We start from the raw sequence: 57,671 nt of genomic DNA, 5'->3' as shown, positions 1-57,671 counted from the left end.
GTTTATCAAGCCGCTAAAAACCACGCTGACCAACCTTACCGGTCGTTTCCGTTACAACAACGGTAATCTGGAGAGTGAAGAGATGCAGGCGCGGTGGTTCGGTCAGCCGCTGGGCGTCAGTTTCAGCACCAAAGAGAACCCGGATGATTTTGGCGTTAAGGTGAAACTGCTGGGGGACTGGCAACCGGCTAAAATCAGCCAGATTCCTGCCACCGTAAGCCGCCAGCTCGCTGGACATCTGCCGTGGCAGGGCGACGTGGATATCACGCTGCCGCATCGCGGCGGCGCGCGGTACGAAGTAGAGCTGAACGGCGATGGCAAAGAAGTGAGCAGTCGCTTACCTTCACCGCTGGATAAAAAGGCCGGTGAGGCGATGCCGATTGCTATCAAAGCCAGCGGCGACCTGCAGCATTTCGATCTCAGTGGCAGCGTGGCTGCACGCCATCGGTTTAACAGCCGCTGGCTGCTGGAGCCGACCTTACGCGTTGATCGCGGCATCTGGCTGAATGACGCAGCGAAAACGCCGGCGCTTCCCGATCATGCCGGTATGGTGCTTAATCTGCCACCGCTGGATGGCGAAGCCTGGGTAGCGATGATGGCTGGCGGAAGTGGTAGCGCTGGCGGCAGCGGCGGAGAACGTCAGCTAGGCGGCGTGACGCTGCCGGGCAACCTCACACTGCGCAGCCCGGCGGTAACGCTGGCGGGGCAGCAGTGGCATGCGGTAGACGCGACGCTGGCAGAAACGGCCGGTGGCAATGCGCAGGTCAGCATTAACGCCGAGGAAATACGCGGTAAGCTGGAAATAGCCGCGAAGGCACCGTGGCAGATCGGGCTGGATTACCTCTATTACAATCCGCAATGGGACCATGAGGCACAGCAGGGCGGCAACGCCAGCTCTCAGCAAGCCAGCCAGATTAATTTCAGCGGCTGGCCAGCCTTGCAGTTGCGCTGCGCGGAGTGCTGGGTGCTGGGACAGAAATATGGACGGATCGCGGCGACGCTGCAACCGAAAGGCGATACGTTAGCACTGACTAACGGCACGGTAGATACCGGCAGCTCGCAGCTGAAAATTAAGGGTGAATGGGTTAACCGTCACGATGACCCGCGCACCTCACTGAAAGGCACGCTGAAAGGGCCTAATATCAATAACGCCACCAACTGGTTTGGCGTGAATACCCCGCTGCGCGATGCGCCGTTCAATATCGATTACGATTTGCACTGGCGTGCGGCACCGTGGCAGCCGTCAGCCGAAACCCTGAGCGGCACCCTGAAAACCCACTTTGGCAAAGGCCAGATTGCGGATGTGAACACCGGTACCGCCGGACAAATCCTGCGTCTGTTCAGCTTCGACGCGCTGCTGCGCAAACTGCGCTTCGATTTCAGTGACACCTTTAACGATGGCTTCTATTTTGATTCGATTAACGGTACCGCCTGGATCGAAAATGGCGTGATGCGCACCGATAACCTGCAGGTTGATGGACTGGAAGCGGACATCGCCATGCAGGGCAATATGGACCTGGTTAAGCGTCGGATCGATATAGAAGCCGTCATCACCCCGGAAATTTCTGCCTCGGTCGGTGTCGCGGCGGCGTTCGTGGTTAATCCGGTGATTGGCGCGGCGGTGTTCGCCGCCAGTAAAGTTCTGGGACCGGTATGGAACCGGATATCGCTGCTGCGTTATCACATCAGTGGCCCGCTGGATAAACCGGAAATCAATGAAGTACTGCGTAAACCGCGTGAAACTGACAACAAGTGAATTTGACGCGGTACCGGAATTACCGCAGGCTATGATTATCCGAGCACATAATGAGTGAGAAACGATGACTCTGAACCTGGTAAGTGAGCAGTTACTAACTGCTAACGGCATTAATCAGCAGGACCTTTTTTCCCTGTTAGGGCAGCTTTCAGAACGTCGTCTGGATTATGCCGATCTCTATTTTCAGTCCAGTTTCCACGAATCCTGGGTGCTGGAAGACAAAATTATTAAAGATGGCTCTTACCATATTGACCAGGGCGTCGGCGTGCGCGCCGTCAGCGGTGAGAAAACCGGCTTTGCCTACGCCGATCAGATCACGCTGAATGCGCTGCGTCTGTCATCGGAAGCGGCGCGCAGCATTGTTCGCGAACAGGGCAACGGTAAGGCGCATACCCTTTCCGCGGTGATGAACCGCTCGCTCTATTCCACCGTTGATCCGCTCAGCAGTCTGACGCGTGAAGATAAAATTGCCCTATTGCACCGTGTCGATCAGGTGGCCCGCGCTGCCGACCCGCGGGTGCAGGAGGTCAACGCCAGCCTGAGCGGTGTGTACGAGCAGGTGCTGGTCGCCGCGACGGATGGTACGCTGGCAGCCGATGTTCGTCCGCTGGTGCGTCTCTCGATCAGTGTGCAGGTTGAAGATCAGGGTAAACGTGAACGCGGCTCAAGCGGCGGCGGTGCACGTACCGGTTATGAATTTTTCCTCGCCGATGAAAATGGCGATGTGCGGGCTGATGCCTGGGCGCGTGAAGCGGTGCGGATGGCGCTGGTTAACCTCTCTGCTGTGGCGGCACCTGCCGGTACCTTGCCGGTGGTGCTGGGCGCAGGCTGGCCGGGTGTCCTGCTGCATGAAGCCGTCGGACACGGACTGGAAGGCGACTTCAACCGTCGTGGCACGTCGGTATTCAGCGGCAAGATGGGCCAGCTGGTGGCGTCAGAACTCTGTACCGTGGTTGATGACGGTACCATTGAAGGACTGCGCGGTTCACTGGCGGTCGATGATGAAGGCGTTCCGGGTCAGTACAATATGCTGATTGAGAACGGCGTACTCAAAGGCTACATGCAGGATAAACTCAATGCGCGCCTGATGGGCGTCAGTCCTACCGGTAACGGTCGTCGTGAATCTTACGCCCACCTGCCGATGCCGCGCATGACCAACACCTACATGCTGGCCGGTAAGTCGACGCCGCAGGAGATCATCGAAAGCGTTGAATATGGTCTGTATGCGCCCAACTTTGGTGGCGGCCAGGTGGACATCACCTCAGGCAAGTTTGTCTTCTCAACCTCAGAAGCGTATCTGATTGAAAAGGGCAAAATCACCAAACCGGTGAAAGGGGCGACGCTGATTGGTTCCGGCATTGAAGCGATGCAGCAAATCTCAATGGTGGGTAATGATCTGGCGCTGGATAAAGGCGTTGGCGTTTGCGGCAAGGAAGGCCAGAGCGTGCCGGTTGGCGTCGGTCAGCCCACTCTGAAGCTGGATAAACTGACGATTGGCGGCACCGCCTGATAGTCTGTTAACAACCCGCCGGCAGGCGGGTTGTTAGCTTTTACGCTGCTGTTGATACTGTTCCGCCACCTGCTGGAAATAGCCGGTCAGATAGTCGATACAGACCTGCACCTTAAGCGGCAACTTATCCTTTTCGGTATAGAGCGCATAGACCGGACGGGGCTCGGATTGATACTGCGGAAACAGAATATCGATCTCACCGGCGTTGATCTCATCAATAACCCACATCATCGGCACATAAGCGATGCCGTTACCCGCCTTCAACCAGCGAATCAGGGTCAGGGAATCATTGGTGACAAACCGTCCCTGCGGCGCCAGTCGCGTCACCAGACCTTCAGGCGCAATCAGCTCAAAGTTATTATCGGGACGTACGCTGTATTCCAGCCAGGCAAAATTATCGATATCCCCCGGTTTTTCCGGCGTGCCGTGCTGCGCCAGATAACTCTTAGCTGCGCACACCACCATCGGCATTGCCCCAAGGCGCCGCGAAAACAGGCTGGAATCTTTTAACGCTCCGACCCGAATCACCAGGTCCAGACCATCGGCGATCAGGTCCGGGGCCGGAATGCCGGTGACCAGATTAACGCTCAGTCCCGGATACTCACGCAGCATATCGCTGGTCATACCGGCCAGCACGTTCTGCGCCATGGTCGAGGAGCTGCCAATACGCAGCACGCCAATCGGCGTGTTGTTAAAGGCATAAAGCTGCTCGTGCACCTGAGTGGCTTCGGCCAGCATGCGACGACAGCCCTGATAATAAATTTTACCCGCTTCGGTCAGGCCGATGCTGCGGGTACTGCGATTAAGCAGTTTAACCTGCAGCTCATCTTCCAGTTTTGCCACTATCTGGCTGATAGAAGAGACGCTCAGATGAAGCTGGCGCGCGGCAGCGGTAAATGAACCCAGTTCAACCACTTTGGCGAAAATGGACATGCCCTTCAGTCGTTCCATTATTTACTCTGGCTTAAAAGTGATTTAGATCACATTCTGTAGAAAACTTATAGTCAGGCGCGTTACTATAAGCGCGCCGGGGTATCTCCCGGTGATTCTTCATTGCCTGATGCCCTTCGATGATACGCTATTATTAAGCCAGCTGGGGTTCGGATAGAGCAGCCAGTGGGTTTTCCTGCGGCATCTGACGAGGCAAAGGAGTCTTCCGGCAAGGTCGAACTAAGGATTTCTGATGAGTGTGCTTCCGGTATTTGTCATGTTTGGGCTCTCTTTTCCGCCCGTTTTCATCGAATTAATTATCTCGCTAATGCTGTTCTGGTTAGTGAAACGCGTGCTGACGCCGAGCGGTATTTATGATCTTGTCTGGCATCCGGCACTTTTTAATACAGCACTTTACTGCTGTGTGTTTTACCTTGTATCCCGTTTATTTGTCTGAGGTTTAAGTGAAAGCACTCATAAGAAAAATCGCGCGTTACGCGATTACGATCCTGCTGGTCATCATTGCTGTGGTGATTATTTTCCGTGCCTGGGTGTTTTATACCGAATCGCCCTGGACCCGTGACGCAAAATTCGCTGCCGATGTCGTCGCCATCTCACCCGATGTCACCGGTCTGATTACCGACGTCCCGGTTCACGACAACCAGCTGGTGAAGAAGGGCGATACCCTGTTTGTGGTCGATCGGCCGCGCTACCAGAAAGCGTTGGATCAGGCACAGGCTGATGTCGAGTATTACCAGGCGCTGGTCAGCGAGAAACGCCGTGAAGCGGGACGTCGTAACCAGCTGGGCACCTCGGCCATGTCACGCGAAGCGATCGACCAGGCTAACAACGATCTGCAAACCAGCGAACATCAGCTGGCGAAATCGGTGGCGACCCGCGATCTGGCGAAGATCGATCTGGAACGCACCACCGTGAAAGCGCCGTCCGATGGCTGGGTGACGAACCTGAATGTCTACGAAGGGGAGTTCATCACCCGCGGCTCGGTGGCGGTGGCGCTGGTTCAACAGCACTCCTTCTACGTGCTGGCCTACCTGGAAGAGACCAAACTGCACGGCGTTGAACGCGGCTTCCGCGCTGAAGTTACGCCGCTTGGCAGTAATGTAGTGCTGCGCGGTACGGTAGACAGCGTGGCTGCCGGCGTCACCAACAGCAGCAGCTCGGTCGACAGCAAAGGCATGGCAACCATCGATTCTAATCTGGAGTGGGTCCGTCTGGCGCAGCGTGTGCCGGTACGTATTCGTCTTGATCAACAGCCAGGCAATCGCTTCCCGGCAGGCACGACGGCAACGGTGGTCATCACCGGTCAGGCCGATCGCCAGCCGGAGCAGATTTCGCCAATGACCCGACTGTTCAATCGCCTGCGTGAGTTTGGTTAAGAGGGCGATATGATCGAGTTTTTGCGTTTCCCGGTGAAGCTGACCTTCGCGCTGGTTGCAGCGCTGATGATTGGCTTTCACCTTAATCTTGAAACGCCCCGCTGGGCGGTGATGACCGCGGGCATTGTGGCCGGCGGTACCGCCTTCGCAGCCGGTGGTGATCCCTATTCAGGCGCACTGCGTTATCGCGGCATTCTGCGTATTATCGGGACCTTCATCGGCTGTATCGCCGCGCTGACCATCATGATTGCCACGGTGCGCGCGCCGGTGGTGATGCTGCTGCTCTGCTGCATCTGGGCCGGGCTTTGCGTCTGGCTCTCTTCGCTGATAAAAGTTGAAAACTCCTACGCGCTGGGGCTGGCGGGCTACACCGCGCTGATTATCGTGGTCACCGCAGACGCCAGCGGTGGCCTGACGCTGGCACCGCAGTACGCGGTAGAGCGTTGCAGTGAGATCGTGCTCGGAATTCTGTGCGCCATTCTGGCGGATATGATCTTCTCGCCGCGCTCGATTAAAAAAGTGATCGACGCTGAAGTGGATTCCCTGCTGGTGGCGCATTATCAGCTGCTGCAACTGTGCGTGGCGCACGGCGATAAAGAGGAAGTCGATAAAGCCTGGAGCGCGCTGGTACGGCGTACCACGGCGTTAAACAGCATGCGCAGCCAGCTGATGATGGAATCTTCACGCTGGCAGAACAGCAACCGTCGTTTGCAGATGCTCAACACCCTCTCTCTGACCCTGATTACTCAGGCGGCAGAAACCTTTCTGATCCAGAACTCACGACCTGACTACATTCCACCGCAGTACCGTTTGCTGATTGAAAAAGAGGCCACAACGGCTGACGAGGTTCATAAGCGGATGAAGGTGATGCGGCGGGTGATTGGCGCCAGCGGCAAAACCACGCCGGTTACGCTGGTGAGCTGGGTCGGTGCGGCGACAGAATATCTGTTGCTGCGTAACGGCATTAAAAGTAACAGCCGTATCACCCCGCTGGAGGAGGAAATCCTGCAGCGTGAGGTGCTGATTCAGGCGCGATCGGCTGAGACCCATCATGCGATGATCAACGGCATCCGCACCTTTGTGGCTACCGCGCTGGGATCGCTGTTCTGGTTATACACCGGCTGGACTTCCGGCAGCGGCTGCATGGTGATGCTGGCAGTGATTACCGCGCTGGCGATGCGCATGCCGAATCCGCTGATGATGGCGAAAGATTTCCTCTACGGCATGACGGTGGCGGTGCCGCTCGGTGCACTCTACTTCATCTATGTGCTGCCCAACACTCAGCAGAGCGCGCTGCTGCTCTGTATCGCTATCGGCCTGCTGGGCTTTGTTGGCGGGATCTTCATTCAGCGACGGCAGCTTGGCACCCTGGGTGCGTTAATCGGTACCATCAACGTGCTGGTGCTGGATAATCCGATGAAGTTCGAATTTAACGTCTTCCTCGACAATGTGCTCGGCCAGGTGATTGGCTGCTTCGTGGCAATGATGGTGATCCTGCTGATCCGCGATAAATCTAAAGCGCGTACCGGCCGCAAACTGCTTAACCGCTTTATGTATGCTGCGGTGTCGGCGATGACCACCAATCAGGCGCGCCGCCGTGAAAACCATCTGCCGGCGCTCTATCAGCAACTGTTTCTGCTGCTGAATCTGTTCCCCGGCGATATCGACAAATACCGTATCGCGCTGACGCTGATTATTGGACATCAGCGGTTACGCAATGCGGAAATACCGGTGAATGATGATTTGTCAGCCTACCACCGGCAACTGCGCTACACCGCCGATCGGGTGATCTCCGCCAGCAGTGACGACAAGCGCCGCCACTATTTCGAGCGTCTGCTGCAGGAGCTGGAGGTATATCAGGAAAAACTGGTGCATTACGACGCGCCGATTAGCGTCACCGAACCGGTAAAACGGCTGGCGACCATGCTGAACAAGTATCAGAACACCCTCATCCAAATCTGAAACCGGCCGCTGCCCGCCGCAGCGGCCTGCTCAATGCCATCCCGTCACAAAACCTGTCGCTTTTGCCAACTATACTCTTCGGACGGAAGGATAAAATGACAGGAGCGAATCAATGACATCACTGCAATCAAGCGAACTATTCCAGACTGGCTATTTAGCCGATGGTCAATGGCATCGCACCTCCACCACTTTTGACGTCACCAATCCCGCCACCGGCGAGGTGATCGCGCAGGTCGCTAAAGCGGGCAAAGCAGAAACCGAACAGGCGATTGCTGCCGCCGAACGGGCATTCCCCGGCTGGCGTGCCCGGACGGCCAAAGCGCGCGCTGAGATCCTTTATCGCTGGTATCAGCTGATGATTGAGAACAAACGCTGGCTGGGCCAGCTGATGACTGCCGAGCAGGGCAAGCCGCTGAAAGAGGCGGAAGGCGAAGTCGAGTATGCCGCCAGCTTTATCCAGTGGTTTGCTGAACAGGCAAAACGCGCCAACGGGGAAATTATCCCACCAGCCAAACCGGGTTCCCGTATCCTGGCAACGCGTGAACCGATTGGCGTCGTCGCCGCTATCACGCCGTGGAATTTCCCGATGGCGATGCTGACCCGCAAGCTGGGTCCGGCGCTGGCAGCGGGTTGCACCGGCATCATCAAACCGGCGAATAATACGCCGCTCTCGGCCTTCGCACTGCTGGCGCTGGCGAAACAGGCGGGCGTGCCGGATGGGGTGCTCAACGCGGTGGCAGGTGATACACATGCTATCAGCGACGCCATCATGGCCAGTAAAGCCGTGCGTAAAATCTCGTTCACTGGTTCGACAGCGGTCGGCAAGCTGCTGATGCGCAATGCCGCAGAAACCATGAAAAAGGTTTCAATGGAGCTGGGAGGCAACGCGCCTTATATCGTGTTCGAGGATGCGGACATCGATGCGGCGGTGCAGGGCGCCATCGCTAACAAATTCCGAAATGCTGGCCAGGTCTGCGTCAGCGTTAACCGCTTCTACATTCATAACGCCATCTATGACCGTTTTACCCGCCAGCTGGCAGAGGAAGTGAACAAGCTGAAAGTCGGCAACGGCATGGACGAAGGGGTGATCGTCGGGCCGCTGATTGAAGCCTCTGCGCTGGAAAAAGTGGAGCAGCACGTGCAGGACGCGGTCGCCAAAGGCGGTAAACTGCTGGCAGGCGGTGAACGCCACGCGCTGGGCGGCAACTTCTGGCAACCGACGGTAATTACCGAGGCGCACGAAGAGATGCAGCTGGCGCAGGAAGAGACCTTTGGCCCGGTCGCCGCCTGCTTCCGTTTTGATGAAGAAGATGAGGTGATCCGCCGTGCCAACGACACGCCATTCGGTCTGGCGGCCTACTTCTACACCCAGAATCTGCAGCGGGTATTCCGCGTCTCTGCCGCGCTGGAAAGCGGCATGATCGGCATTAATGAATGTGCCGTATCGACCGAACTGGCGCCGTTTGGTGGCGTGAAAGAGTCTGGCCTGGGCCGCGAAGGTTCAGTGCTGGGCATGGAAGAGTATCTGGAGGTCAAAGCGCTGCACCTGGGCGGTTTGGGCTAGCGGATATGAACGGGCGGCGCGGGTCGCCCGCAGACGGAGGATGGGAGCCGTCAGCATGAAAACCGAGCGTTTTGATTTCAATGAGATCGTCGATCAGGCCCACTTCTTTCGCCAGTTCAGCGAGCGCTTTGCGCTGGAGGAGCGGCGGATCTGCGACCTGGATGGATTATGGGATGTGGTCACTGGCGAATCATTGCCGATGCCGCTGGAAATTGAGTTTGTGAACCTGGGGAAAGGGCAGCGACGACGTTATGGCGCGCTGATTCTGCTATTTGATGAAGCGGAAGAGGAGCTGGAAGGCCAGCTGCATTTTAACGTCAGATGAAAAAGGGCCCCGGCGAGCGGGGCCAAAGGGTTCGTCATAAATCTGACGAGGAATTATTTATACAGCTGAGCGGTGAAGTGATAGTTATCACCGGTGCGCGCTTCAATCACTTTATAGGCGCTGGCACCCTGTTCATCGGCTTTCTGAGACAGCTCAGCGCGATAATCCATGGGGGCACCCGCTGTACCGCTGATGGTTACGGTGCCCGCAGGCTGCAGATTCTGCGCTTGCTCGCCGGTTACCAGCTGTGCGGCAGATGCGCCGAACGCCATAACGGAAAGCAGGCTGACTGTAGCGATGGTTGTTTTGATTTTCATTTTTCGTCTCCTCAATACCTTCAACAACCTGCGGTGAAAAGAAGAAGCGGGTCGTCGACTCTTGTCTCTCATGCGCCTTTCACGGCGTCATAACGGTTAATTATTTATACAGCTCAGCGGTGACGTGATAGGTGTCATCCTGGTTGTTTTCGATGATGCGATAGTGGCTGGCACCCTGCGCATCGGCTTTCTCAGACAGGACCTGACGGATATTGGTCTGATCGCCGTCCCGACCGCTGACGCTGATGGTCTGGTTCATCGGTTGCAGATTCTGGCTCTGTGCCTGCTGGTTTGAGACCAGGCTGGCTGCGCTGGCACCGACTGAGAACACGGAGGCCAGACTGAGTACGGCAATAGCAAATGTAGTTTTCATGATCAACTCTCCTGAAACTGTGTTGCCTCATCCCACCGAGGCGCATAACCGCGCGTCAAAAAGTGGGCTGCTGGCGATATTGGGTTGCGCTGGGCTTAGTTGTACAGACGGGCGGTAGCGTGATAGTTACCGTTGTTGTAAGCCTCAATCACGCGGTAGGCTTTTGCACCCTGCTGATCGGCTTTTTCGCTCAGCTGCTGATTAATTTCCATCGGTGAGCCCGCTACGCCGCTGACGCTAATGGTACCCGCCGGTTGCAGATCCTGCGCCTGCGCAGCGGTGACAGATTCTGCTGCTACAGCACCAAAAGAGAGGGCAGAGAGAATGCTCAGGGTTGCGATAGTAGTTTTTACGTTCATGTATTTTTCCTCGTCGTCAATTTTTATCTTTTTAGTTGGTGTGATTTGCATCACGAAAAGAAGTATAGAACTAATAACGGAAGAAATTAATACCCCGCTAATAATGTTTTTTTGTGATTCTTTATCCTTATGGCTACTTTTAATAACTCAACGTTATAAAAAACGGCGGAAAAATGACCTTTTCGCTGTTTTTTATTGCAAAAACAGGCAGATAAATCACTTTATCTTTTTGTGCGAAAATACGTGGTCGATCAGACTGGTCTTTGATTTAGATCTGGGTAATGTCGCCAGAGTGGTGATGTAAAGCAGTGTAAAATACCGCAAAAGGTTAAGCAGACCAAAAGGTATGACCAATATTCGCATTGGCGAAAGCAGGACAGAGTGCGGATTAACTGTTTGATCTACTGGAGAATAGGGCAGGGTAAGTGGCAGGGCGAGCAGAAAGGGCGGTTGAACGGTCGCGTGAGGCCCGATCCACCGCCCTGTTATCAGAGTTCCTGTTCAAACAGGTTAAGAATCGCCCCGTGCAGCTGCTTAACCGTAAAGTCGCGCGCGCGGGTGATAAAGATGGTGTCATCGCCAGCGATGGTGCCGAGGATGCCTTCCGATTTACCCAGTGAGTCGAGCAGGCGCGCAATCAGCTGCGCAGCGCCTGGGCTGGTATGAATCACCACTAGCGCATCATTGTAATCGATGTCGAGAACCAGGTTTTTTAACGGGCTGGTGGTGGTCGGCACGCCAAGCTCGGCGGGCAAGCAGTAAACCATCTCCATCTTGGCATTGCGGGTGCGTACCGCGCCAAACTTGGTCAGCATACGAGAAACCTTTGACTGGTTAATGTTCTCGAAGCCTTCATCCTGGAGCGCCTGAACGATTTCGCCCTGGGAACTGAATTTTTCTTCTTTTAATAAGGCTTTGAAAGCCTTGATCAGATCGTCTTGTTTCGATGGGTTTCGCATAGGTTACCAATAAATAGAGGGAATAACCGCACATCCGCCCGCGGCAGAGTGGTGATTATGCATTTAAATGCATTTTTATGCAATCGGTTGATTGATGAGCAGGGTTCGGGCGGCTAGCGGGCGGCGATAATAGCAAAGAAATCGTCTCAGACCAAAACCCCTGTCACAGCACCGAAAGGCGAAAGTTGCAAAGTTGTTATATTATTGGTGGTGTAGTAACAGAAAACGCACGTAGCCGTTCTCTGTCTGCCGACGGCAAAGTTGTCGGTCATTCAGGTATTAAGATGATATGTAACTTTTGAATCCGGAGATCACGTGTGAAAATACGTAGAATTAACAACGGATACGCGTCATCACCTGAGCTGTTGATTAAGGTCTGACACAGATGGAATTCCGGCTCTTCTCTGCCCCACCTTAATAAGGAGTTAAGAATGAAAGTTGCCGTACTCGGTGCCGCTGGCGGCATAGGCCAGGCGCTCGCACTTCTACTCAAAACCCAGCTTCCCGCAGGTTCAGAACTTTCACTGTATGACATCGCGCCGGTAACGCCGGGCGTTGCCGTCGATCTCAGCCATATTCCTACTGCGGTGGCTATCAAGGGATTTAGTGGAGAAGACGCCACGCCAGCATTGCAGGGTGCCGATGTGGTACTGATCTCCGCCGGTGTGGCACGTAAGCCCGGTATGGACCGCGCCGACCTGTTCAACGTTAACGCTGGCATTGTGCGCAACCTGATTGATCAGGTGGCGACCACCGCGCCAAAAGCGTTAATCGGCGTGATCACCAACCCGGTCAATACCACGGTGGCGATTGCGGCTGAAGTCCTGAAAAAACACGGCGTCTACGACAAAAATCGGCTGTTCGGTGTTACCACGCTGGATATCATTCGCGCCAATACTTTTGTCGCGGCGTTAAAAGGCAAGCAACCGGGTGAGATTGAGGTACCGGTTATCGGCGGCCATTCCGGCGTGACCATCCTGCCGCTGTTGTCGCAGGTGCCAGGCGTCAGCTTCAGCGAGCAGGAAGTGGCTGATCTCACTAAACGCATCCAGAATGCCGGGACCGAAGTGGTAGAGGCCAAAGCCGGTGGCGGTTCTGCTACGCTGTCGATGGGACAGGCTGCGGCACGCTTCGGTTTATCGCTGGTACGGGCGCTTAACGGCGAGGCCAACGTGGTGGAGTGTGCTTATGTTGAAGGGGACGGCGAATATGCGCGTTTCTTCTCACAGCCGCTGCTGTTGGGCAAAAATGGCATTGCCGAACGCAAATCGATTGGTAGCCTGAGCCCATTCGAGCAGCAGGCGCTGAACGGTATGCTGGAGACGCTGAAGAAAGATATTGAGCAGGGCGAAACGTTCGTGAAGCAGTAATCACCGCGTAAACCCAACAACGCCCGGCTAAGCCGGGCGTTGTCGTTTACAGGCCGCCCGATTTATAGGCGCGTGCGGCCGGTGCCCCATTGCTGGCCGGCAGCTTCTTGCCCAGTGTTTCCATCCGCATCTGGAATGGCGGGAACGGCATCTCAATGCCGTGCTGCTCAAATCCGCTCAGAATCAGCTGATGCAGTTCGTGACGCAGCGGCATGCGATGTCCCATCTCTGCTGCATGCACGCGCAGTTCAAACAGCTGGATCCCCTGCTGTAAATCGACCAGGAACGCCTCAGGCGGCGGCGTATCCAGTACATAGCTGCAGCGTTCAGCAGCCTGTTTCAGGATGGTGGTCACCTGTTCACTGCTCACCTTCGCTGGCGCAGGAATGGTCAGCACCACGCGCGTCACCGAATCTGACAGCGACCAGTTAACGAACTGCTCGGTGATAAAGGCCTTATTCGGCACGATGATCTCTTTGCGGTCCCAGTCGGTAATAGTCGTAGCGCGCGTATTGATGCGGGTAATGCTGCCGGTCAGCTCGCGAATGGTGACGGTATCGCCGATGCGAATCGGTTTCTCAAACAGGATGATCAGACCCGAGATAAAGTTGGCGAAAATTTCCTGCAAACCAAAACCCAGTCCGACACCCAGCGCGGCCACCAGCCATTGCAACTTCGACCACTCAATGCCGATCAGCGAGAAGCCAATCAGCCCGCCAATCAGCAACAGCAGATATTTGGTCAGCGTGGTGATGGCGTAGCCGGTACCGGGCGTCAGGTTAAGGTGCTGCAGCAGTGCCAGCTCCAGCAGCGCCGGCATATTACGCACCAGCTGAGTAGTGATAATAAACACCAGAATCGCGATTAGCACCGACCCCAGCGTGATCGGCTGAATAGACTCCACGCCCTGCACCGAGGTGCTGACATCCCACAGCTGAATATTCTCCAGAAAGCCGAACGCGGAGTGAATCTCCGACCACAGTACGATCACCGACACCAGCGCAATCAGCGTCAGGATTGAGCGCACCAGCCGCAGTGACTGGGCACTGATGGCATCCAGATCGATTACCGGCTCTTCGATTTCAATCGCGTCGGTATTTTGTGCGCCTTGCTCTTTCTCTTCTTCGCTGCGCGCACGGTTAGCCAGCATGTCAGCACGACGCTGACGGGCGCGGTCAAAGCCGAGACGACGACGCTGAATCAACATCCAGCGGCGGATGATGTGATAGATCACCAGCAGCAGGAACCAGATGGCTACCGAGGTTTCCAGCCTTGCCAGCAAAGCCTGTGCCGTCGCCAGGTAACCGATCGCCGAGGCGAGGGCTGCCATCAGCGGCATGGCGATCATCAGGTTCCACAACATGCGGTTGACCATGTTGTCGCCGTTGCCCTCTTTATCCAGATAGAGCGGAATACCGGCGCGTTTCAGGCTGACGGTGACGATGCTGATCGCGCCGCAGATCAGAATGAAGCAGAGACGTCCCAGTGACGAGGAGAACTGGCGATCTTCCAGATTGCTGAAGGCGATTAACAGCATGATCAGCGGCACAATCAGCCCGATACTCAGGGAGTAATAGCGCATGGCGCGCGCCACGCGATTCTGCGGCCAGCGGAAATGAACGATAAACAGACCGTTGGGGCGGGCAAAGGCGGCGCTAATCATAAAGGCCCACAGCAGGGGCAGCGTAGCGGTAATCCCGTCACCAATGGCGACCGCAATCGGGTAGGGCCAGGCGTTCTGCAAACCATAACCCAGCGTCCCCCACAACACCGGCAGCGGCAGCGCCACCAGAATCGACCAGAAAACGGTACGGATGGTCAGCCGGAAGCGATCCTGCGTCACTTTGCCGACTTTACTGGCGGAGCGCTCAAGGAAGGCATTGAAGTGACGCCGTGAGCTGATGCTAAAGCCGACCAGCAGCAGGGCGGCAATGATCGGCAGCACGGTGCTGCGGCTGGTAAACATCATTGCCATCGCTTTGCCGAGCTGGCCCAGCGTATCCAGCGACAGCAGGCGCGACAGATCCTTAGCCAGATCGAGCGGGTAACTCAGGCCGATCGGGCTGACGTCGGCGGTCCAGAACAGATAACGGTGGGTGGCATCTTTCACTTCGGTCAGCGCATCCTGCAGCTGTGTATTGCCGACCTTCAGCTTGGTGATCTCCAGGATCAAGGTATCGCAACCGGAGATCAGCGAATTAAGCAGTTCGCGCTGGGTACGAAGCTGGGCATCAAGGATGCGCTTCTGCTCGCTGGTATAGGGCTGGCCATCGGCCTGGTGACCCTTACGAAGCGCCTCCTGGCGCTCCAGCAGATCTTCATAAGAGAGACGCTGAACCCGTAACTGGGCCATCTCATTATCAATCTGCTGAGACTTCGGCATTTCCGGCAGGCGCGCCACCTGGGCGCGCAACGCTTCGCCCAGCAGATTGGAGGCACCCAGCCACTGGGACTGCTCGCGCAGGGTAGAGAGCGCCTGACGCACCTGAATAATTTGATTGGTGGCCAGCCGCTGCTGCGACGCCACCAGATCCATCCGCTGCGCCTGCTGATTCAGGGCGACGGAGAGATCGCGGTTAATGCGGAATTGATCGCTGATTGCCGGTGGCAAATCACCACTGTTTTCGGCCAGCTGTTCGGTACGCGCCAGCGCCAGTTCGGCTTCACGCTGACGTTGATCGTTGAGCTGATTGCGCAGTGCCTGCAGATAGTTATCCAGCTGGGCAGCCTTACGCTGGTGCACTTCGGCCCGCATCCGCGCCAGTTCCTGACGATTGTTGGCGGAGAGTTGCGCCAGTTCCAGCTCATCGACGCGCGCTTTATTGGCGGCATTTTCCGCCTGACGCGCCGCCAGTTGTAGCTGGCCCTGCGGCGAAGTGCTGTTGCTGGCACCCTGCAAACGACGCTCACTCTCGGTCATAGCGCGGCGTGCTTCGGTCTGCTGCTGCGGCAACTGCGACAGTGAGTCACTGATCTCGCGCGCCCGATCCTGCTCCTGCTGCGCCTGGCGACCCTCTTCCAGCAGCTGGCTGCTGACCTGCAGAATCTCCTGATCCAGTTCGGCGCTGCTCATGTTGCTGCGCACGGTTTTCGCGCTGTCGCCCATCGTGGCGATCTGCTGGCGTAACTCGCGTGCCAGACGCGGAAAATCGTCAATAACCTGCTGGTATTGCGCGGCGCGCTCCAGCGAGTCATCACGTTCAGAGAGGAAGTTTAACGCTGCTTCAATCGACTGGATTTGTTCCGCCTGGGCCGGTGAGCTTTTGGCAGCTTTAGTCTCTTCCAGTTGCTGTTTAAGCTGGCTGGCGTCAGGCAGGCTGGCCGCAAGGGCCGGGCTGCTGAGCCACAGGCTCAGCAGCAGGAGGAGAATCGAACGCACAGGAGATACTCAACTTAGTCGACGATAACGTCGGAAACGTCTGTTGCTACCGGCAGGGCAATTGCCAGCGGTTGACCCAGACGGGTTTTGCTCTCAGCTTCGAGGCTTTCAGCCAGTTTAACCCGGCCAGGTGCGAACAGGTTGATAACGGTTGAGCCCAGCTTAAAGCGGCCCATTTCCTGGCCTTTCAGCAGCACCACCGCCCCTTCATCATCGGCCGCCGGATAATGCCAGCGCTTAATTACCCCTTCACGCGGCGGCGTAATGGTACCGGCCCACACCGTCTCGATGCTGCCGACAATGGTGGCACCGACCAGAATCTGCACCATCGGTCCGATATCGGTTTCGAAATAGCAGATAACGCGCTCGTTACGGGCAAACAGGTTAGGAATATTGCGCGCGGTCAGCGGATTAACCGAGTAGAGATCGCCAGGTACGTAAATCATCTCACGCAGGATGCCGTTGCACGGCATATGCACCCGGTGATAGTCGCGCGGTGCCAGATAGGTGGTCACGAACTCGCCGTCGACAAAGCGGGCGGCCATCTGCTCATTACCGGCCAGCAGGGCTTCAAGCGTGTAGTGATGACCTTTCGCCTGGAAAATCTGGTCGCCATCAATGTGGCCGAGCTGGCTGATTGCGCCATCAGCGGGCAGGGCGATCAGGTTGGCGTCAGCATCCACCGGACGCGCATCGTCTTTTAACGGACGGACGAAGAAGTCGTTAAAGGTGCGATAGCTGGCGGTGTCAGGCTTGCGCGCTTCCGCCATGTCGACTTTGTAAAACCAGACAAAGATGTCAATGACCAGTTTGGTCAACCAACCACCGCGGCGACTGGCGCCCCAACCGGCGAGTTCAGTCAGCCATTTCTTCGGGAGAATATGATTCAAGCCGAGTTTCAAACGATCAAACACCTTAGCCTCCTGGCTATTTTCATGACGTTGATAAAAAAGGGAGCGGATTGTAGCAGCGCCCCGGTCAGATAGCGACTATAGCCGATTTATGGCGCGCGGCGAATCATCGGCCGCAGGCCGATCCGCGCGTGGCACTGTGGCCCGGCGACCCTTTGCTGTAGGTCGCGCCGCGCGGCGGATGAAACTCTGAGGTCAGGACGCGGTTATACCGGTTAACTATCGCCGTCAGGGAAATTTTTACGCGTTTTTACCTGCGCCATGCTTTCCAGAATGCGGTGGTAGTTATCAAAACGGGAAACGTTGATTTTACCTTGCTCTACCGCTTCACGGATCGCACAGCCGGGATCGCTGCCATGCTTACAGTCACGGAATTTGCAATCGCCGAGGTAGGCCCGAAATTCGACAAATCCACGGGTGATTTGTTCCGGTTCAAGGTGCCATAAACCGAACTCACGTACCCCTGGCGAATCGATCACATCGCCGCCGTGCGGGAAGTGGTACAAGCGCGAGGCGGTGGTGGTGTGCTGGCCCAGTCCGGAGCCATCCGACACTTCATTGGTCAGAATGGCGACCTGCTCCTCTTTATCGAGGCCGAGCAGAGCATTCAGCAGGCTGGATTTGCCGACGCCAGACTGGCCGGCGAAGATGCTGACGCGGTCAGTTAACGCCGCTTCCAGCTCATCAAGGCCGTTTTTCGCCCGGCTGGAAACCATCACCACCCGATAACCAATCTCGCGATAAATATCCATCTGCTGATCAACAAAAGCGCGCGCCTTATCATCCAGCAGATCGGTTTTGTTCAGCACCAGCAGCGGTTCGATATCCAGCGTTTCGCTGGCGACCAGATAGCGGTCGATGATGTTAAGCGACAGTTCCGGCAGGATCGCCGACACGATAATGATCTGATCGATATTGGCGGCGATCGGTTTCACGCCGTCATAAAAATCGGGACGGGTTAACACGCTGGTGCGTTCATGTACCGCCTCGACAATGCCTTTACCGCCGCTCAGCGCCGGACGCCACATCACGCGGTCGCCGGTTACCAGCGAGCGGATCGTGCGGCGAATATTGCAGCGGTGGGCGACGCCTGCGCTGTCCTCGACATCGGCGTGCATGCCAAAACGGCTGACAACGACCCCATCTGCATTTTCACCAAACAGATTATCATCCGCATCCGGACGCTCTCTGCGTTGGTTGAGACGGCGATCGTGGTTAGCGCTTACGCGACGTTGTTGGCCCTTCGACAGTTTATTTTTGCTCACTCACCCTCACAGCGTTAGCCAGATTTCGCCCGGCTGGGCAAAACGTCTATGATACACCTTATTCATCCTGAATGACGACTACAGCAACCGCAGGAAACAGCATGGCTACTGGAAATGAACAGAATCTGATCTGGATTGATCTTGAGATGACCGGACTGGATCCGGAGCGCGATCGTATTATTGAGATTGCCACCCTGGTAACGGACGCCAGTTTAAACATCCTGGCGGAAGGCCCGGTGATGGCGGTGCACCAGTCCGATGCGCAACTGGCGCTGATGGATGACTGGAATGTTCGCACCCATACCAACAGCGGATTGGTGGAGCGGGTGAAGGCGAGCCAGATTGACGATCGGGCGGCGGAGCAGGCGACCATTGCCTTCCTGCAGCAGTGGGTACCGGCCAACACCTCGCCGATTTGCGGTAATAGCATTGGTCAGGATCGGCGTTTCCTGTTCAAATACATGCCTGAGCTGGAAGCCTACTTCCACTATCGTTATCTGGACGTCAGCACGCTGAAAGAGCTGGCGCGCCGCTGGAAGCCCGATATCCTGCCCGGCTTTAAAAAGAGCGGTTCGCACCAGGCGCTGGATGACATCCGCGAGTCAGTGGCGGAGCTGGCTTACTACCGTGAGCACTTCTTGCAGCTTTAATCGACAACGGGTGCGCAGGAAATCGACAGATTGCTGCTTTAATCGGCAATCGCGCTGAAAGCGCAAAATTTTGCTTTCAGAGGCTTGCAGCAGCAACGATTTCTCGTATAATGCGCACCCCGTACCGGTGAAGAATTTATTAACGGTACAAGGCGCGGGAATAGCTCAGTTGGTAGAGCACGACCTTGCCAAGGTCGGGGTCGCGAGTTCGAGTCTCGTTTCCCGCTCCAGATTTAATTAGCAGTACCCTCTTTGCGGGAATAGCTCAGTTGGTAGAGCACGACCTTGCCAAGGTCGGGGTCGCGAGTTCGAGTCTCGTTTCCCGCTCCAGATTTTTTAGCAGTGCCCTTCTATGCGGGAATAGCTCAGTTGGTAGAGCACGACCTTGCCAAGGTCGGGGTCGCGAGTTCGAGTCTCGTTTCCCGCTCCAGTTTTACGTCAGACCCTATTAAGTAATTATCAGGTTATTAATTGTTGCGGGCCCGGATAGTTTCCAGAAGGTTATCCACAGCGCTGCATGCCCTCATTTACGCCTTATTCCCCGATCTGTAAAATGCTTTTGAACAGAGTTATCCACAGCTTTATCTGTTAACCGAAGCGATAGACTCATTATTAAATAAACACAACTTTTCAGTAAATAGTTGATAATTAACAATATGAAAATATTTCAGATTGTTATTTACCTGCGTTATCAGCCTTATGGCAGTTGAATGACAACGGCTTTTTATTTTTATTCACAGCATGTGGAAAACGCGATTCTGCCGGCTGGCTGTACACTCATGCATCACGCGGTAATCCCTTCTCGACTGCACGAACCAGGCGCTTTTGCTGTGCGGGCTGCACGTCGATAACCACCTGCTGACGCTTATCCTGCTGCCGGGCGATGGCCCACCGGATATGTTCATCCAGCAAATCACTCTCACCCAGCCGCTGCTCCAGCACCGGAATAATCTCCGGTGACCAGGGCGCATTACCCAGCGCCACGGCGATATTGCGCAGCCAGCGTAAATGACCGATGCGCCGAATCGCCGATCCCTCCGTAATACGCAGAAACTTTGCTTCATCCCATTGAAACAGATCGATCAGTTCGGGCGCATGCAGGGCGGCGCGCGGCGAAAAGTCACTTTCATCGCTGAGCTGCCCGTAACGATTCCACGGACAGATCAGCTGACAATCGTCACAGCCATAAATCCGGTTGCCCATCAGCGGACGAAATTCTTCCGGAATGGCCCCTTCGAGTTCGATAGTGAGGTAGGAGATGCAGCGCCGCGCATCGACCACATAGGGTTCAACGATGGCGTTGGTCGGGCAGATAGTCAGGCAGGCGACGCAGCGTCCACACTGCTCCGGCTGAGGCGTATCCACCGGCAGCGGCAGATCGATCAGCAGCTCGCCGAGGAAAAACCATGAACCCGCCTCGCGATTAAGAATCAAAGAGTGTTTACCGGTCCAGCCCAGTCCGGCTTTGGCCGCCAGCGGGCGCTCAAGCAGCGGGGCGGAGTCAACAAACGGCCGGAAATTAAGCTCACCGCAATGCTGCTGGATCATTTCTCCGAGCTTTTTCAGTCGATTGCGCAATACTTTGTGGTAATCACGACCAAGTGCATAACGGCTGACATAGCCCAGCCGGGGATTTTTCAGCGTACTGGCAAAAGCCGCTTTGGCCGGCAGGTAGTTCATGCGAACGCTGATGACGCGCAGCGTACCGGGTAGCAGTTCATGCGGACGCGCCCGCATCATACCGTGGCGCGCCATCCACTCCATCTCGCCATGATATTGCTTGTCCAGCCACGCCTGAAGACGCGGCTCTTCCGCACTCAGATCGGTATCGGTGATGCCGACCTGCTGAAAGCCGAGATCCAATCCCCACTGTTTAATCTGTTGTGCGAGTTGATGAAGATCGAGAGGGTATGACATGAGTGACCAGGGTTCGAAGAAAAACAGCCGCAGTTTACCATATTCTGTCTGGCCTGCGCAGGCTGTGGCGCAGCTGGAGCGTGAAGGCGCTGATGCGCTCGGCATCACCTTATATGAACTGATGCTGCGCGCCGGACAGGCAGCCTATGAACATCTTAACGCCTGCTGGCCTGACGCCCGACACTGGCTAATCCTGTGTGGTCATGGCAATAACGGCGGCGATGGCTACGTGGTGGCCCGTCTGGGGCAGGCGGCGGGCCGGCAGGTCACTCTGCTGGCCTGTGACTGTGAGAAACCGCTGCCCGAGGAGGCGCAACGTGCCCGCGACGCCTGGCTGGATGCGGGCGGCGAAATTCATGCCGCCGATGCCGCCTGGCCAGAGCAGGTCGGGGTCATCGTCGATGCGCTGCTGGGAACCGGCATTAATCGCGCGCCGGGCGAACCTTACCGCACCCTGATTCAGCAGGCGAATGCCCATGCTGCGCCGATCCTTGCTATCGACATGCCTTCCGGCTTAGTCGCCAGCACCGGCAGTGCGCCCGGCGAGGTGATACAGGCCACGCACACCCTGAGCGTGGTGGCGCTTAAGCCGGGCCAGATTACCGGCAAAGCGCGGGACTTTATCGGCGAGCTGTTCTATGCCGATCTCGGCCTGCAGGCTTTTCTGGCAGCGGAAACCGCTCCGATGACGCGCTATGATGCCAGCGCGCTTGCACAGTGGCTCAGACCGCGTAAGCCGACCTCGCATAAAGGCGATCACGGTCGCCTGCTGGTGGTGGGCGGTGATGCCGGTACCGCCGGCGCGGTTCGGATGACGGCAGAAGCAGCGCTACGCAGCGGCAGCGGGTTAGTGCGAGTACTTACTCACAAGGATAATATTATCCCGATCCTGACGGCGCGGCCGGAAATCATGGTCGATGAACTAACCGATGAACAGCTCAGCGCGGCCCTGGAATGGGCGGATGTGATTGCGATTGGACCGGGCCTTGGGCAGCGGGATTGGGGCAAGCGGGCGCTGGAACGGGTCGCGGAATGCGAAAAGCCGATGCTTTGGGATGCGGATGCACTTAACCTGCTGGCAATCAGTGCAGAGAAACGTCAGAATCGCATCATTACGCCGCATCCTGGCGAAGCGGCGCGCTTGCTCAACATCAAGACCAGTGAAGTTGAGAGTGACCGCTTACATGCAGCGCAGAGCTTAGCCCAGCGCTACGGCGGCGTGGTGGTACTGAAAGGTGCCGGAACCCTGATCGCCAGCGAGCAGGGTGAAATGGCGTTTGCCGATGTAGGCAATGCCGGTATGGCCTCCGGCGGCATGGGCGATCTCCTGAGTGGGATTATCGCTTCGCTGGTGGGCCAGAAACTGGCGCTGTTTGATGCTGCCTGTGCCGGCTGCGTCGCGCACGGCGCCGCAGCCGATGCGGTGGCGGCACAACGTGGCACGCGCGGTATGCTGGCAACTGATTTACTTGAGCTGCTGTGGCAATTTGTTAATCCTGAGATGAATCAAGAAGCATGAAGACCTGTGTTATTTCTTTGCCCGATGAGGCGGCTACGCTCGGTTTGGGCGCTCAACTGGCGCGTGCCTGTGGCAACGCGGCGGTCATTTATCTCTATGGCGATCTGGGGGCGGGTAAAACCACCTTCAGCCGCGGCTTTCTGCAGGCGCTGGGACATCAGGGCAACGTAAAAAGCCCAACCTACACGCTGGTCGAGCCTTACACCCTGGGTGAGCGCTCACTTTATCATTTTGATCTCTATCGGCTGGCCGACCCGGAAGAGCTGGAATTTATGGGCATCCGCGACTATTTCAGCGGTGACGCCATCTGTCTGGTTGAATGGCCACAGCAGGGCGAAGGGTTTCTGCCGCCGCCCGATCTCTCCTTAACGCTGCGCTACGTCGATGATGCGCGTGAAGCAGAGCTGGCGGCCCATACGCCGCTGGCAGAGCAGTGGATTGCATCACTCGCACAACACAGGGACCCGGCATGAAGTCACGGATGAAATTAGCCTTAGTGACCCTGCTTTTGCTGGTCTGCGCGCCGCTGTTTGCGGCCACCCTGTCTGATATCAAAGTCGCCAACGGCGATAGCCAGGCCACGGTGACCCTGAGCTTTGCCGGGCAGCCAGTGTATGGTTTCTTCCCGCTACGCAACCCGGACCGGGTGGTGCTGGACGTGCGCCAGAGCGGAGTGGTGCAGGGACTGCCGCTGAACTTCAGCGGAGAAAACATTGTAAAGCGCATCCGGACCAGCACGCCGAAAGACAAACAGAGCGTACGGTTGGTGTTTGAGCTGACGCAGCCGGGCAAAACCCGGGCGGTGACGCAGCGTAACGGCAGCAGCTACAGCGTGGTGTTTACCATTACCGGCTCACGGCCGGCCGTAACCCGCCCGACGCCGACGCCCGATCCTGCGCCGGTCCGCGCCCCGGTTCAGAGCGCAGCCGCCGCGAACCCGTTTAACGCCAATCCAGTCACCGCCGTCACCAGCACAGCCAGCACGGTACGTCCGGGCAGCGCGGTCAGCCGCAACGACACGGTGATCGTGGCGATTGATGCCGGACACGGCGGTCAGGACCCCGGCGCTATCGGACAGCGCGGGCTGAAAGAGAAGAATGTCACCATCGCTATCGCCCGTAAGCTGCGGGTGTTACTGAATAACGATCCGATGTTCAAAGGCGTACTGACCCGTGATGGCGACTATTTTATTTCGGTGATGGGCCGTTCTGACGTGGCGCGTAAAGCGAATGCCAACGTGCTGGTCTCAATTCACGCCGATGCCGCGCCAAGCCATGCGGCGACCGGTGCGTCGGTCTGGGTGCTGTCGAACCGTCGCGCCAACAGTGAAATGGCTAACTGGCTGGAGCAGAAAGAGAAACAGTCTGAACTGCTGGGCGGCGCAGGCGATCTGCTGGCGAACAGTCAGGCGGACCCTTATCTCAGCCAGGCGGTGCTCGACCTGCAGTTTGGTCATTCACAGCGTGTCGGTTATGACATTGCCCAGCGCGTGTTGCAGCAATTACGCGGCGTCACTTCGCTGCATAAACGCTTACCAGAGCATGCCAGCCTTGGCGTGCTGCGTTCGCCGGATATTCCTTCGCTGTTAGTGGAAACCGGTTTTATCAGTAATTCCTCGGAGGAGCGACTGCTTGGCAGTAGCGCACACCAGGATAAGATTGCGCAGTCGATCTATAAAGGTCTGCGCACTTATTTCCTGGCGCACCCGCTGCAATCCATCCCAAAGGAGGAAAACCGGCCGCTGGGCTCGTCGCCAGCGGTTAGCGTCGCCAGCAACCCGGCGACCGGCGTGACGCAATATACCGGTGCCACTCAGCGCCACACGGTGACGCGCGGCGAGACGCTGTCTGGCATCGCCGCGAAGTATGGCGTCAGCATGGCCACCCTGCGTGAGATGAATACGCTGAAGCGCGATGTGGTATGGGTTGGGCAACGCCTTAAAGTCCCTGCCAGCGCTGCCGTCAGCCGGACCACGCGAGCCACCACGCGCGGTGTGGTCCGTCATAAAGTGGTACGTGGCGACTCGCTGACCGGCATTGCCGCCCACTACGGCGTCAGCCCGAAGGCGATAATGCAGACCAATAATCTGAAGTCGACCAACGTAATGTTGGGGCAGAACCTGAAAATTCCTGCATCCTGAATGTTTGCCCGGCCACTGCGCCGGGCTATCAGCTAAAAGGATATCCACCATGCCGATACAAATTTTACCGCCGCAACTGGCGAACCAGATCGCGGCGGGTGAAGTGGTCGAGCGTCCTGCATCGGTTGTGAAAGAGCTGGTGGAAAACAGCCTTGATGCTGGCGCAACGCGCATTGATGTTGAGATTGAAAAGGGCGGCGCGAAGCTGATACGCATCCGTGACAACGGATGCGGCATCGTAAAAAGCGAACTGGCGATGGCACTGGCCCGCCATGCCACCAGCAAGATTGCCTCACTGGATGACCTGGAGGCGATCATGAGCCTCGGTTTCCGGGGCGAAGCGCTGGCCAGTATCAGCTCGGTCTCTCGCCTGACTCTGACCTCACGTACCGCCGATCAAACTGAAGCCTGGCAGGCCTATGCCGAAGGGCGAGATATGGCCGTGACGGTCAAGCCTGCTGCGCATCCGTGCGGCACCACGCTGGAAGTGCTGGATCTGTTTTACAACACCCCGGCACGCCGCAAATTCATGCGCACTGAAAAAACCGAGTTTGGTCACATCGACGAAGTGATTCGCCGCATCGCGCTGGCCCGCTTTGACGTGGCGATTTCACTCAGTCACAACGGCAAAATGATGCGTCAGTATCGGGCGGTAAGTGAAGAGAGCCAGCGCGAACGACGGCTGGCGGCCATCTGTGGCGTGACCTTTATGCAGCATGCGTTACGCATCGACTGGCAGCACGACGATCTGTCACTGCGCGGCTGGGTAGCCGATCCGACCGGTTCGCGTCAGGTCAGCGACCTGCAGTATTGCTACGTAAACGGCCGCATGATGCGCGACAAGCTGATCAATCACGCGATCCGCCAGGCTTTCCAGACCCAGCTGCAGGAGGACCAGCAGCCCGCCTATGTGCTCTATCTGGAAATCGATCCGCACCAGGTGGATGTCAACGTTCATCCGGCAAAACATGAGGTGCGGTTTCATCAGTCGCGGCTGGTGCATGATTTTATCTATCAGGGCGTGATGAGCGTGTTACAGGCGAGCGCGGCCCCGGTATTGCCGACGCTGCAGGCGGAAGAGCCCGCGCCGCGCTGGCAACCCGAGAATCGTCAGGCGGCCGGGGGGAACCATTTTTCACAGCCCGCCGCGCGTCGCAGCGAGTCAGCGCCGGCAGCACCGACGCCGGGACCAGCGCCAGCCTGGCAGAACAAAGAGAGCGGTTATCGTCAGCGGGAAGGCGCGGTGTATCAGCAGTTGCTAAAAACGCCTGCCACGGGCGCGCCACCAGCGAAGCCGGCTGAACCGGCACCGCGTGCCGTCGTCCAGGCGTCACCGCTGGCGGCGCATGCCCAGAGTTTTGGCCGGGTACTGACGGTGCTGCATCACCACTATGCGTTGCTGGAGCAGGACCAGAGACTGCTGCTGCTGTCTCTGCCGGTGGCGGCGCGCTGGTTAAAACAGGCGCAGCTTCAGCCCGGCGAAACCGGCTTAAAACCGCAGCCGTTATTGATCCCGGTGCGGCTTAAAATTGCCCAGACCGAGCGGCAGGCTGCACAGAAAAACAGCAGTCTGCTCAATCAGATGGGAATAGAACTGCAGCTGGAGGGCGACCACGTGACTCTGCGCGCGGTTCCTTTACCGTTACGAACACAAAATTTACAAATCTTGATTCCTGAACTGTTAGGCTATCTCGCCCGGCAGCAAGATAACTCTGCGACGCAACTGGCCCAGTGGCTGGCGCGGCGTCAGGATGCAGAGTCATCTGACTGGAATCACTCACAGGCGATTAACCTGCTGGCTGAGCTGGAACGGCTCTGTCCACAGTTATTAAAATCGCCGCCTTCAGGTCTGATACAGGCCATAGAGATTGAGAGCGCGATTGACGCGTTGAAGCATGAGTGAACTAAACCAGGCTGGCCGGCCAAAGGCTATATTTTTGATGGGACCCACGGCGTCTGGCAAGACGGCGTTAGCGATTGAGCTGCGTAAGCATTTGCCAGTGGAACTAATCAGCGTAGATTCTGCCTTAATCTATCGTCAGATGGATATTGGCACGGCGAAACCGTCGGCTGAGGAGTTAGCAGTGGCGCCCCATCGGTTGCTGGACATACGCGATCCCGCGGAAGCCTATTCGGCGGCCGAGTTTCGACGCGATGCGTTAGCAGAAATGGCGGATATCGTTCAGGCCGGACGAATTCCGTTGCTTGTTGGTGGAACCATGCTCTACTTCAAGGCGTTACTTGAAGGATTGTCGCCGTTGCCCTCGGCCGATCCCGAGGTTCGTCAGCGGATAGAGCAAACGGCGCGTGAAAAAGGCTGGGAAGCTTTACACCGCCAGCTGTGTGAAATCGACCCGGTTGCCGGCAGTCGTATTCATCCGAATGATCCGCAGAGACTTTCGCGAGCACTGGAAGTTTTTTTCATTTCGGGTAAAACTTTAACGGAACTGACAAAAACGTCCGGTGAAGCGTTACCCTACGATGTGTACCAGTTTGCCATCGCCCCCGCGAGCCGCGAGCTGTTACACCAGCGCATCGCGTTGCGTTTTGAGCAGATGTTGGCGTCAGGATTTGAAGCGGAGTCTCGGGCCCTGTTTGCACGAGGTGATTTGCATACGGACATGCCTTCCATTCGTTGTGTTGGTTATCGCCAGATGTGGTCTTATTTATCGGGCGAAATCGATTATGACGAGATGGTTTATCGGGGAATTTGCGCAACCCGGCAACTTGCTAAGCGTCAGATTACCTGGTTACGCGGCTGGGAAAACGTTCACTGGTTAGACAGTGACGAGCCCCAACTGGCACGTGACAGGGTGCTACAGGTTCTTAGTGCGAAGCATGGGTGATTGTGTACAATTGACGGGTTATCGTGCGCAAATTTTTACGCAGTTTTTTCAGAACCATAGGTTCTACAAGCAACAAACAACAAGCATATAAGGAAAAGATAGAATGGCTAAGGGGCAATCATTACAAGACCCGTTTTTGAACGCACTGCGTCGTGAACGTGTTCCGGTTTCGATTTATTTGGTTAACGGTATCAAGCTGCAGGGTCAGATTGAGTCATTTGATCAGTTTGTAATTTTGCTGAAAAACACGGTAAGTCAGATGGTTTATAAACACGCCATTTCTACCGTTGTTCCTTCGCGCCCGGTTTCTCACCATAGCAATAATACCGGTGGCGGCAGCAACAATTACCATCATGGCGGCAGCAACACATCTGCGCAGCCACAGCCACAACAAGACGGTGATAACGCAGAATAACGCGTCGCCGTACAGCCAGGACCGGAGAGCATGAATGGTTTTCCGTCCTGGTCTTTTATTTTAGCGAGGTTATAGCTTGTTTGACCGTTATGATGCCGGTGAGCAGGCCGTACTGGTACACATCTGGTTCTCCCAAGACAAAGAAGTAGAAGATCTTCAGGAATTTGAAACCCTGGTTTCTTCTGCTGGCGTTGACGCGCTGCAAGTGATCACTGGCAGCCGCAAAGCGCCACATCCCAAGTATTTTGTCGGTGAAGGAAAGGCCGTTGAAATTGCCGATGCGGTAAAAACAACAGGAGCATCGGTCGTCTTATTCGATCATGCCCTTACGCCCGCTCAGGAAAGAAATCTCGAGCGCCTGTGCGAATGCCGGGTGATTGATCGTACCGGCTTAATTCTCGATATCTTCGCGCAACGCGCACGCACCCACGAAGGTAAATTGCAGGTTGAGCTGGCACAGCTACGCCATCTTGCCACGCGTCTGGTACGCGGCTGGACGCACCTTGAACGCCAGAAAGGCGGGATCGGCTTACGCGGTCCGGGTGAAACGCAGTTAGAAACTGACCGTCGCTTATTACGCGGCCGTATCAGCCAGATTTTATCCCGTCTGGAACGGGTAGAGAAACAGCGTGAGCAGGGACGTCAGGCACGCGCCAAGGCCGATGTGCCAACCGTGTCGCTGGTGGGCTATACCAACGCCGGTAAATCGACGCTGTTTAACGCCGTGACCTCAGCCAACGTCTTTGCTGCCGATCAGCTGTTTGCGACCCTTGATCCGACGCTGCGCCGCCTGAATGTCGCCGATGTCGGTGAAGTGGTGCTGGCGGATACGGTCGGCTTTATCCGCCATCTTCCTCACGATTTGGTTGCTGCCTTTAAAGCGACCCTTCAGGAGACGCGTCAGGCGACGTTGCTGCTGCATGTGATTGACGGTGCTGACGTTCGCGTCACAGAAAATATTGAAGCCGTTGATACCGTACTGGAAGAGATCGACGCTGACGAAATTCCCACCTTACTGGTCATGAATAAGATCGATATGCTCGATGGCTTTGAACCACGCATCGATCGTAACGAAGAAAACCTGCCGATTCGCGTCTGGCTGTCTGCCCAGACCGGTGCCGGTATTCCGTTATTATGGCAGGCGCTGTCTGAGCGGCTGTCGGGTGAAATTGCCCAATACGAATTACGTCTGCCACCCGAAGCGGGGCGCTTGCGCAGCCGTTTCTACCAGTTGCAGGCGATTGAGAAAGAGTGGAATCAGGAAGACGGCAGTGTAGGATTGCAGATTCGTATGCCAATCATTGAATGGTTGCGCTTATGCAAACAGGAACCGTCGCTGACCAGTTATATTGTTTGATATTGCCCAAACGCATTTACCTTAAAAATTGAAGATTGTCGCACTTTCGTTGCAGACCCGAATACGCAGGCGTTACCCGAGTATTTCGGATTTCAGCAAGGCGGCAACTGAGTGAATCCCCGGGAGCTTACGCAGGTAAGTGACCGGAGTGAGCGAAGGCAGCCAACACCGCTGCAATCCGAAAGATGAAGGGTAAAAACCGCAAATACAATAAATGGAGTAGAGACATGGCGTGGAATCAGCCCGGAAATAACGGACAGGACCGCGACCCGTGGGGAAGCAGCAATAATCAAGGCGGCAACTCTGGGGGGAATAAAGGAGGACGGGAATCCGGGCCTCCTGATCTGGATGATATCTTCCGTAAGCTGAGCAAGAAGCTTGGTGGTCTGGGCGGTGGCAAACAGAACGACAACGGTCAGCGCGGCTCCGGCAGCGGCGGCAAAATTGTTGGCATCGTAGCGGTTGCAGCTGTCGTGATCTGGGCAGCAAGCGGTTTCTACACCATCAAAGAAGCGGAACGTGGCGTGGTAACGCGCTTCGGTAAGTTCAGTCATCTGGTTGAGCCAGGTCTGAACTGGAAACCGACCTTTATCGATCAGGTGCGTGCCGTTAACGTTGAAGCGGTACGTGAACTCGCCGCGTCAGGCGTGATGCTGACTTCGGATGAGAACGTGGTGCGGGTTGAGATGAACATCCAGTACCGGGTTACCGATCCGGAACGTTATCTTTATGCCGTTACCAGCGCGGATGACAGTCTACGTCAGGCCACCGACAGCGCACTGCGCGGCGTCATTGGCCGTTCCACCATGGACCGTATCCTGACCGAAGGTCGTACTGTGGTCCGTAGCGATACCCAGCGTGAAATCGACGAAACGATTCGCCCTTACAATATGGGCATCGCGGTGCTGGACGTAAACTTCCAGGCGGCTCGTCCACCGGAAGAGGTGAAGTCTGCGTTTGATGATGCGATTGCCGCACGTGAAAACCGCGAGCAGTATGTCCGCGAAGCGGAAGCCTACGCCAACGAAGTTCAGCCACGAGCTAACGGTCAGGCGCAGCGTATTCTGGAAGAAGCCCGTGCGTATAAAGAGCGGACGGTGCTGGAAGCGCAGGGTGAAGTGGCGCGGTTTGCCAAAATCCTGCCTGAGTACAAAGCGGCACCAGAAATCACCAAAGAGCGTCTCTATATCGAAACGATGGAACGCGTGCTCAGCCATACCCGTAAAGTACTGGTTAACGATCGGGGTAATAACCTGATGGTGCTGCCGCTCGATCAACTGATGCGTGGCGGTCAGGCGTCAACCGGCCACAACGGTCAGAAAGGGGGCAGTGCCGCATCGCAGCCTGCGCTCTCCGATCGCAGCGCCAGCCGCAGTGACACGTCGTCATACAGTCCGGACAGCATCATGGATCAGCGTCGGGCTAACGCTCTGCGCAACGACAGCCAGCGCGAAGGGAGAGAGTAATCGATGCGTAAGCCAATAGTAGTATTAATCATCGTCGTGCTGGTGGCGCTCTATGCGTCGCTGTTTGTGGTGCAGGAAGGTCAACGCGGCATCGTACTGCGCTTCGGTAAGGTTCTGCGCGACGACGAAAACAAACCGCAGGTGTTTGAACCGGGTCTGCATTTCAAGATCCCATTCCTGGAAACGGTTAAAACACTGGATGCTCGTATTCAGACCATGGACAACCAGGCCGATCGCTTCGTCACTAAAGAGAAGAAAGATCTGATCGTCGATTCCTACATCAAATGGCGTATCAGCGACTTCAGTCGTTACTATCTGGCCACCGGTGGCGGCGATGTGTCTCAGGCGGAAGTACTGCTGAAACGTAAGTTCAGTGACCGTCTGCGTTCTGAAATGGGGCGTCTGGATGTTAAAGACATTGTGACCGATTCGCGTGGTCGTCTGACCACCGACGTGCGTGATGCGCTGAACACCGGTAGTGCAGGCAGCGATGACGAAATCGCCACCCCGGCCGCCGATGATGCGATTGCCAGTGCAGCGGCCCGCGTAGAGCGTGAAACTAACAGCAGCGAACCGGCACCGAACCCGAACAGTATGGCGGCGTTAGGTATTCAGGTCGTAGATGTACGGATTAAGCAGATCAACCTGCCGACCGAAGTTTCAGATGCGATCTTCAACCGTATGCGTGCAGAGCGTGAAGCCGTAGCACGTAGCCAGCGTTCACAAGGTCAGGAAGAAGCAGAAAAACTGCGCGCCCAGGCTGATTACCAGGTAACGCGTACGCTGGCCGAAGCCCAGCGTGAAGCGCTGATTACCCGTGGTGACGGTGATGCGGAAACGGCGCGACTGTTTGCTGCGGCATTCAGTCAGGACCCGGACTTCTACGCCTTTATTCGTAGCCTGCGTGCCTATGAAAACAGCTTCAATGACAATCAGGATGTGATGGTGTTAAGCCCGGACAGCGACTTCTTCCGATATATGAAGGCGCCCTCTAACGCGACACGTTAAGAACTGATATAACCTACAGGCCGACAATGTTGTCGGCCTTTTTTTTGGGTATCAGTATGAAAACAAGCATCTGGATGGCACTGGCGCTGGTATTAGTGCTGGAAGGGTTGGGACCGATGTTCATGCCACGCGCCTGGCGCCGCATGATTCTGGCGATGACGCAGCTGCCCGATCGCCTGTTGCACCGTTTTGGCGGCGGGCTGGTGGTAGCCGGAATGGTGATCTATTGCATGCTTAGCCTGCACGGCAACCTGTAACAACTGCTGGCCTGGTGCACAAATTGTGCCTGCTGCGCCTGTTTTCCCCAACATGTTGTAGTGATCAAAATGCTGGCAAAAAAGCGCGCAATCGTATGCTAAAAGTGCTGAAAACCACCGGATCAGATGGTAGAATCCTTTTTTAAGCAATCGGTGATTTTGAGAAATGGGTAAGAACGTCGTCGTACTGGGCACCCAATGGGGTGACGAAGGTAAAGGTAAGATTGTAGACCTTCTGACTGAACGCGCGAATTACGTTGTGCGTTATCAAGGCGGCCACAATGCGGGCCACACACTTGTCATCAACGGTGAAAAAACCGTCCTCCACCTGATCCCTTCTGGCATTCTGCGCGATAACGTCACCAGCATTATTGGTAACGGCGTAGTGCTCTCTCCTGAAGCCTTAATGAAAGAGATGAAAGGCCTCGAAGAGCGCGGGATTCCGGTACGCGAACGTCTGCTGATTTCTGAAGCCTGTCCGTTGATTCTGCAGTATCACGTTGCCATGGACATGGCGCGCGAAAAAGCGCGTGGTGCTAAGGCGATCGGGACTACTGGCCGCGGTATTGGTCCGGCTTATGAAGATAAAGTCGCACGCCGTGCACTGCGCGTCAGCGATCTGTTCAACAAAGAGACCTTTGCCGCCAAGCTGAAAGAAGTGGTCGATTTCTACAACTTCCAGCTGGTGCACTACTACAAAGAGCAGGCGGTCGACTTCGATAAAGTGCTGAACGATGTGATGGCGATTGCCGACATCCTGACCAGCATGGTGGTTGACGTCTCTGAGCTGCTGGACGGCGCGCGTAAGCGTGGCGATCTGATCATGTTCGAAGGTGCGCAGGGTACGCTGCTGGATATCGATCACGGTACCTATCCGTACGTTACCTCGTCCAACACCACCGCTGGCGGCGTAGCGACCGGCTCAGGCATTGGCCCGCGCTATGTCGATTACGTGCTGGGTATCGTGAAAGCGTACTCAACCCGCGTCGGTGCTGGTCCATTCCCGACCGAACTGTTTGACGAAACCGGTGAGTTCCTGTGTAAGCAGGGTAACGAGTTCGGTGCCACCACCGGCCGTCGTCGTCGTACCGGCTGGCTGGATGCGGTTGCCGTGCGTCGTGCGGTGCAGATCAACTCTCTGTCCGGTTTCTGCATGACTAAACTGGACGTGCTGGATGGCCTGAAAGAGGTCAAAATCTGCGTGGCTTACCGGATGCCGGATGGCCGTGAAGTCACCACCACGCCGCTGGCGGCAGAGAACTGGGAAGGCATTGAGCCGATCTATGAAACGATGCCGGGCTGGAGCGAGACTACTTTTGGTGTGAAGACGCTGGAGGGCTTACCACAAGCTGCCCGCGACTATATCAAGCGTGTAGAAGAAGTGACGGGTGTTCCGGTTGATATTATCTCAACCGGCCCGGACCGCAGTGAAACGATGATTCTGCGCGATCCGTTCGACGCATAATCACCCAGGCCGGACCTTGTCCGGCCTTTGTTTTTCCACTCTTTGATGCCACTTAATTCCCCTTCGCTTGTCCAACCCGGTGCTGGCTTAAAAAAACGCACGGTTAATCAGACTCTGGTTTATCATCGTAGCCACTCGCATGGCGATCCGATTTATTCCTGACATCAATCGCAAGGCGGGTTATGCGATGCCACTTTTGATGATTCACTGAGGTTACTGTGCAGCTGACGAGTTTTACTGATTATGGTTTACGGGCCCTGATTTATCTGGCCGCGTTGCCCGAAGGCCAGCAGACCAACATCACTGAAGTGACCAACACCTATGGTGTGTCACGAAATCACATGGTCAAAATCATTAATCAACTGAGCCGGGCGGGATATATCGCCGCAACGCGCGGCAAAAATGGCGGGCTTCGTCTTGGCATGCCGGCCAGTCAGATTGTGATTGGCGACGTAGTGCGTAAGATGGAACCGCTACAATTAGTGGACTGCGCATCCTGTTCTATTACGCCCGCCTGTCGCCTGAAGAAGGCGCTACATGACGCGGTGCAGCGCTTTCTGCAGGAACTGGATAGCTACACGCTGGCGGATTTGGTTGAAGGGAATACCCCACTTTATGAAATCATATTGTCCGAACCGCCGGTGGCAATAAATACTCAATGACATCGGAGGAACCGCTATGTCAAAAGATCCTTTTCAGGATAGAGAAGCTGAAAAATACGAAAACCCCATTCCAAGCCGTGAATTTATTCTGGCGCTATTAGAAAAACGTGAAAAACCGGCCAGCCGCGAAGAGCTGGCGCAAGAGATGAACCTGCAGGAAGAAGAGCATATTGAGGCGCTGCGTCGCCGCCTGCGCGCCATGGAGCGTGATGGTCAGCTGGTGTTCACCCGCCGTCAATGCTATGCCCTGCCGGAGCGTCTGGATCTGCTACGCGGGAAGGTCATTGGCCACCGTGATGGCTACGGCTTCCTGCGGGCAGAAGGTCAGAAGGATGACCTCTACCTCTCCGCCGAACAGATGAAGTTTTGCATGCACGGCGACGTCATCCTGGCCCAGCCGCTGGGCGCCGATCGTAAAGGCCGTCGCGAAGCGCGCGTGGTGCGGGTACAGGAACCACGCAATAACCAGATCGTTGGCCGTTACTTCACCGACGCCGGTGCTGGCTTTGTGGTGCCGGACGACAGCCGTCTGAGCTTTGACATCCTGATCCCACCGGAAGAAACCATGAATGCCCGCATGGGCTCGGTCGTGGTGGTGGAGTTAGTTCAGCGTCCAACCCGTCGCAGTAAAGCGATCGGTAAAGTGGCTGAGATCCTCGGTGATGATATGGGCACCAGTCTGGCGGTCGATATGGCGCTACGGACCCATGAAATCCCACACAGCTGGCCGCCAGAGGTTGAAGCGCAGGTCAGTAAGCTGAAAGAAGAAGTGCCGGAAGAGGCCAAAAAAGGACGCGTCGACTTACGTAAGCTGCCGCTGGTCACGATTGATGGCGAAGATGCCCGTGACTTTGACGATGCGGTCTACTGTGAGAAAAAACGCGGTGGCGGCTGGCGGTTGTGGGTTGCTATCGCGGATGTCAGCTATTACGTCCGTCCTGGCACGCCGCTGGATGACGAAGCGCATCAGCGCGGTACCTCGGTCTATTTCCCGTCACAGGTGGTGCCGATGCTGCCGGAAGTGCTGTCGAACGGTTTATGTTCGCTCAACCCGCAGGTCGATCGCCTGTGTATGGTGTGCGAAATGACCGTTTCCTCAAAAGGGAAACTGACCGGCTTCAAACACTACGAAGCGGTGATGAATTCGCATGCGCGTCTGACCTACAATAAAGTCTGGAACATTCTGCAGGGCGACAAAGAGCTGCGTCAGCAGTATGCGCCGCTGGTTAAAGATCTTGAAGAGCTGCACAACCTGTATCAGGCGCTGGAAGCAGCACGTGAAGAGCGTGGCGGCATCTCGTTTGAGACCGAAGAAGCGAAGTTCATCTTCAACGCCGAGCGCCGCATTGAGCGTGTTGAGCGCGTTTCGCGTAATGACGCCCACAAGCTGATCGAAGAGTGTATGATCCTGGCGAATATCGCCTCGGCACGCTTCGTTGAGAAAAATCAGGAACCGGCGCTGTTCCGCGATCACGATCGCCCGACCGACGAAAGCATCAAGAGTTTCCGTACCGTGCTCAACGAGCTGGGACTGAGTCTGCCCGGCGGCAACAAACCGCAGCCGATCGACTATGCCGCGCTGCTGAAGCAGGTGGCCGATCGTCCTGATGCGGAAATGCTGCAAACCATGCTGCTGCGTTCGATGAAGCAGGCAGTTTACGATCCGGAAAACCGCGGCCACTTCGGTCTGGCGCTGACTTCATATGCTCACTTTACCTCGCCAATTCGCCGCTACCCGGATCTGACATTGCATCGCGCCATCAAGTATCTGCTGGCAAAAGAGCAGGGTGAAGGTAAAGGTCTGGTACAACGCGCCATCAAATATCTGATGCCGAAAGACAGCAACGCGATCAAAGATCGGATGACTGCGACCGGTGGCTATCACTACGAAATGCCGGAGATGCTGCAACTGGGACTGCACTGTTCCCTGACCGAACGCCGGGCTGATGAAGCGACCCGCGACGTCGCGGACTGGCTCAAGTGTGACTTCATGCAGGATCAGGTCGGCAACGTCTTCAACGGCGTGATCTCCAGCGTCACCGGCTTTGGCTTCTTTGTCCGCTTGAGCGATCTGTTCATTGATGGTCTGGTGCATGTCTCGACGCTGGATAACGACTACTACCGTTTTGATCCGGTCGGTCAGCGTCTGATTGGCGAGTCCGGCGGCCGCACCTATCGTCTTGGCGATATTGTGGAAGTACGGGTCGAAGCGGTGCACATGGACGAGCGTAAAATCGACTTTGCCCTGATCTCCAGCCAGCGTCAGGTACGCGGCGAAGGTAAAACCGAGCGCGATCGGGCGAAGCGTGATGGCAAACCACCGTTCAAACGCCGTCGTGATGTCAGCAAGAAGTCCAATTTTGAGCCAGACGCTGCTTTCCGCGGTGACAAGAGCAGACCGGCAGCGGCAAAAACCGAGAAAAAAAGTAAAACCGTCTCGGAAAAAAGCCGTAAAATCGCCGCCGCCACGCGGGCTAAGCGCGCCAGCAAAAAAGCGCAAACTGACTGATGCGCATAGCCGCCCTTTCTCAGCCGGGAAAGGGCGGTAATTTATTCATTTCCACACACTGAGCAGATCGATGAGCGAAATTATTTTTGGTATCCATGCCGTGCAGGCGCTGCTGGAACGCGACCCACAACGTTTCCAGCAGGTCTTTATCCTCAAAGGCCGCGACGATCGTCGCCTGCAACCCCTGGTCGCCGCGCTGGAAGCTCAGGGGATCGTAATTCAACTGGCAGAGCGTAAGTGGCTGGACAGCCAGGTGGAAGGCGGCGTGCATCAGGGTATCGTGGCGCAGGTTAAACCGGGCCGTCAGTATCAGGAAGGCGATCTGCCGGATCTGCTGCAGAGCCTGGAAAAACCGTTCCTGCTGGTGCTGGACGGGGTTACCGATCCGCATAACCTCGGAGCCTGTCTGCGCAGCGCCGATGCAGCGGGCGTGGATGCGGTGATCGTGCCAAAAGATCGTTCCGCTCCGCTGAACGCCACCGCCAAAAAAGTGGCCAGCGGTGCGGCTGAGAACGTGCCGTTAATCCGCGTTACCAACCTGGCGCGGACGCTGCGCTTGCTGCAGGAGTACAACATCTGGGTAGTCGGCACGGCCGGTGAAGCCGATCACACCGTGTATCAGAGCAAAATGACCGGCCCGATGGCGCTGGTGATGGGCGCAGAGGGCGAAGGCATGCGTCGTCTGACCCGTGAACATTGCGATGAGCTGATCAGTATTCCGATGGCGGGCAGCGTCTCTTCGCTGAACGTCTCGGTCGCTACCGGCGTCTGCCTGTTTGAAGCGGTGCGCCAGCGCAACGCCTGATCTCCGATGTGATCCTCGCCACAAATTAGTTTCTGTACCAGGCATAACTGCGCGTCATTCGTATATACCCAAAGGATTTCGGGTTGCATTGAGGTGGCACGAGAACGAACCCCGATGAGCTTACATGAGTAAGTGATTCGGGTGAGTGAACGCAGCCAACAAAAATGCAGCTTGAAAGACGACGGGTATACTTACTGAGTGACATCCGCGAGGAGTGGTTATGACCTGGACAACACACACCGTTTTTAATCAGCCCCATCCTCTCAGTAACAGCAACCTGTTCCTTTCCGATACGCCGTTGAGTGAAGCGCTACAGCGCGAGGGCGCGGAGTGGGATCGTGAATGGCTGGCTTCCGTCGGGCTGCAGCTTGGCAGCGCTGAATCACTGGAGCTTGGCCGGCTGGCCAATGCCGAACCGCCCGAACTGCTGCGCTACGATGCGCGTGGCGTGCGGCTCGATGAAGTGCGTTTTCATCCCGCCTGGCATCTGCTGATGCAGGGCGTCTGCGCCAGCCGTCTGCACAACCTCAGCTGGCAACCGACGGTGCGCGAACATGCCAGCGTGGCGCGTGCCGCCCGTTTTATTCTGCATGCTCAGGTTGAAGCGGGCACGCTCTGCCCGGTGACGATGACCCACGCGGCAATCCCGCTGCTTCAGACTTATCTGCCGGCCACGTTCGAAGGCTGGCTCGATCCGCTGCTCAGTGACCGGTATGACACCCATGCACAGCCCGGCGATCAAAAGCGCGGCTTGCTGATCGGCATGGGCATGACAGAAAAGCAGGGCGGCAGCGATCTGTTCACTACCACCACCCGCGCGGAGCCGCTGGGCGCGCGCGGCCCCGGTGAAATCTACCGGCTCACCGGTCATAAGTGGTTTTTTTCGGTGCCGCAAAGCGATGCGCATCTGGTGCTGGCACAGACGCCGGCGGGACTGAGCTGCTTCTTCCTGCCGCGCCTGTTACCGGACGGTTCCCGCAATGCTATCCAGATCGAGCGGCTGAAAGATAAGCTGGGTAATCGATCCAATGCCAGCAGCGAAGTCGAGTTTCGCGACGCCACTGGCTGGCTACTGGGAGAAGAGGGGGAAGGGGTCCGGCTGATCCTGAAAATGGGCGGAATGACCCGTTTTGACTGCGCGCTCGGCAGTCACGGCCAGATGCGGCGGGCTTTTTCAGTTGCGCTCTATCATGCACACCAGCGCCAGGTGTTGGGTAAAAATCTGGTGGATCAGCCACTGATGCGTCAGGTGCTGGCGCAGCAGGCACTGCAGCTGGAAGGACAGACCGCCTTACTGATGCGGCTGGCCCGTGCCTGGTCGCAGCCGGCAAAACCGCATGAGGTTGCCTTTGCGCGCCTGTTTACCCCGGCGGCGAAATACCAGATATGCAAAGCAGGTGCGCCGTTTGTGGCAGAGGCGATGGAGGTGTTAGGCGGCATCGGCTACTGCGAAGCGAGTGAGCTGCCGCGGCTGTATCGCGATATCCCGGTTAACAGTATCTGGGAAGGGTCGGGCAACGTGATGTGTCTCGACGTGTTGCGCGCGCTTTCGCGGCAGAGCGATGCGGCAGAGATGCTCAGCCAGGAATTTGAGGCAGTCAAAGGCAGTAACCGCCATTTCGATGCGCGCTGGCGTCAGCTTCGTCTGCGACTGCACAAAATACCGGAGGCGCAGGCGCGTGAACTGACCCGCAGTCTGCTGCTGCTGGCAACGGGCGCACAGTTGCTGAAATATGCCGAGCCGCCGCTGGCGGATGGCTGGTGCCGGCAATGGCTCGATCAGCGCGGCTCACGTCCACTTGATGCCGCGCTGGCCGACCGCTTACTGGCCCGCGCCTGCGGTGGGTGAGGCTCCGTACAGGATCGCGCTGGCGTACCATAAGCCAGGCATCACCGTTTCACTCAGCGCCACGATCTGATAGTAGGTCGCACCGGACTGATTGGCCCGGGCGGCCACGGCGCGCTGTGCATCATCGGGTGAACCGTGCACGTTGACGGTGATATTGCCCAGCTTCGGTAAACCGGCGCTTTGCGCCCGTGAAATTTCCTGCGCCTGTTGCGTCGGCGCGGGCGGCGCTTTTGGGGTCGTCTGAAACGCAGAACAGCCTGCCAGTGACAGGCTTAACACCAGTAAGTAAGCGAAACGCATAGGAAAACCCTCATTCAGGACGAAGCATTAAGTGTATGCCATCGTCCCGAATGCCGTCAGGATTTGAGGCTAAAAACGCTGACCAGCTGGGTCAGGTGATGGCCTTTATCACTCAGGGTCTGGGCGCTACTTTCCGCCTGCGCCACCAGTTCACTGTTCTGATGCGTCGCCTGGCTGATCTGGTTCATCGCCAGATTAACCTGACCAATGCCGGCAGCCTGCTGTTGCGCCGCCACGTTGATCTCGCCCATCAGCGCCTGGACCTGCTCAATGTGCGTCACGATGTGGGTCATCGCGTCGCGGGTCTGCTCAGATAACAGATGGCCTTCCGCCACATTGCCGATTGAGGTGGCGATTAGCCCATCAATCTCTTTCGCGGCCTGCGCCGAGCGCTGCGCCAGCGCCCGTACTTCGGCAGCTACCACCGCAAATCCGCGTCCCTGTTCACCGGCACGCGCGGCTTCAACCGCGGCATTTAGCGCCAGGATATTGGTCTGGAAGGCGATAGATTCGATCACATGGGTGATATCCGCAATGCTTTGCGACGAGATTTTAATGGCCGACATGGTGTTAACCGAGCGCACCACGGTCTGGCTGCCCTGGCTGACGATAGCGCTGGCTTCAGACACCAGCGACATCGCCTGGCGCAGGCTATCGGCGGTATGTTCTACCGTCGCACCAAACTGCTCCATGCTGGCCGAGGTCTGCTCGACGCTGCTGGCCTGACGCCCAATCTGCTCGCTGATATTGTGGCTGCTGGCGGCGATGGTATCGGTGCCGTCACTGATCTCCTGCGCGGCGCTGCGCACCTGACCGACGATCTTCTCCAGACCATCGCCAATGCCGTTGATGGCGTTGATCAACTGGCCCACTTCGTCGCGACGTGGCGTATCGAGATGCACCTGCAAATTACCGGCGGCATACTGCTGCGCCAGATGAATCACCTGCTGCAGCGGACGGGTAATCGCCCGGCGGCTGTACCAGACAAAGCCAAGCGCAAACACCAGCACCAGCGCCAGGCCGGTGAGTAAAAACAGGTTACGACTGTGGGTAATTGGTGCCAGCAGGCTGGCGCGGTTAACCTCACCAACAATCACCCAGTTCCAGCCCGGTAACTGCTGCCAGGCCAGCATGCGGTTCTCTCCGGCCATCTCCACCTGCCGTATCCCTTGCGGCTGGGTCAGCAGTTGCTGCTGTATCGCGTTATCCCAGCCCGGTAGTTTCCCTTCGTTGTGCTGATCAAACAAATACTGACCCTGAGCGCTGCCGGGCGCGCCGTTAATCACATAAAAGTGGCCGCTGTCGCCCAGCCGACGCGCGAGAATTTTCTCACGCATCAGGGCGTATTGCTGATCGATACCGACCCCGACAAACAGAATGGCGACTACCGTGCCGCTGGCATCTTTGACCGGCTGATACTGGGTGATGTAGCGATGGCCAAACAGCGTGGCGAGGCCACGGTAGATTTCCCCCTGATGCACGCTTTTCCAGGCGGCGCTGGCGCGATCGAGCTGGGTGCCGATGGCGCGACTGCCATCCTGCTTCTTCAGCGAGGTGGAAATGCGGATAAAGTCTTCGCCGTCACGCACGAAAATGGTGGCGACCGCAGCAGTGCGTTCGGTGAAATCGTCCACCGCTGTCTGGTCGAGGTTGAGCGTCTTTAAGCCAGCACGCAGCACCGGCGTCGAAAAGCTGCCCACCTGCACCCGGGCACTTTCATCGAGGCTAAAGCGCCTGGGTAAAAAGCTGGTAAACAGATTGGTGTAGTTGCTCACCTCTTCGGAAAGCGTGGCGTTGAACATGGTCGCCATTTCACTGATGCCCTGCACCTGATTGTGCATATCATCAATCGCGAGGTTTTCCAGCTGGCGTGAGGCGGTGTGGCTCTGGGTCAGCGTCAGAACCAGCAGTAATAACGCTACGCTGAGAGACGTCAGTACAGACAGCTTAACTCCAAGACTCAGGCCGCTGAGAGAGAGACGCTTCATAAATTACCTTTGATCACATTGGGGGGATACCGGATCAACGGCAGCAACGCGAAAAAGTTTAGGCCGCAAGCTGACGACCGGCAGCGGGGGAATGGCTTCGCAAATGTTGTGGCAGAACGTACACTCAAAGCCTGTGCTTCGCCCCTTTCAGGAGAGAATATGATTGAACTCACCACGGAAACGCTGGCAGGAATTGAGTGTCTGCACGCCGCGCCAGCTGGTCAGCGCCGTAACCGGCTGCCGACAGTGCTGTTTTATCACGGTTTTACGTCGTCGAAAGAGGTCTATGCCTATTTCGCCGTCGCCTTAGCGCAGGCCGGATTCCGGGCGGTGATGCCGGATGCGGATCTGCACGGCGCACGCTATCACGGCGATGCCGAAAGCCGCCTGAGTCGCTTCTGGGATATCCTGAAAAAAAATATTGATGAGCTGCCGCAGCTGGAATCGGCGCTGCGCGCTGACGATCTGATCGCCGGTGAGCGGTTTGCGGTCGCCGGGGCGTCGATGGGCGGCATGACGGCGCTGGGGGCGATGGCCCGCTATCCGCAGATCCACAGCGTCGCCTCCATGATGGGTTCCGGCTACTTTATGCAGCTCAGCCAGACGCTGTTTCCGCCGCTGGTGGTGCGCTCGCCGGAACAGCAGGCACAGTTTGATGCCCGGATGGCACCGCTGGCGGAATACGATCCCAGCACCCGGCTGGACACGCTGGCCAATCGTCCGCTGCTGCTGTGGCATGGTGAAGCTGATGAGGTGGTGCCCTTTGCTGAAAGCGCCCGCCTGGAAGCCGCGCTGCGCAGCAAAGGATTAGCGCAGCATCTGACGTCACTGTCGGAACAGCAGATTGGACATAAGATTACGCCGTCAGGTTTGACGGCGCTGGTGAGCTTCTTTAAGCATCAGCTTTAAACATCAGACGTAAAAAAGGGCGGAGGGGTCTGCTCCGCCCTGGCCTGACCCGTTTATTAGCGGGCAGTGAACCGTTCTGACAGTCGGGCTGGCGCACTGATCGGATTACTCTCCGGTGCATCCAGTCGATTAACGTAGACATAACCCTCAGCCGCTTTGCTGCTGTGACTTCTCATCTGCTGCGCACAGTCAGCATTGCTGGCAAGAGCGGGTAGAGACAGGAAGAGACCCAGTAAAGTGGCGATGACGTACCTTTTCATGGCCGACTCCTCACTTCAGGGAAGACACTCTGTTAGACGCTGGTAAGCCAAACCGTAACGTCTGCATTAAGTTTAGCGACTGGCGATATTATCGCCAGATCGTCTGCCTGAACCTCTTCATCAGCCTTTTTGAACAATCGCTGCTTAACGCACTGTATTCACATGATTAGCACGAAAAGCCTGCGTATCTGGCACGCCGGATGGCATTTGTTGAAATGTGCGCTTGAGTTTAGTGGCCCCCGCCAGTATGATTACGCGTCAATTTTTCAGCCGCATTCTCAGGCTGTGTCCCACAAGCGCTCGTCACAACGAACTTTTGTGGGACACAGCCTATAACGTTCCTTGCTTCCATGGGCCGCGGTTGACCCCGACAGGAGGCTGAATAATCCGTAAGGAGCAATTTCGATGCGTCATTACGAAATCGTATTTATGGTCCATCCTGACCAGAGCGAACAGGTTCCGGGCATGATCGAGCGTTACACTGGTGCCATCACTGGTGCACAGGGCACGATTCACCGTCTGGAAGACTGGGGCCGCCGTCAGCTGGCTTACCCGATCAACAAACTGCACAAAGCGCACTACGTTCTGCTGAACGTTGAAGCGCCGCAGGAAGCGATCGATGAGCTGGAAACGAACTTCCGCTTCAACGACGCCGTTATCCGTAGCATGGTTATGCGCGTTAAAAACGCGGTAACTGAAGCATCACCGATGGTTAAAGCGAAAGACGAGCGTCGTGAGCGCCGCGAAGATTTTGCTAACGAATCCGCTGATGACTCAGATGCTGGGGATTCTGAAGAGTAATCCATCGTGACGGTTAATCGACTGCGCTTGTCTGGCACGGTGTGCAAGACGCCGGTTCGAAAAATTAGCCCGTCAGGAATTCCGCACTGTCAGTTTGTGCTTGAGCACCGCTCAGTGCAGGAGGAGGCCGGGTTTCACCGGCAAGCCTGGTGTCGTATGCCGGTAATTATCAGCGGCACTGCCCATCAGGTGATTACTCAACATATAACGGTCGGCACGCAACTCATACTCGACGGTTTCATTAGCTGCCATCAGGCACGCAATGGCCAGAGCAAAATGGTGTTACATGCCGAGCAGATTGAATTGATAGATTCTGGAGACTAGCCAAATGGCACGTTATTTCCGTCGTCGCAAGTTCTGCCGTTTCACCGCGGAAGGCGTTCAAGAGATCGATTATAAAGATATCGCAACGCTGAAAAACTACATCACTGAAAGCGGCAAGATCGTACCAAGCCGTATCACTGGTACTCGCGCAAAATACCAGCGTCAGCTGGCTCGTGCTATCAAGCGCGCGCGTTACCTGTCTCTGCTGCCGTACACTGATCGTCATCAGTAATCGGCAACTGTCCATTAACGACTTTAAGAGGATAAGGTAATGCAAGTTATTCTGCTTGATAAAGTAGCAAACCTGGGCAGCCTGGGTGATCAGGTTAACGTTAAAGCGGGCTACGCTCGTAACTTCCTGGTACCACAGGGCAAAGCTGTGCCTGCTACCAGGAAAAACGTTGAATTCTTCGAAGCACGCCGTGCAGAACTGGAAGCTAAACTGTCCGACGTTCTGTCTGCAGCAAATGCACGCGCTGAGAAAATCAATGCACTGGGCACCGTAACCATCGCGTCTAAAGCAGGCGACGAAGGTAAACTGTTCGGTTCTATCGGTACCCGCGACATCGCTGATGCAGTTTCTGCAGCTGGCGTTGAAGTGGCTAAGAGCGAAGTTCGTCTGCCGAACGGCGTTCTGCGCACCACCGGTGAGCACGAAGTGAACTTCCAGGTTCACAGTGAAGTATTCGCGAAACTGATCGTGAATATCGTTGCTGAGTAATTTTTATTACTGAGCACTGCGGGAACGCCGGCCTTGTGCCGGCGTTTTTGTTTTTATTGCCGCCTGAACGCTATTGCGCGCGGATAAAGCTGCCATCCGGCTGACGCGTAAACAGCACCGGGCCGTTAGCGCCCTCTATCGTCAGTCCGGTCACTGCGCCCTGTGCGTCCTGACGGATTTTGACCTGCTGACCGCTTTTCAGTGAACTCAGCGGCTGATCGCTGCCTTCCACTCGCGCCATCGCAAACACATCATTTACCGGCAGACTGTTGTCACGAAACAGCTGGGCCAGCGTCTGGCCTGAAGCGACCGTATAGTTGCGCCACTCTCCCTGTGAATCCGCTTTTGGCGTCGGCTGCGGCTGAGAAGAGGATGAGTCGGCTTTGTTGTCATAAATATCCGCCTGCATCGGCACCTCTTTCTCAGCGGACGGCGTAACCGGACGCTCCACCGGATAGCGCGGTGTACTGACCGGCCAGAGAAACGCCAGCAGCATCACCAGCAGCGCGATAACAATGCCACGGCGATGCGGCGCAGGCAGCGGGTCCATCCAGCCGATGTGGTCGGTAACATGCCAGATACGATGAAGCCATGTCGGTAGCCGTGATGACGCGTCTGAAGCCATTCGTGGTTCCTCCTCTCCAGCGGGTTGCTGCGGCTTGCGTGCGGCCAGCCAGGTTTGCAGCCGGGATACAATACGCGTTGCGCGCGTCCTGCGGCGTCGTGGGGCGATCTGGCCCATGTGTTCTCTCTTTTGGTGTGCAACAGACGGCGTAATTCCGTCAACAGTTATAGTATGGGCAATACCGGCGCGAAGTGCCTGCCAGCATTGATAAATTTGACGGGGGTATTGTTTCTCTTTCGCCGCGAAAAGTCATCTGCGATGCAGGGCATTTTACGCCAGCGGCCTGCACTGCTATGCTGCCGGTTCGAATTTATCCGAGAGTGAAAGGAACGAAGATGACTACCCCTTCTTTCGACAGCGTCGAAGCACAAGCAAGTTACGGTATTGGTTTACAGGTTGGCCAGCAGTTGCTGGAATCTGGTCTGCAGGGGCTGCAGCCAGAAGCACTGCTCGCGGGCCTGCGCGACGCGCTGGAAGGGAACTCGCCGGCGGTACCGGTTGATGTGGTTCATCGCGCACTGCGTGAAGTGCATGAACGCGCAGAAGGCGTGCGCCGTGAGCGCACCGAAGCGATGGCGGCAGAAGGTCAGGCATTCCTGCTGGAACATGCGCAGCGTGAAGGCGTGAGCAGCACCGAATCCGGCCTGCAGTTCAGCGTCATCACCCAGGGCGAAGGTCCTATCCCTTCCCGCCAGGATCGCGTACGTGTGCACTACACCGGTAAACTGATTGACGGCAGCGTGTTCGATAGCTCCGTAGCACGTGGTGAGCCAGCAGAATTCCCGGTCAGCGGCGTGATCGCGGGCTGGATTGAAGCGCTGACCCTGATGCCGGTTGGCTCAAAATGGGAACTGGTGATCCCACACAACCTTGCGTACGGCGAGCGTGGTGCCGGTGCCTCTATCCCGCCATTCAGCACCCTGATTTTTGAAGTAGAGCTGCTGGAAATCCTGTAATACCCCGGCGCTGCTCCCCTTGCGGGGGCAGCGTTGCGTCCCCTCGCGGGCCTGACCTGAGCATCTGTCAGCGTGCCGGACAAGGGGAACGCCAGCGGCGGTTCTGCCCGCCGCTGCCTCTTGCTTCTTACTGCTGTAAATTTACCTGCCAGAGAGCAAAACCGATCGCATCCGTGCCCTTTGGCTGGAGCGGATACTGTGCATGCTGCTGAATAAAGTGGGTCGCTTTATCGCCTGGCGCGGTTTCAAAGCGAATATCCAGCGGCGTGGCAGAGGCAATCGGCGCCAGACGCCAGTTATTGTCCGCCTGCGGCCTGACTTCGCCCTGTTTTTTGGTTTCCGCACTGATATAGGCGGCCACCACGGAACGGTTCTCATCCGGTGAGGCGAAGGCAATATACTTATCGCCGGTACCGGCAAACTTGCCGCCGTAAGCGCGATAGTTGTTGGTTGCCACCAGGAAGGTTGCCTGCGGATCGATCGGCTTGCCCTGCCAGCTCAGCTGGCGAATGCGTGAGGCCTGCGGATGGATCAGCTGACACTCAGCGTCATAACGCGCTGGCTGGGTCACATCGATCTGATAATTAACCCCGTCAATTACGTCAAAGTTGTAGGTACGGAAATCCCAGTTGATCAGCGACTGGGGTTTGCTGCTGTGCGGATCGATCTGATTGAACTGGCCCGCCGAACATTCCAGCCATTCTTTGACCTGCGCGCCGCTGATTTTCATCACCACCAGGGTATTCGGATAAAGATAGAGATCGGCGGCATTGCGGAAGGTCAGCGCTCCTTTCTCAACTTCAACGTAGCTGGCCGGATCGTTCTTGCGGCCACCCGCTTTAAACGGTGCTGCCGCAGAGAGGACCGGCAGACGACCCAGATCCGGATCGCCCTGAATGAAATGTTCAACGTAGGCGCGCTGCGCATTATTCACGATCTGCACGGTCGGATCGTCCTGCACCAGTGACAGATAGCTGTACATCACATCGGCGGATTTGCCGATCGGCTTGGCCACAAATGCCCGCGTAGCACGATGATCGTCAGCCAGCACCTTCACCAGCGCCGGATCTTCCGCCGCTAACGACTTTTTCGCTGCGGTATCATAAATCGGCCGCGCCTCGGCTTTGCCGCTGCTGACCTGCCAGCGTCCGCCGTCATTATCCAGCACCAGATCGACCACACCCAGATGATCGCCCCACATGCCGGGCATCACGGCTGGAATGCCGTTCAGCGTCCCCTGGGCGATATCCGCCCCTTTGATACTGGCGAAATCACTGCCCGGGAATACCGCATGCGCATGGCCAAACATAATGGCGTTGATGCCTTTAACCTGGCTAAGGTAGTAAACCGAGTTTTCCGCCAGCGCATGATACGGCTCGCTGCTCAGGCCGGAGTGGGGAATAGCAACGATGATATCGGCACCCCTGGCGCGCATTTCAGGTACGTAGCGGCGGGCGGTTTCAGTGATGTCATCCACCCGCACTTTACCCTGCAGATTGGCTTTATCCCACACCATGATCTGTGGCGGCACAAAGCCGATGTAGCCAATCTTCACCGTCTGCGTTTTGCCGTCACGATCTACCACCTCGGTCGATTTAATCAGGTAGGGGGTGAACAGCGGTTTGCCACTTTTGCTGTCAATAACGTTGGCGTTGACATAAGGAAAGCGTGCGCCAGCCAGCGCTTTTTTCAGGTAAGGCAGGCCATAGTTAAACTCGTGATTACCCAGATTACCGACGCTGTAGTCGAGAGTGTTAAGCGCTTTATAAACCGGATGGATCTCGCCCGCGCTAAGCCCTTTGGCCGCCATATAATCGCCGAGCGGGCTACCCTGGATGATGTCGCCATTATCGACCAGCACGCTGTTTTTAACCTGCTGGCGCGCCGCATGGATCAGCGTGGCGGTCCGGACCAGGCCGAATTTCTCGGTCGGGGTATCTTTGTAGTAGTCGAAATCCATCATGTTACTGTGCAGATCGGTGGTCTCGAGTATCCGCAAATCGACCGTTGCCGCCTGCGCGGCGACGGAAACGCTCAGGGCCAGTAACATCATTCCAGGCTTAAACATGCTTGCTCCAGCTGCCAGATAAGTTAAGGCTCTCAAAATAATGTAAAAGCCTGATGAGTGGTCAGTTTAAATCGTGATGGATGTATCGTTTTGGCGCATCGGTCAGCGGACAACGGCTTTCAGACTGTGGCGGGGCCGGCAGGCGTGGCGATAAACAGGTAACTATGGTATTGATATATCTATAAATTGCTCCGTGCTGCCGCCGTACAATCGGCTGGCGGAGCGGAACTGCTAAAATGTAACCATCAGGCGTTGAACTGAACGTGCAGCAGATGGACACAACGAGGTGAAAAATGTTAGAGCAAATTTGCCAACTGGCACGCGAAGCGGGCGACGCGATTATGCAGGTTTACAACGACGCCGCGCCGCTTGACGTTTCTCACAAATCGGATGACTCGCCGGTCACCGCTGCCGATATCGCCGCGCATCAGGTGATCGTCAACGGTCTGGCGCAGCTTTCGCCTGAGATACCGGTTCTGTCAGAAGAGGACCCACCGGCCTGGGAGGTGCGTCAGCACTGGCAGCGCTACTGGCTGGTCGATCCGCTTGATGGCACCAAAGAGTTCATCAAGCGTAACGGCGAATTCACCGTCAATATTGCGCTGATTGACGCCGGCAAGCCGGTGCTGGGCGTGGTCTATGCACCCGCGCTGGGGGTAATGTACTCTGCCGCGGAAGGCAAAGCCTGGAAAGAAGAGGGGGGCCACCGTGAACAGATTCATGCGCGTGACGCCCGGCCACCGCTGGTGGTGGTGAGCCGCTCACACGGCGACGATGATGAGATGAAGCAGTATCTGAAACAGCTGGGCGAACATCAGACCGTGGCAACCGGTTCATCGCTGAAGTTCTGCCTGGTGGCGGAAGGCAAAGCCCAGCTCTATCCGCGCTTCGGGCCGACCAACATCTGGGATACCGGCGCAGGTCACGCGGTGGCGATGGCGGCGGGTGCCCATGTACACGACTGGCAGGGCAAAACCCTGGATTACGCGCCGCGTGAATCCTTCCTCAATCCCGGCTTCCGCGTCTCGCTGTTCTAACCGGTTAAGCGGGAGGCTCGCCTCCCGCCACTCTGCAACCGCTACTGCGCCAGCAGGGAGGTCACCAGCGTCACCACCTGCTGCACTTCTTCCTGCGTCAACGGCCCATCCTTAACAAATTTCACCGTGCCGCGTTTATCCAGCACCACGATGGCGGAGCCGCCCTGTTGCAGCTGCCAGGCACGCTGCACATTGCCTTTGTCGTCAACGATGAATTGTGACCACGGATACTGCTGCTTATTGCTCTCAATGCTGCTGCGGACAAACATGCCGGTCCCTGGAATCGCGTCATCCGTATTGACGATGGTGGTGGTCTGATAGCGATCATGCGGCAGCTTCGCGGCTTTGATCGCTTCAACTAATGCCGCATTCATTTGCTTGGCTGATGAACGCCCGGCAATATGCTGAATCACGCGAACTTTCCCGCTCAGCTGCGCACTGTTCCAGTTTTTATAGCTAAACTTATCCTGCTGCAATAACAGCTCACCTTTGTCATTCACGCCGACGGCCGGTACGCGCGCATCCTGCTTCAAATCATGCGCCATAACGCTTGCCGGTATCAGTAACGACAAAACTATCGCTGCCAGAGTGATTCGCATCGCTGTTTCCTTAAGTGATCAGACCAGTTAGTCATTTTATTGCAATAGTAGGCGGGGATGATGCTGCTGTCCTGGAAAGGTGTCAGGTTTGTTATCAGCAGCACAATTCCTTAACGACTGAAGGTTTATACTGCGTTGTGTGAGCGTAATAACAGAGTCTTCTGTAATGATGTGTCAACTCAGTAAAAAAATTCATTTTTCGGAACATCAGCAGCGCTGAGTGTTCTATAGTTTATCCCGAATTCGCGCTTCATGGGCTCGTACCTATTTTGGAAACGGCGAAGCGTGCTTAAAATTGTACAGGAGTTAATCAGTATGAAGATCTTCCAGCGCTATAATCCGCTGCAAATAGCGAAATATGTAAAAACGCTGTTCAAAGGAAGGTTGTATATCAAGGATGTCGGCGCGTTTGAGTTTGATAAAGGGAAAGTGTTAATCCCGCGCGTCAAAGACAAACAGCACCTGAGCGTGATGTCAGAAATTAACCGCCAGGTCGTTCGTCTGAAGCTTGAGTTCAACTAATCAAAAGGGCGCCGATGGCGCCCTTAGCGTTTATCCAGGCAGGGCAGGCTCAGTCTGAGCGCCGGTCATGCTCACAATCCTCATGTACTACCTGTACCCCTGCTGGCTCCGCGCTGTCCCTGTCCAGACTGCCCGCAACCATTACGCCTGACAGGCCAGGCGCTTAGCCATTCTACTCTTCTTCGCTCTTGGTCATATTCAGCACCGGCGGCCGCTCATCAATGCGGGTCACCAGTAACTGGTCGATGCGGTAACTATCAATGTCCACCACTTCAAATTTATAACCGGCAAACTTCACGAAGTCGGTACGCTTGGGAATTTTACGCAGCATATACATCATAAAGCCGCCGATGGTTTCGTAGTTGCCTGACTGCGGGAAGTCATCGATGTCCAGTACCCGCATCACATCATCAATCGGCGTACCGCCTTCCACCAGCCATGAATTCTCATCACGCGCCACAATCTGCTCTTCCATGCCCTGACCGACCAGGTCGCCCATCAGCGTGGTCATCACGTCATTCAGGGTGATGATGCCAACCACCAGTGCATATTCATTCATGATCACCGCGAAGTCTTCACCGGCGGTTTTGAAACTCTCCAGCGCTTCAGACAGCGTAAGCGTATCCGGCACAATCAGCGCAGAACGGATCTGCAAGCCGCTGTTCAGCGCCATACTCTGATTTCCCAGCACCCGCAGCAGCAGTTCTTTTGAGTCAACGTAACCGACGATATGATCGATATCGCCGCTGCACACCAGGAATTTAGAGTGTGGATGTTGGGCGATTTTGGTTTTAAGGCTGGTTTCATCTTCATGCAGGTCAAACCAGACGATGTTTTCGCGTGAGGTCATCGACGATGGAACGGTACGTGACTCCAGTTCAAACACGTTCTCGATTAACTCATGTTCCTGTTTACGCAGCACCCCGGCCAGCGCACCGGCCTCCACCACCGCATAGATATCGTCAGAGGTGATATCGTCTTTGCGCACCATCGGCAGTTTGAAGATGCGAAAGAAGACGTTAGCCAGACCGTTAAACAGCCACACCAGCGGACGCATTAACAGCAGGCAGAAGCGCATAGGGTTAATGATGCGCAGAGCGATGGTTTCCGGGGCGATCATACCGACCCGTTTTGGCGTTAAGTCGGCGAACAGGATAAACAGGCTGGTGACGATGGTGAACGAGCAGATGAAACTGAGCTGCTCCGCCAGTTCTGGTGCGACAAAGCGGTTAAACAGGCTGCTGAACGCCGGCGAAAAAGCCGCATCGCCGACAATACCGCCGAGAATAGCCACGGCGTTCAGACCAATTTGCACCACGGTAAAGAACATGCCCGGCGTTTCCTGCATTTTCAACACGCGTTGCGCGTTGATATTGCCCTCATCCGCCAGCAGTTTGAGTTTGATCTTGCGGGCGGCCGCCAGCGAGATTTCCGACAGGGAAAAAAATGCACTGATTACGATCAGTAACAGGATGACAAGTAAGCTATCTAACATAAGAGATCCAAAGGGTTATCCACTTGTCATTTTTGGCCTGGGCAGCGTACAGGTGAGATCGTAACTGATCTGCTTACCCGTCAAACAGGGCTATCCGTGCCAAAAATGTCTGCGCCAGTTCGACAGGAAAGGACAATGTCGGGGCAGAAATGAAAACAGGCGAAATGCCTGTGGTGGCAGATTATAGCAGGTGCTATCACCGGGCCGCCAGAGGGCAAACGCCCTGTTGACGCGCGGAGAGCTGGCCGGTCCGGCGCGGTCTTGGTTCAGATTAATCCGAGTGAAGCCAGCGGCGACAATCATTCCTCTCCACAGCGGTTGTATCGCCCGCGTCATTTACCGACAATAACCGGGCATTTGACTTAGAAGTCGATTTTACGCCGCCGATTAGCATAAAGTGCGGCTATTATGAGGGTGTTGCCGTCGCGCTAGCGCAGGCAAAGATGATTAATAAGTGCCCCGCGGAAAAGGGGCCGGCATGTTTAACAGGAGTACAGGTGCCACGATTTCATGTTTATTGCATGGCCAGCCTGCTGCTTGCCGCGCCCGCCCTTGAGGCGGCAACGGTACGATTACAGGTAGAAGGTTTAACCGGGGATTTGCAAAAAAACGTCAGGGCGCGCCTGTCGACCATCGGCAACGATGAAGTCTCGAACGACGGCCGCTTTCGCGCACGCGTTTCGGTAGCGATAAAAGAGGGGCTGCGCGCGCTCGGCTATTATGAGCCGGAGATTGACTTTGAATCCCGTCCTGCGCCGCCAAAAGGCGGTCGTCCGGTATTAGTGGCGCGGGTCACGCCCGGCGAACCGGTTAAAATTGGCGGCAGCAGCATCGTCATAGAAGGCGATGCACGTAACGATGCCGACTATAAAGCCTGGGTAGCGCAGGGACGGCCCAAAGTAGGCACCCAGCTTAACCACGGTCAGTATGATAAATTCAAAAGTGGTTTTTCTAATCTTGCTCTGCGCAATGGTTACTTCGATGGCAACTTTAAGAAAAGCCAGTTAGGCGTATCGGTCGAACGGCGCGAAGCGTTCTGGGATATTGATTACGACAGTGGTCAGCGTTACCGCTTTGGCGATGTCAGCTTTGAAGGCTCGCAAATTCGCGAGGAGTATCTGCAAAATCTGGTGCCCTTTAAGCAGGGCGACTATTACACCTCCCGCGATTTAGCCGAGCTGAACCGCCGTCTCTCCGCCACCGGCTGGTTTAACTCAGTGGTAGTGGCCCCGGAGTTTAAACAGGGCCGCGAAACCAAAGTTCTGCCGCTCAATGCGGTGATGTCGCCGCGTACCGAAAACACCATTGAAACCGGGGTAGGCTACTCGACGGATGTCGGACCGCGCCTGAAAGGCACCTGGAAAAAACCGTGGATCAACGATCGCGGCCACAGTCTGGCAGCCAGCGCCTACGTTTCAGCGCCGGAGCAGCAGGTCGATCTGAGCTATAAAGTTCCGCTGCTGAAAAGCCCGCTGGAGCAGTATTACACCTTCTCCGGTGGCCTGAAGCGCACCGACCTCAACGATACCAAAGCCGATACCACCACGCTGGCGATGTCGCGCAACTGGGACAGCAGCAGTGGCTGGCAGAAAGCGATTAACCTGCGCTGGAGCCTGGACCACTTTACCCAGGGCAGCGTCACCAACACCACCATGCTGCTCTATCCTGGCGTCAGCGTGAACCGAACCCGCTCACGCGGCGGCTTAATGCCGACCTGGGGCGACACACAGCGCTACTCGGTGGATGTTTCTGATACCACCTGGGGTTCGGATGTCGATTTCCTGATTCTGCAGGCGCAGAACGTCTGGATCCGCACGCTCGGTGATAAACACCGTTTTGTCGCGCGCGGCAATCTCGGCTGGATCGAAACCAACGACTTCGAAAAAGTCCCGCCGGATCTCCGCTTCTTCGCGGGCGGCGACCGCAGCATTCGCGGTTACAAATACAAAGATATCTCACCACGCGATGAGGACGGCAAACTGACCGGTGCCTCTAAGCTCGCCACCGGATCGCTGGAATATCAGTACAACGTCAGCGGCAAATGGTGGGGAGCGGTCTTTGTCGACTCGGGCGAAGCGGTCAACGATATCAAACAGAGTAATGTTAAAACCGGCGCCGGCTTCGGCGTGCGCTGGTCTTCACCGGTGGGGCCGATCAAGCTGGATATCGCCCGACCGATTGGGGATGACGAGGAACATGGATTGCAATTTTACATAGGACTGGGGCCTGAACTATGAAGCTGTGGAAAAAGGTCCTGATCGGCATTCTGATTTTTCTGGTGCTGCTATTAGGCGGCGTGGCGTTTTTAGTCGGCACCACGCCCGGTTTACATCTGCTGCTAAACGGTGCCTCACGCTGGGTGCCGGGCTTATCGATCAAGCAGGTCGATGGTGGCTGGCGTAATCTGACCCTGAGCGGATTGCGTTATGAGATGCCCGGCGTCAGCGTCGATGCCGGTCAGATTCACCTCGCCGTCGATCTCAACTGTCTGCTGCACTCATCGGTCTGCGTGAACGATGTTTCGCTGAGCGATATCAGCGTGGTGGTCGACAGTAAGAAAATGACGCCGGCCAGCGAGCCGCCGCCGGAAGAGGAGAGCGGCAACGCCAACCTCAGCACGCCTTATCCGATCACCCTGCGGCATCTCGGCCTGCACAATATCAATGTGAAAGTTGATGACACCGCCATCTCGCTGCTGGATTTCACCACCGGCCTGCAGTGGCAGGATCGCGCGCTGACGCTTAATCCGACCCATATTCAAAGCCTGCTGATTGCCCTGCCGAAAGCGGCGCAGGTTGCTGACGAGCAGGTGGTACAACCGAAAGTGCAGCAGCCGAAACCGGCGGAGAAGCCGCTGGGTGAAACCCTGCAGGCGATGTTCGCGCAACCGCTGCTGCCGGCGTTACCCGATTTCCGCTTGCCGCTGGATATTGATGTGCAGCAGATCCTTGGCGAACAGCTGCGCATCACCGGCGACACCGACATTGCGATCGGTCGGCTGCTGCTGAAAGCCAAAACCGCTGACCGCCAGATGCAGCTCAGCACGCTGGAGGTGGACTCGAACCTCGGCAAGCTGAACGGCAGCGGCCAGGCCACGCTGGCGGATAACTGGCCGGTCGATTTCACCCTTAACGGTGACGTGAATACCGATCCGATCAAAGGCGAAAAAATCGCGCTGAAGCTTAACGGTGCCATGCGCGATGAGCTGAAGCTGGCGCTCAACCTTTCCGGTCCGGTGAAAGCACAGCTCGATGCTACTACCCAGCTGGCGGTGGCGGGTTTGCCGCTGTCGCTGCGGCTCACCAGCCCACAGCTGCGCTGGCCTTTAACCGGTGCGGTGCAGTACCAGGCCGATAACCTCGACTACCAGTTCAAAGGCAAAGCGACCGACTACGTCATGTCGCTGCGTACCGCGGTGAAAGGGGAAACGGTGCCGCCGGCGAACATTTCACTGACGGGGAAAGGTAACGTCGAGCAGTTCAGCCTCGATAAACTGCGCATCGCGGCATTGCAGGGCAATATCGATCTGACTGCGCTGGTCGACTGGAGTAAGGCGATCAGCTGGCGCAGTGAACTGACGCTGGCCGGCATCAATACCGCTCAGCAGTATCCCGACTGGCCCGCCCGGCTGGATGGCAAAATTACTACCCGCGGCAGTCTCTACGGCGGAAGCTGGCAGTTAAGCGTGCCGCAGCTACAGCTGAAAGGGAATGTGAAGCAGAATGCGGTCACGGCGGATGGCTCGCTCACCGGCAACAGCTACAACCAGTGGAAGATACCCGGCATTAAACTGGCGCTGGGTCGTAATCATCTGGATGTGAAGGGCGCTTTGGGTGAGCAGCTGGATCTTGATGCCAGCATCGACGCGCCTCAGCTCGACAATGCGCTGCCGGGCCTGGGCGGCGTGGTCAACGGCACGATTAAAGCGCGTGGCACCCTGAGCGCGCCGCAGCTGCTGGCCGATCTCAATGCCCGTGGCCTGCGCTGGCAGCAGATGCAGATTAACCGCGTCACGCTGAACGGTGATGTCCGCTCCGGCGAGCAGGTGGCCGGCAAGCTGCAGTTGCGCGTCGAACAGCTGAAGCAGGATGCGCTCAGCATTAACCTGCTGACCCTGAATGCCGACGGCAACGAGCATCAGCATCAGCTGAAGCTCAATGTGCAGGGCGAGCCGGTGTCAGGTCAGCTGGCGCTGAACGGCAGCTTTGACCGCCAGGCGCAGCGCTGGAAAGGCGAACTGAACAATACCCGCTTCGATACCCCGGTAGGGGAATGGCGGCTGACGCGGGCGATGGCTATCGACTACCTCAATAGCAAACAGACCGCCACCATCGGGCCGCACTGCTGGCAGAACCCGAATGCCCAGCTCTGCGTACCGGAACCGGTGGAAGCCGGTCCGAGCGGCAAGGCGCACGTGGTACTGAATCGCTTTGATCTGGCGATGGTTAAACCGTTTATGCCTGATGCGACCCAGCTCAGCGGCGTATTCAGCGGTGACGTGCGGGTTAACTGGCGTGCCGGCGAAGGCCTGCCAACCGGTACGGTGTCGCTGAAGGGTAACGGCGTCAAAGTTCAGCAGGATGTGCAGGGCAATACGCTGCCCGTCGCCTTCGATACCCTGAACCTGAATGCGGCGCTGCGTGACGGCCGTGCGCAGCTCGACTGGCTGATCCGCATCGCCAACAACGGTCAGCTGGATGGTAACGTCCAGATCACCGATCCGGAAAACCGCCGCACGCTGGGCGGCAACGTCAATATCCGCAATCTGTCGCTGGCGATGCTGAACCCGGCACTGATGCAGGGCGAGAAGATCAAAGGCAACCTGAACAGCAGTTTACGGCTGGCGGGCAGCGTGCAGCAGCCGCAGGTGTTTGGTCAGCTCGGCCTGTCTGATGTCGATGTTGATGGCAGCTTCATGCCGGTCGATCTGACCGCCGCCAACCTCAATCTGGTGTTTAACGGCATGAGTTCGACCCTCAACGGGCTGATTCAGACCGCGCAGGGCAACATCAACCTCAACGGTAACGCCGACTGGAGCCAGCTTGATAACTGGCGTGCACGTGTAGCGGCGCAGGGCAGCCGGGTCCGGGTAACGGTGCCGCCGATGGTGCGGATGGATGTCTCGCCGGATCTGGTGTTTGAAGCCACGCCTGCGGCATTTAACCTGTCGGGCCGGGTGGATGTTCCCTGGGCGCGCATCACGGTGCAGGAAGTGCCGGAAAGCGCCACCGGCGTCTCTTCGGATGAAGTGATGCTGGATCAGAACCTCAAGCCGATTCAGCCGCAAACCGCCGCCATTCCAATCAACAGCAATTTGGTGATCCACGTCGGTAATGATGTGCGGCTCTCCGCGTTCGGACTGAAAGCGAAGCTCAATGGCGATCTCAAACTGGTGCAGGACAAATCCGGTCTCGGCCTCAACGGCCAGATCAATATTCCTTCCGGCCGTTTCCACGCCTATGGCCAGGATCTGATTGTGCGTAAGGGCGAGCTACAGTTTGCCGGACCGCCTGACCAGCCTTACATCAACCTTGAAGCGATCCGTAACCCGGAGGCGACTGAAGATGATGTCACCGCCGGACTGCGCGTCACCGGCCTGGCAGATGAGCCAAAAGCTGAAGTCTTCTCCGATCCGGCGATGTCGCAACAGGAAGCGCTCTCTTACCTGCTGCGCGGTCAGGGACTCGGCAGCGACGGCGACAGTAACGCGTTAACCTCAGCGCTTGTTGGCTTAGGGGTTGCACAAAGTGGGCAGGTTGTGGGTAAAATCGGCGAGACATTCGGTGTCAGTAATCTGGCCCTTGATACTGCCGGTGTTGGCGAC

At 56.6% G+C, this 57,671-nt stretch carries 50 protein-coding genes and 3 tRNA genes (2 of these 53 cut by a window edge); 37 read left to right on the top strand and 16 right to left on the bottom strand.

What is annotated here, in order from left to right:
* Positions 1 to 1,756 carry the end of an AsmA2 domain-containing protein YhdP gene (gene yhdP, locus ABIB18_RS19480; RefSeq protein ID WP_354475319.1) on the top strand. The gene continues 2,066 nt to the left of window position 1, outside the view, so 1,756 of the gene's 3,822 nt are visible here — the last part of the coding sequence; its start codon lies off the left edge, out of view; the stop codon is at positions 1,754 to 1,756.
* A gap of 64 nt (positions 1,757 to 1,820) precedes the next feature.
* A complete protein-coding gene (gene tldD / locus ABIB18_RS19475; RefSeq protein WP_031375120.1) occupies positions 1,821 to 3,266 on the top strand; it encodes a metalloprotease TldD in 1,446 nt (481 codons plus the stop codon).
* Positions 3,267 to 3,299: 33 nt separating this feature from the next.
* Here the strand turns inward: tldD and aaeR are convergent, their stop codons facing one another.
* The gene (gene aaeR, locus ABIB18_RS19470) at positions 3,300 to 4,217 is read right to left on the bottom strand and encodes an HTH-type transcriptional activator AaeR (protein ID WP_031375119.1); all 918 of its coding nucleotides are present in this window, start codon (positions 4,215 to 4,217) and stop codon (positions 3,300 to 3,302) included.
* 232 nt (positions 4,218 to 4,449) lie between these two features.
* Here aaeR and aaeX point away from each other — a divergent pair, with 232 nt between their 5' ends.
* The 5 genes from aaeX to ABIB18_RS19445 all read left to right on the top strand — a co-directional run bounded on the left by aaeX (position 4,450) and on the right by ABIB18_RS19445 (position 9,444).
* A complete protein-coding gene (gene aaeX / locus ABIB18_RS19465) occupies positions 4,450 to 4,653 on the top strand; it encodes a p-hydroxybenzoic acid efflux pump operon protein AaeX (protein WP_031375118.1) in 204 nt (67 codons plus the stop codon).
* A gap of 7 nt (positions 4,654 to 4,660) precedes the next feature.
* On the top strand, positions 4,661 to 5,593 hold the full coding sequence (gene aaeA / locus ABIB18_RS19460; RefSeq protein WP_354475316.1) for a p-hydroxybenzoic acid efflux pump subunit AaeA: 933 nt from the start codon (positions 4,661 to 4,663) through the stop codon (positions 5,591 to 5,593).
* A gap of 9 nt (positions 5,594 to 5,602) precedes the next feature.
* Positions 5,603 to 7,555, top strand: a complete 1,953-nt coding sequence (aaeB, locus tag ABIB18_RS19455) for a p-hydroxybenzoic acid efflux pump subunit AaeB (RefSeq protein ID WP_069729028.1) — start codon at positions 5,603 to 5,605, stop codon at positions 7,553 to 7,555.
* A gap of 112 nt (positions 7,556 to 7,667) precedes the next feature.
* Entirely contained in the window at positions 7,668 to 9,119 is a 1,452-nt protein-coding gene (locus ABIB18_RS19450) for an NAD-dependent succinate-semialdehyde dehydrogenase (protein ID WP_046289275.1), read from the top strand.
* A 55-nt stretch (positions 9,120 to 9,174) separates the two neighbouring features.
* The gene (locus ABIB18_RS19445; protein WP_031375115.1) at positions 9,175 to 9,444 is read left to right on the top strand and encodes a barstar family protein; all 270 of its coding nucleotides are present in this window, start codon (positions 9,175 to 9,177) and stop codon (positions 9,442 to 9,444) included.
* Positions 9,445 to 9,497: 53 nt separating this feature from the next.
* On the opposite strand, the gene yhcN (ABIB18_RS19440) is transcribed toward ABIB18_RS19445, so the two are convergent.
* The 4 genes from yhcN (ABIB18_RS19440) to argR all read right to left on the bottom strand — a co-directional run bounded on the left by yhcN (ABIB18_RS19440) (position 9,498) and on the right by argR (position 11,452).
* Positions 9,498 to 9,761 (bottom strand): peroxide/acid stress response protein YhcN, encoded by a 264-nt coding sequence (yhcN, locus tag ABIB18_RS19440; RefSeq protein ID WP_031375114.1) that lies wholly within the window; start codon positions 9,759 to 9,761, stop codon positions 9,498 to 9,500.
* 100 nt (positions 9,762 to 9,861) lie between these two features.
* Positions 9,862 to 10,134: a YdgH/BhsA/McbA-like domain containing protein gene (locus tag ABIB18_RS19435; RefSeq protein WP_031375113.1), complete on the bottom strand. Its 273-nt coding sequence runs from the start codon at positions 10,132 to 10,134 to the stop codon at positions 9,862 to 9,864.
* A 95-nt stretch (positions 10,135 to 10,229) separates the two neighbouring features.
* On the bottom strand, positions 10,230 to 10,493 hold the full coding sequence (gene yhcN / locus ABIB18_RS19430) for a peroxide/acid stress response protein YhcN (RefSeq protein WP_031375112.1): 264 nt from the start codon (positions 10,491 to 10,493) through the stop codon (positions 10,230 to 10,232).
* Positions 10,494 to 10,981: 488 nt separating this feature from the next.
* A complete protein-coding gene (gene argR, locus ABIB18_RS19425; protein ID WP_031375110.1) occupies positions 10,982 to 11,452 on the bottom strand; it encodes a transcriptional regulator ArgR in 471 nt (156 codons plus the stop codon).
* 431 nt (positions 11,453 to 11,883) lie between these two features.
* Between argR and mdh the strand changes: the two genes are divergently transcribed.
* Positions 11,884 to 12,822 carry a malate dehydrogenase gene (gene mdh, locus ABIB18_RS19420; protein ID WP_069729029.1) on the top strand — a complete coding sequence of 313 codons (939 nt, stop codon included), beginning with the start codon at positions 11,884 to 11,886 and terminating at the stop codon, positions 12,820 to 12,822.
* 46 nt (positions 12,823 to 12,868) lie between these two features.
* Here mdh and mscM read toward each other — a convergent pair whose 3' ends face one another.
* The 3 genes from mscM to rsgA all read right to left on the bottom strand — a co-directional run bounded on the left by mscM (position 12,869) and on the right by rsgA (position 18,377).
* Entirely contained in the window at positions 12,869 to 16,201 is a 3,333-nt protein-coding gene (mscM, locus tag ABIB18_RS19415; protein ID WP_046289274.1) for a miniconductance mechanosensitive channel MscM, read from the bottom strand.
* A gap of 14 nt (positions 16,202 to 16,215) precedes the next feature.
* Complete coding sequence (asd, locus tag ABIB18_RS19410; protein WP_031375108.1) at positions 16,216 to 17,115, bottom strand: archaetidylserine decarboxylase; 900 nt, start codon at positions 17,113 to 17,115, stop codon at positions 16,216 to 16,218.
* Between the two features lie 212 nt (positions 17,116 to 17,327).
* Positions 17,328 to 18,377 carry a small ribosomal subunit biogenesis GTPase RsgA gene (rsgA, locus tag ABIB18_RS19405; RefSeq protein WP_354475311.1) on the bottom strand — a complete coding sequence of 350 codons (1,050 nt, stop codon included), beginning with the start codon at positions 18,375 to 18,377 and terminating at the stop codon, positions 17,328 to 17,330.
* A gap of 101 nt (positions 18,378 to 18,478) precedes the next feature.
* Here rsgA and orn point away from each other — a divergent pair, with 101 nt between their 5' ends.
* From orn to ABIB18_RS19385, 4 genes are all read left to right on the top strand, one after another.
* The gene (gene orn, locus ABIB18_RS19400; RefSeq protein ID WP_031375106.1) at positions 18,479 to 19,027 is read left to right on the top strand and encodes an oligoribonuclease; all 549 of its coding nucleotides are present in this window, start codon (positions 18,479 to 18,481) and stop codon (positions 19,025 to 19,027) included.
* 154 nt (positions 19,028 to 19,181) lie between these two features.
* Positions 19,182 to 19,257, top strand: a tRNA-Gly gene (locus tag ABIB18_RS19395).
* Positions 19,258 to 19,281: 24 nt separating this feature from the next.
* Positions 19,282 to 19,357, top strand: a tRNA-Gly gene (locus ABIB18_RS19390).
* Positions 19,358 to 19,381: 24 nt separating this feature from the next.
* A tRNA-Gly gene (locus ABIB18_RS19385) sits at positions 19,382 to 19,457 on the top strand.
* Between the two features lie 347 nt (positions 19,458 to 19,804).
* Here the strand turns inward: ABIB18_RS19385 and queG are convergent.
* Positions 19,805 to 20,944: a tRNA epoxyqueuosine(34) reductase QueG gene (queG, locus tag ABIB18_RS19380; protein ID WP_279810022.1), complete on the bottom strand. Its 1,140-nt coding sequence runs from the start codon at positions 20,942 to 20,944 to the stop codon at positions 19,805 to 19,807.
* Between queG and nnr the strand changes: the two genes are divergently transcribed.
* The 15 genes from nnr (at position 20,943) to ABIB18_RS19305 (ending at position 39,242) form a co-directional block, all read left to right on the top strand.
* Positions 20,943 to 22,463, top strand: coding sequence for a bifunctional ADP-dependent NAD(P)H-hydrate dehydratase/NAD(P)H-hydrate epimerase (gene nnr / locus ABIB18_RS19375; protein ID WP_354475309.1), 1,521 nt, complete (start codon positions 20,943 to 20,945; stop codon positions 22,461 to 22,463). The genes queG and nnr overlap by 2 nt on opposite strands.
* Entirely contained in the window at positions 22,460 to 22,936 is a 477-nt protein-coding gene (tsaE, locus tag ABIB18_RS19370; protein ID WP_031377856.1) for a tRNA (adenosine(37)-N6)-threonylcarbamoyltransferase complex ATPase subunit type 1 TsaE, read from the top strand. The genes nnr and tsaE overlap by 4 nt, the downstream gene beginning before the upstream one ends.
* Positions 22,933 to 24,603 (top strand): N-acetylmuramoyl-L-alanine amidase AmiB, encoded by a 1,671-nt coding sequence (amiB, locus tag ABIB18_RS19365; protein ID WP_069729033.1) that lies wholly within the window; start codon positions 22,933 to 22,935, stop codon positions 24,601 to 24,603. The genes tsaE and amiB overlap by 4 nt, the downstream gene beginning before the upstream one ends.
* A gap of 49 nt (positions 24,604 to 24,652) precedes the next feature.
* Complete coding sequence (gene mutL, locus ABIB18_RS19360; protein ID WP_094106264.1) at positions 24,653 to 26,506, top strand: DNA mismatch repair endonuclease MutL; 1,854 nt, start codon at positions 24,653 to 24,655, stop codon at positions 26,504 to 26,506.
* Entirely contained in the window at positions 26,499 to 27,449 is a 951-nt protein-coding gene (miaA, locus tag ABIB18_RS19355) for a tRNA (adenosine(37)-N6)-dimethylallyltransferase MiaA (protein ID WP_069729035.1), read from the top strand. The genes mutL and miaA overlap by 8 nt, the downstream gene beginning before the upstream one ends.
* Before the next feature lie 103 nt (positions 27,450 to 27,552).
* Positions 27,553 to 27,864: an RNA chaperone Hfq gene (gene hfq / locus ABIB18_RS19350; RefSeq protein ID WP_009087468.1), complete on the top strand. Its 312-nt coding sequence runs from the start codon at positions 27,553 to 27,555 to the stop codon at positions 27,862 to 27,864.
* A gap of 76 nt (positions 27,865 to 27,940) precedes the next feature.
* Positions 27,941 to 29,221: a ribosome rescue GTPase HflX gene (gene hflX / locus ABIB18_RS19345; RefSeq protein WP_031376420.1), complete on the top strand. Its 1,281-nt coding sequence runs from the start codon at positions 27,941 to 27,943 to the stop codon at positions 29,219 to 29,221.
* A 227-nt stretch (positions 29,222 to 29,448) separates the two neighbouring features.
* A complete protein-coding gene (hflK, locus tag ABIB18_RS19340) occupies positions 29,449 to 30,687 on the top strand; it encodes an FtsH protease activity modulator HflK (protein WP_354475306.1) in 1,239 nt (412 codons plus the stop codon).
* Positions 30,688 to 30,690: 3 nt separating this feature from the next.
* The gene (gene hflC, locus ABIB18_RS19335; protein WP_031376419.1) at positions 30,691 to 31,695 is read left to right on the top strand and encodes a protease modulator HflC; all 1,005 of its coding nucleotides are present in this window, start codon (positions 30,691 to 30,693) and stop codon (positions 31,693 to 31,695) included.
* Between the two features lie 56 nt (positions 31,696 to 31,751).
* A complete protein-coding gene (locus tag ABIB18_RS19330; protein ID WP_031376418.1) occupies positions 31,752 to 31,952 on the top strand; it encodes a DUF2065 domain-containing protein in 201 nt (66 codons plus the stop codon).
* A gap of 166 nt (positions 31,953 to 32,118) precedes the next feature.
* Entirely contained in the window at positions 32,119 to 33,417 is a 1,299-nt protein-coding gene (locus ABIB18_RS19325; RefSeq protein WP_031376417.1) for an adenylosuccinate synthase, read from the top strand.
* 218 nt (positions 33,418 to 33,635) lie between these two features.
* Positions 33,636 to 34,079: a nitric oxide-sensing transcriptional repressor NsrR gene (gene nsrR, locus ABIB18_RS19320; protein WP_031376416.1), complete on the top strand. Its 444-nt coding sequence runs from the start codon at positions 33,636 to 33,638 to the stop codon at positions 34,077 to 34,079.
* Between the two features lie 16 nt (positions 34,080 to 34,095).
* A complete protein-coding gene (rnr, locus tag ABIB18_RS19315; protein WP_354475303.1) occupies positions 34,096 to 36,588 on the top strand; it encodes a ribonuclease R in 2,493 nt (830 codons plus the stop codon).
* Between the two features lie 70 nt (positions 36,589 to 36,658).
* Positions 36,659 to 37,393, top strand: coding sequence for a 23S rRNA (guanosine(2251)-2'-O)-methyltransferase RlmB (gene rlmB, locus ABIB18_RS19310; RefSeq protein WP_031376415.1), 735 nt, complete (start codon positions 36,659 to 36,661; stop codon positions 37,391 to 37,393).
* A 220-nt stretch (positions 37,394 to 37,613) separates the two neighbouring features.
* Positions 37,614 to 39,242: an isovaleryl-CoA dehydrogenase gene (locus ABIB18_RS19305; protein ID WP_279810027.1), complete on the top strand. Its 1,629-nt coding sequence runs from the start codon at positions 37,614 to 37,616 to the stop codon at positions 39,240 to 39,242.
* Here the strand turns inward: ABIB18_RS19305 and bsmA are convergent.
* Together bsmA and ABIB18_RS19295 are read right to left on the bottom strand one after the other, a co-directional pair.
* A complete protein-coding gene (gene bsmA / locus ABIB18_RS19300; RefSeq protein ID WP_031376413.1) occupies positions 39,216 to 39,542 on the bottom strand; it encodes a biofilm peroxide resistance protein BsmA in 327 nt (108 codons plus the stop codon). The genes ABIB18_RS19305 and bsmA overlap by 27 nt on opposite strands.
* Before the next feature lie 56 nt (positions 39,543 to 39,598).
* Positions 39,599 to 41,530 carry a methyl-accepting chemotaxis protein gene (locus ABIB18_RS19295; RefSeq protein ID WP_031376412.1) on the bottom strand — a complete coding sequence of 644 codons (1,932 nt, stop codon included), beginning with the start codon at positions 41,528 to 41,530 and terminating at the stop codon, positions 39,599 to 39,601.
* A 159-nt stretch (positions 41,531 to 41,689) separates the two neighbouring features.
* Here ABIB18_RS19295 and yjfP point away from each other — a divergent pair, with 159 nt between their 5' ends.
* Entirely contained in the window at positions 41,690 to 42,439 is a 750-nt protein-coding gene (gene yjfP / locus ABIB18_RS19290) for an esterase (RefSeq protein ID WP_089561912.1), read from the top strand.
* A 56-nt stretch (positions 42,440 to 42,495) separates the two neighbouring features.
* Here yjfP and ABIB18_RS19285 read toward each other — a convergent pair whose 3' ends face one another.
* On the bottom strand, positions 42,496 to 42,699 hold the full coding sequence (locus ABIB18_RS19285; protein WP_031376411.1) for a hypothetical protein: 204 nt from the start codon (positions 42,697 to 42,699) through the stop codon (positions 42,496 to 42,498).
* A gap of 405 nt (positions 42,700 to 43,104) precedes the next feature.
* Between ABIB18_RS19285 and rpsF the strand changes: the two genes are divergently transcribed.
* The 4 genes from rpsF to rplI are packed head-to-tail and all read left to right on the top strand — an operon-like array spanning position 43,105 to position 44,545.
* On the top strand, positions 43,105 to 43,500 hold the full coding sequence (gene rpsF, locus ABIB18_RS19280; protein ID WP_031376410.1) for a 30S ribosomal protein S6: 396 nt from the start codon (positions 43,105 to 43,107) through the stop codon (positions 43,498 to 43,500).
* A gap of 6 nt (positions 43,501 to 43,506) precedes the next feature.
* The gene (priB, locus tag ABIB18_RS19275; RefSeq protein ID WP_046289269.1) at positions 43,507 to 43,824 is read left to right on the top strand and encodes a primosomal replication protein N; all 318 of its coding nucleotides are present in this window, start codon (positions 43,507 to 43,509) and stop codon (positions 43,822 to 43,824) included.
* 4 nt (positions 43,825 to 43,828) lie between these two features.
* The gene (gene rpsR / locus ABIB18_RS19270; protein WP_000135199.1) at positions 43,829 to 44,056 is read left to right on the top strand and encodes a 30S ribosomal protein S18; all 228 of its coding nucleotides are present in this window, start codon (positions 43,829 to 43,831) and stop codon (positions 44,054 to 44,056) included.
* Positions 44,057 to 44,095: 39 nt separating this feature from the next.
* Positions 44,096 to 44,545, top strand: a complete 450-nt coding sequence (gene rplI, locus ABIB18_RS19265) for a 50S ribosomal protein L9 (protein ID WP_031376408.1) — start codon at positions 44,096 to 44,098, stop codon at positions 44,543 to 44,545.
* 70 nt (positions 44,546 to 44,615) lie between these two features.
* On the opposite strand, the gene ABIB18_RS19260 is transcribed toward rplI, so the two are convergent.
* Complete coding sequence (locus ABIB18_RS19260; protein ID WP_082097609.1) at positions 44,616 to 45,287, bottom strand: OapA family protein; 672 nt, start codon at positions 45,285 to 45,287, stop codon at positions 44,616 to 44,618.
* Positions 45,288 to 45,505: 218 nt separating this feature from the next.
* Between ABIB18_RS19260 and bamJ the strand changes: the two genes are divergently transcribed.
* Complete coding sequence (bamJ, locus tag ABIB18_RS19255) at positions 45,506 to 46,126, top strand: BamJ family beta-barrel-assembly machinery protein (RefSeq protein WP_031376406.1); 621 nt, start codon at positions 45,506 to 45,508, stop codon at positions 46,124 to 46,126.
* A 127-nt stretch (positions 46,127 to 46,253) separates the two neighbouring features.
* Here bamJ and ABIB18_RS19250 read toward each other — a convergent pair whose 3' ends face one another.
* Positions 46,254 to 48,194, bottom strand: coding sequence for a bifunctional 2',3'-cyclic-nucleotide 2'-phosphodiesterase/3'-nucleotidase (locus ABIB18_RS19250; RefSeq protein WP_354475284.1), 1,941 nt, complete (start codon positions 48,192 to 48,194; stop codon positions 46,254 to 46,256).
* A 293-nt stretch (positions 48,195 to 48,487) separates the two neighbouring features.
* Between ABIB18_RS19250 and cysQ the strand changes: the two genes are divergently transcribed.
* Positions 48,488 to 49,231, top strand: a complete 744-nt coding sequence (gene cysQ / locus ABIB18_RS19245; protein ID WP_354475282.1) for a 3'(2'),5'-bisphosphate nucleotidase CysQ — start codon at positions 48,488 to 48,490, stop codon at positions 49,229 to 49,231.
* 41 nt (positions 49,232 to 49,272) lie between these two features.
* Here the strand turns inward: cysQ and ABIB18_RS19240 are convergent, their stop codons facing one another.
* A complete protein-coding gene (locus tag ABIB18_RS19240) occupies positions 49,273 to 49,830 on the bottom strand; it encodes a YtfJ family protein (RefSeq protein WP_031376403.1) in 558 nt (185 codons plus the stop codon).
* A 315-nt stretch (positions 49,831 to 50,145) separates the two neighbouring features.
* On the opposite strand from ABIB18_RS19240, the gene ABIB18_RS19235 reads away from it, so the two are divergent.
* On the top strand, positions 50,146 to 50,352 hold the full coding sequence (locus tag ABIB18_RS19235) for a DUF1107 domain-containing protein (RefSeq protein WP_003855513.1): 207 nt from the start codon (positions 50,146 to 50,148) through the stop codon (positions 50,350 to 50,352).
* A 172-nt stretch (positions 50,353 to 50,524) separates the two neighbouring features.
* Here the strand turns inward: ABIB18_RS19235 and paeA are convergent, their stop codons facing one another.
* On the bottom strand, positions 50,525 to 51,847 hold the full coding sequence (paeA, locus tag ABIB18_RS19230; RefSeq protein ID WP_031376402.1) for a polyamine export protein PaeA: 1,323 nt from the start codon (positions 51,845 to 51,847) through the stop codon (positions 50,525 to 50,527).
* Positions 51,848 to 52,368: 521 nt separating this feature from the next.
* On the opposite strand from paeA, the gene tamA reads away from it, so the two are divergent.
* Both tamA and tamB read left to right on the top strand, forming a co-directional pair.
* Positions 52,369 to 54,084, top strand: a complete 1,716-nt coding sequence (gene tamA / locus ABIB18_RS19225) for an autotransporter assembly complex protein TamA (RefSeq protein ID WP_176035892.1) — start codon at positions 52,369 to 52,371, stop codon at positions 54,082 to 54,084.
* A protein-coding gene (gene tamB, locus ABIB18_RS19220; protein WP_089561914.1) for an autotransporter assembly complex protein TamB crosses the window boundary here: on the top strand, positions 54,081 to 57,671 show its 5' portion. It continues 180 nt past the right edge of the window; 3,591 of the gene's 3,771 nt are visible here — the first part of the coding sequence; its start codon is at positions 54,081 to 54,083; its stop codon lies off the right edge, out of view. Before tamA ends, tamB begins: the two co-directional genes overlap by 4 nt.

The sequence above is a fragment of the Pantoea sp. UYEF8 genome, from assembly GCF_040546285.1.
GTDB lineage: Bacteria > Pseudomonadota > Gammaproteobacteria > Enterobacterales > Enterobacteriaceae > Pantoea > Pantoea brenneri.
This window is presented reverse-complemented; position numbering and strand designations above follow the sequence as displayed.

Coding starts and splice junctions, on each gene's coding strand:
- tldD (WP_031375120.1), top strand. CDS start 1,821: ATGACTCTGAACCTGGTAAGTGAGCAGTTACTAACTGCTAACGGCATT.
- aaeR (WP_031375119.1), bottom strand. CDS start 4,217: ATGGAACGACTGAAGGGCATGTCCATTTTCGCCAAAGTGGTTGAACTG.
- aaeX (WP_031375118.1), top strand. CDS start 4,450: ATGAGTGTGCTTCCGGTATTTGTCATGTTTGGGCTCTCTTTTCCGCCC.
- aaeB (WP_069729028.1), top strand. CDS start 5,603: ATGATCGAGTTTTTGCGTTTCCCGGTGAAGCTGACCTTCGCGCTGGTT.
- ABIB18_RS19450 (WP_046289275.1), top strand. CDS start 7,668: ATGACATCACTGCAATCAAGCGAACTATTCCAGACTGGCTATTTAGCC.
- ABIB18_RS19445 (WP_031375115.1), top strand. CDS start 9,175: ATGAAAACCGAGCGTTTTGATTTCAATGAGATCGTCGATCAGGCCCAC.
- yhcN (WP_031375114.1), bottom strand. CDS start 9,761: ATGAAAATCAAAACAACCATCGCTACAGTCAGCCTGCTTTCCGTTATG.
- ABIB18_RS19435 (WP_031375113.1), bottom strand. CDS start 10,134: ATGAAAACTACATTTGCTATTGCCGTACTCAGTCTGGCCTCCGTGTTC.
- yhcN (WP_031375112.1), bottom strand. CDS start 10,493: ATGAACGTAAAAACTACTATCGCAACCCTGAGCATTCTCTCTGCCCTC.
- argR (WP_031375110.1), bottom strand. CDS start 11,452: ATGCGAAACCCATCGAAACAAGACGATCTGATCAAGGCTTTCAAAGCC.
- mdh (WP_069729029.1), top strand. CDS start 11,884: ATGAAAGTTGCCGTACTCGGTGCCGCTGGCGGCATAGGCCAGGCGCTC.
- orn (WP_031375106.1), top strand. CDS start 18,479: ATGGCTACTGGAAATGAACAGAATCTGATCTGGATTGATCTTGAGATG.
- nnr (WP_354475309.1), top strand. CDS start 20,943: ATGAGTGACCAGGGTTCGAAGAAAAACAGCCGCAGTTTACCATATTCT.
- queG (WP_279810022.1), bottom strand. CDS start 20,944: ATGTCATACCCTCTCGATCTTCATCAACTCGCACAACAGATTAAACAG.
- tsaE (WP_031377856.1), top strand. CDS start 22,460: ATGAAGACCTGTGTTATTTCTTTGCCCGATGAGGCGGCTACGCTCGGT.
- amiB (WP_069729033.1), top strand. CDS start 22,933: ATGAAGTCACGGATGAAATTAGCCTTAGTGACCCTGCTTTTGCTGGTC.
- mutL (WP_094106264.1), top strand. CDS start 24,653: ATGCCGATACAAATTTTACCGCCGCAACTGGCGAACCAGATCGCGGCG.
- miaA (WP_069729035.1), top strand. CDS start 26,499: ATGAGTGAACTAAACCAGGCTGGCCGGCCAAAGGCTATATTTTTGATG.
- hfq (WP_009087468.1), top strand. CDS start 27,553: ATGGCTAAGGGGCAATCATTACAAGACCCGTTTTTGAACGCACTGCGT.
- hflK (WP_354475306.1), top strand. CDS start 29,449: ATGGCGTGGAATCAGCCCGGAAATAACGGACAGGACCGCGACCCGTGG.
- hflC (WP_031376419.1), top strand. CDS start 30,691: ATGCGTAAGCCAATAGTAGTATTAATCATCGTCGTGCTGGTGGCGCTC.
- ABIB18_RS19330 (WP_031376418.1), top strand. CDS start 31,752: ATGAAAACAAGCATCTGGATGGCACTGGCGCTGGTATTAGTGCTGGAA.
- ABIB18_RS19325 (WP_031376417.1), top strand. CDS start 32,119: ATGGGTAAGAACGTCGTCGTACTGGGCACCCAATGGGGTGACGAAGGT.
- rnr (WP_354475303.1), top strand. CDS start 34,096: ATGTCAAAAGATCCTTTTCAGGATAGAGAAGCTGAAAAATACGAAAAC.
- rlmB (WP_031376415.1), top strand. CDS start 36,659: ATGAGCGAAATTATTTTTGGTATCCATGCCGTGCAGGCGCTGCTGGAA.
- ABIB18_RS19305 (WP_279810027.1), top strand. CDS start 37,614: ATGACCTGGACAACACACACCGTTTTTAATCAGCCCCATCCTCTCAGT.
- bsmA (WP_031376413.1), bottom strand. CDS start 39,542: ATGCGTTTCGCTTACTTACTGGTGTTAAGCCTGTCACTGGCAGGCTGT.
- ABIB18_RS19295 (WP_031376412.1), bottom strand. CDS start 41,530: ATGAAGCGTCTCTCTCTCAGCGGCCTGAGTCTTGGAGTTAAGCTGTCT.
- yjfP (WP_089561912.1), top strand. CDS start 41,690: ATGATTGAACTCACCACGGAAACGCTGGCAGGAATTGAGTGTCTGCAC.
- ABIB18_RS19285 (WP_031376411.1), bottom strand. CDS start 42,699: ATGAAAAGGTACGTCATCGCCACTTTACTGGGTCTCTTCCTGTCTCTA.
- rpsF (WP_031376410.1), top strand. CDS start 43,105: ATGCGTCATTACGAAATCGTATTTATGGTCCATCCTGACCAGAGCGAA.
- rpsR (WP_000135199.1), top strand. CDS start 43,829: ATGGCACGTTATTTCCGTCGTCGCAAGTTCTGCCGTTTCACCGCGGAA.
- rplI (WP_031376408.1), top strand. CDS start 44,096: ATGCAAGTTATTCTGCTTGATAAAGTAGCAAACCTGGGCAGCCTGGGT.
- ABIB18_RS19260 (WP_082097609.1), bottom strand. CDS start 45,287: ATGGGCCAGATCGCCCCACGACGCCGCAGGACGCGCGCAACGCGTATT.
- bamJ (WP_031376406.1), top strand. CDS start 45,506: ATGACTACCCCTTCTTTCGACAGCGTCGAAGCACAAGCAAGTTACGGT.
- ABIB18_RS19250 (WP_354475284.1), bottom strand. CDS start 48,194: ATGTTTAAGCCTGGAATGATGTTACTGGCCCTGAGCGTTTCCGTCGCC.
- cysQ (WP_354475282.1), top strand. CDS start 48,488: ATGTTAGAGCAAATTTGCCAACTGGCACGCGAAGCGGGCGACGCGATT.
- ABIB18_RS19240 (WP_031376403.1), bottom strand. CDS start 49,830: ATGCGAATCACTCTGGCAGCGATAGTTTTGTCGTTACTGATACCGGCA.
- ABIB18_RS19235 (WP_003855513.1), top strand. CDS start 50,146: ATGAAGATCTTCCAGCGCTATAATCCGCTGCAAATAGCGAAATATGTA.
- paeA (WP_031376402.1), bottom strand. CDS start 51,847: ATGTTAGATAGCTTACTTGTCATCCTGTTACTGATCGTAATCAGTGCA.
- tamA (WP_176035892.1), top strand. CDS start 52,369: ATGGCCAGCCTGCTGCTTGCCGCGCCCGCCCTTGAGGCGGCAACGGTA.